This is a genomic window from Bradyrhizobium australiense (assembly GCF_013114825.1).
Classification (GTDB): domain Bacteria; phylum Pseudomonadota; class Alphaproteobacteria; order Rhizobiales; family Xanthobacteraceae; genus Bradyrhizobium; species Bradyrhizobium australiense.
Map to the genome: position 1 here is coordinate 229,689 of NZ_JAAVLX010000011.1, position 55,540 is coordinate 285,228.

The window sequence follows — 55,540 nt, forward strand, 5'->3', positions numbered from 1 at the left end:
TTCACGTACGCGCAGCTGAAAGCTGCTTGCCAGAAAGAACTTGTTCATCCCGGGAGCATACCGCCCGGATTGCCGCGGAGCTTTACCGCCGCTCCACTCCTGCGATTAAAGAGGATCTTCGATATCTGGATCGAGCGAACACCAGCTAGGCGCGGGCGCCGGATCGGGCGCGGTGGTACCGCCTTTCGGCATCCAACCACGCGCCGCCTAGCGGGATCGCCGCCTGGATAGCCTTGATCGCGGGGTCGATCCCGCGAACCCGACGCAACCGCAATGAAGCGCACTGGGACGTCGGGCGTCAATCCCTCGCCGCAAAGGCTGCTGCCGCCTTGGGTCTTCTTCGGGTCGCCCTAGACGTGATCGTTCTCGTAGCTCCTGTGCGACATTCTCACTACGGAGTGTGACCGCGGTTGGGGCGAGAGGGGAGTCCGGGACGATAACTCGGGTTCTGTAAACTTGTGCCGTCGTTTCTAACGAAGACGGCGTTTTGCTTCAAAGGAAGAATGCAGATGGCAGATGACGATCGCGACTTCATCGAACGGGCAAATTCTGTGGCTGAAAAGCTCCATGGTGAGCCGATGGCAAGTGAAGAGATCGCGAAGAACTTCGCGCTCTACGGAGTGCAGAAGCGCGCGGCCGCTCTCGAAAGATTTGACATCGAATTGCAGGGCGAGATCGACTCCAGCCAGCATAGCCTGCGCCGTCGCGTGCAGTTGATGGCGCTGCGCAAGAAAATGGGTGGCATTCACGAGGCGCTGCGCAAGGCCAGGCGCTAACGTCCGATGCGTCCCACTATCAACCCGGTGCTCGCCGCGCTGGTGCGAGCCCGGATGCAGGCCGCGCCGATGTTCGCGAAATGGTGCGAACTGAACGGCCTGTCGCCTTGTCCCGCAGCGCCGGCGCAGGTTGCGCGGTTCGTGGTGGATTGTGCTCCGCTCGGCATCGAGCGGCTTTGGCCTGCGGTCCAGGACATATCTCGGCTGCATGTCTCGGCCGGCTTAGCCGACCCGACCCTCGGGGGCGCGGCAGCGGCCGCTATCAGCGATCTCGCCGGAAACGATCCGCCGCGCTCATGGCCGAACGACCGCAAGCCGCGTTTCAAATCGCTGCCATATGACTTGCAGGTCTATGTGGCAGCCCACGAGGCGCAACGCGAAAAGGCGCTGCGGCGGGCGCAGAACGAGGCAGCCAGCGCCAGGCACAAGCTGGCGGCATACCAGAAGAGCGAGACTCGCACCAATGAGGAGAGCAAATCCGATGAAAACGACACGCACCCCAACGCTTGAAGAGCGCATCAAACAGGTCAGGGCCGACATCGAGGCCATCATTGATGCGCGAGTAGATGTCGTAGCGAAGGAGAGTCCTGGCGTCCCGCCTGGCGTGATCCGCAATCTTCTGACGGCCCGCGCGCCGGCATGCCCCTGTGCGCAGTTTCTCGAGCTGAACAACAAGGCTTAGATGGCCACTTGCTGGAAACGGAGAAATTCGAAAATGACTCTCTATAAGTGGTCGCAAACGGCGGCCAGCAACGCGACTGCCGATACTTCGATCAACTGGCAGGAAGGGCAGTCGCCCTCCAGCGTGAACGACTCGGCGCGGGCGATGATGGCGTCGGTCGCCAAACATCGCGACGATATTGCAGGCGCGATTGTCACGGGCGGGGCAGCGACGGCGTACACGGTTTCGAGCTATCAGGTTTTCGACACGCTGGCGCGACTCAACGGCCAGATGATCGCGTTCACGCCGCACACTACGAACAGCGACACGGTAACGCTGAACGTTGACGGGCTCGGAGCGAAGCCTCTGCGCAGTGCACCAAATGTCGAGCTGGTTGCCGGAACGCTGGTGCAGGGCACGCCTTACACAGCGCTCTATAGCAACGCGGATGGCGCGTTCTATCTGCGGGGTTACTTTACTAGCCCATTCAACGTCCCGTTCTTGGGGGGAATGGATTATTGGGACACAATAGCGCCCAACAGCGCGTTCATTTTCCCGGCAGGGCAGGCGATTTCGCGAACGGTGTACGCTCGTGCGTTTGCGAGGTGGGGGACTACTTACGGCGTCGGCGACGGCTCGACCACGTTCAATGTTCCGGACAAAACCGGCCGCTTCTCGGCGATGAAAGAGGCGGCGGCTTCGCGGCTGACGTCAATCTACTTCGGCGGCAATTCGGCGAATATGGGCGCGGTCGGGGGAAACGAAAAAAACGCTCTTTCCAGCCTGAACCAACTGCCTCAGTTCACGCCATCGCTGCAATCTGGCAGCATTTCGGGCAATGCAGTATTGCCGGTGCAGGGCGCCTGGAATGGCGCCGGTTCGGTCGTTAGCGACAAAGTTTCTCAGGGCGCAAATAACGGCGGTCAATTTACCCTGAACGTGCCGTTCACCACGAACAGTGTTAGCCTCACGCTTAACGCTATTGGTTCGGCGACACCAAATTCATTTGCAACGTGCCCGCCAACGATCGTCTGCAATTATATAATTCGGATCATCTAGCCGCGGGCGGGGTTAGGCTCGCGATTGAGAGGCCGCGGCCGGGACAAATCCGGTTGCCAAGCCGGATCATTGGCTTTTCGTAAAGCTTCCAGCTCAATAGCGAGACGGCACAAATGATCGCGAAGCACGCTAACCTGACGGGCTCTTGTGACCATATCGGCAGCGTCAACTTGCTTACGATCGCGGATGCGATCAAAAAAACCAGCGGGTGAATGAGGTAGATCGAATAGGAGGCGTCCCCGACGCTGCAGCCAGCGGCCATCAGCCGGGATTTGGTGTCTCTGATGTTCGCGAACCCGACAATCAGAAAGAACAGCGCAATCGGCGCGAAGGGACGTTCGCCCGGATCGGCCATCAAAAACCACGCGAGGCCGGCGCCGATCGCGAGCGGGACAGCGGCACCGATCCGCGCAAGATATGGGCGTGCGAGGAACGCCAGCGCGCCAGCCAGAAATTCCGGGTGATACCTTGCGAAATTCCCGAGATACCAAGGCAGATTGAACGCATGGCCTGCTAAGGCCGACGCGGCTAGAAACGCGACAAGCCCGGCCGCGCCGAGGCGTGGAACGATAACCGCGGCGATGACATAGAACGCAATTTCATGTTGTAGCGTCCAGCCTACGTCATAGAACGGGAATTCTTTCGTTGGCAGAAGCGCCGCGGACCAAAGAAAATATCCTAGGGTCTCGTGTTCTCGCACCAAGCCGCGCCATAGCATCGCCGAAAGCGCAAACGCTGTCAGGGTCGCCAGCCAGAGCGGATATAAGCGAAAAATCCGATTTGTTAGAAACCTAGTCACATTGAACGCAGGGCGCGTCACCACAAGGCATATGACAAAGCCGCTGATGGCAAAAAACAGGTCAACCCCCAGAAATCCATAATCGCGCAAAATGCTTATCGGGTACGCGGTATTCGGCGGAAACCGAACGATGCCCACCCATGAGTGATAGTATACGACAGAAAGCGCCGCGACCGCGCGCGCGATTTGAAGCCCCGGCAGTTTATCTTGTTCCATTGCGCCCCCAAGCCGGGCAAATTTACCATCGCAATCCATGATCGAACAGCCCCGCACGCGGGAAAATCACTAACCGCCGCCTCTCATTGTCGGGCGGCTTTTTCATGGGCGCGATCTATGCGGCTAATGATTGGCGGACGGAATTGCACCGGGAAGCCACGATCAAAGGGAAACAAACCCAAGCCCCGCCCGCCAAACAAATTCACAACCGGCGCATGGTCAACCTGAGCACATGACAAATCTGATCCTTCTTACCGAATCGAACGCCAAGCGCTGGGCCGCCGCTAGGCTGACCCGCAATTTCACGCCCACTGCCCGTCACCTGGTCGCGCCCGCTGCCAAGGCCAGATACCAGGCCGTTTCTGCCAGGACCGGCGTGCCTTGGGCGGCAATTGCCGTCATCCACGAGCGCGAGTGCTCGCAGGATTGGACCGGGTCGTTAGCGCAAGGCGACCCCTGGAACAGGGTTTCTGTCCATGTACCTGCGGGCCGAGGACCGTTCAGGTCCTGGGAAGAGGCAGCAATCGACGCGCTCGTCAACTGCGCCCCTTATGCCGCGCGCAACAAGGACTGGAGTATTGGCCGGACGCTAGCCAAGCTCGAGCAGTATAACGGGCTTGGTTACGCCGCGCGAGGGAGGCCGTCGCCCTACATCTGGGCCGGCACCGACCAGTATCGATCCGGCAAGTATGTCCGCGACGGCGTCTACGATCCGAACGTCGTGGATGGCCAGCCTGGTTGCGCCGGCCTGCTGAAGACGATGATGGCGCTTGATCCCACTATCACGTTCACGGGGGCGACGATCACGCCGGTGATTTCCGTCAAGCCGATCCCGGCTGAAAAGCCTGCCGCGCCCTCGATTATCAATCCGTCGAAAGGCTCGATCGGGGCGTTCATCGCCAACATTTTCAACGTTATTTTCAGGAGGAAAGCATGATCAGCACATGGAACGAGGTCAAGGCATGGTTCAAGGATTCCGTGACGATCCTCTGGGCGCGTATCCAGTACATCGCCGGCATCGTCGGCGCAGGCCTCATCGCGGCCTTCTCGGGATACGACTTCACGCAGCTATCGAGCCTGGACGCGAAGTCGGCGTTCAAGATGCTGGCCTTTGCCGCGCTGGCCGGCGTTATCACTGAAGCCTGCCGCCGCCGGACGCTCTGACATGAAAATCGTGCTCGCCCTGCTGGCTTGGACGGCCGTGCTGGCCGGCGGATGGGTGATCTGGATGGCGAGCCAGCTCTATCAGGTCCGCCCCGGCGTGTTCGGAGCTGAAGGATTGGCGGTCGTGTTCGCGGTATGGATGATGCTGGAGGCGCGCAAATGTGGATGACCATCATCAGTTTCATCGGCGGCCCGGTCATCAAGGGTCTGATCGAAGGCTACAAAGCGAAGCTTGCTGCCGGCAACACCTCTGAAAGAATCGCGAGTGAGACGGCATCTGCCGAGATTGCCGCGCAGGTCTCCGAAACCAACGCGATCATGCAATATCGCGCGGCCGAAATCGGGCACTGGTACGAGCCCGACAAGCTGATGGGATATTTCGTGGCGATCTATTTCGGAAAGCTGTTGATCTGGGACAAGGTTCTTGGCCTTGGCGCAACCGATCCGCTCGCGGGCTTCGCGGCGATCACCTCGAATCTCGTGGTTTCGTTCTATTTCGCCAAGCGAGGTTTCGAGAACGTTGCGCGGATTATCAAGCGATGACCGGGATGCAGGCTGCGGATGTCAGGGCCATCGTCATCGAGACGCTGGCCGAACAGCAGAGGATTCGTCACGACGATATCGACGCAGTGGTTCTCAAAACCGTCGCAACGACACTGACTTCGTTTGGGATAGACGAGGATGATCGTAGAGAGCTTCGCGCTGATTTTCAGCACCTGCGGCGCTGGCGCAGAAGTGTCGAACAGGCACAGAGCTATACCTTCAAGGCCGTTGTCACGATGATTGTAACGGGATTCGTCGGTGCCGTGTGGCTCGGCATCAAGGCGACGCTCGGCAAATGATCTGTTGACCTGCCGCGCACAGATGAACTCGAATTCAGGTGCGACATGTATCGGATTCGCGAGGTTGACGGGACCGAGGACGATATTGCGGACACGCTTGCAGAACTTCATCAGTTGACGTTCCTTGACACTGCACCCGTTCCGCAATTCGATCAGGGGCACTGGTGGCTTGCGTTTTACGGAACCAAGCCGGTTGCTTTCGCCGGGCTCATTCCGTCGACGCACGTATTCAAAGCGGGCTATTTCTGCCGCGTTGGAGTGCTGGGCAAGCATTGCGGACGTCGGCTTCAGTTGCGCCTGATGCGAGCCATGGAGGCGCGTGCACGTCTGAGTGGCTGGTGCTCGATCGTGTCTGACACCACTGATAATGTCCACTCGGCCAACAACTTCATTCGCGCGGGCTACTGCCTGTTCATGCCAACGCATCCCTGGGCCTGGCCGAACACGCTTTATTGGCGCAAGGACATGAAATAGCGGCTCGGCATCTCCAGCCTCAAATGCCTCTACTCGCCCGGTGGCCTGTCGGCCGCCGGGCTCTTTTGCGTTTTTGGGACAACCTCTTGCGGCGGAGTAGCCATGCCTTCCGTGCGCCTTGATCATTGGCGGTCAGCCGGTAGACTGGCAAAGCTTGAGCGGTGCAAAACGACGGAGCAGGCGAGGAAACATATGACGGGAGGCGGCGGCAAGCCGGATGCAGGTTCGCCCGCGGGACCGGGTACGGACAGCTATGCCGCCATGGTTGCGCGTGCCAAGGCCCTGATTCCGGACTTGCGCGGTCGCGCTTCAAAGACGGAGGAGCTCCGCCGCCTACCGCCAGAGACCGAACGCGACTTGCATGACGCCGGATTGTTCCGGATCGTGCAGCCCAAGCGCGTCGGAGGTGCCGAGCTTGACTACGTCGCTCTGGTCGATTGCGCCGACGCGCTGGCGCAGGCGGATGCTTCCGTCGCGTGGAACTTCGCCAATCTCGCCAGCCACCACTGGATGCTGGGCATGTTTGACAAGTACGCGCAGGATGCCGTCTGGGGCAGGAATGCCGATGCGTTGATCGCCTCGTCCTTCATCTTTCCGGCAGGGCGGGCGCGAAGAGCTGAGGGGGGATACGTCCTGCGCGGTCATTGGCCGTTCTCCTCGGGTGTCGAGTCCTGCGACTGGAACATGCTTGCAGGCGTGGTGTCCTCGGAAGATGAGGCCGAGGGTGTCGAATATCGGATATTCCTGCTCAACCGCAGCGAATACAGGATCAACGACACCTGGAATGCGACGGGCCTGTGCGGTACCGGGTCGAACGATGTATGGGTCGAGGATCGCTTCGTTGCGGAGAACATGACCGTAGCAGTCAGCGATCTGACCGGCGGACCGACGCCCGGAAGTGCCATCAATCCAAACGCACTCTATGCACTACCGGTATTCACGCTTTTTCCTTACGTATTGTCGGGCGTCGGTTTGGGCAATGCGCAAGCCTGTCTCAATGACTACGTTGAGTTCGCGCGGCATCGGGCCTCGACCTACAATCGCGCCAAGCTCAGCGATCTGCAGACGACTCAAATCAAGATCGCGGAGGCCTCCGCCAAGATCGACGCGGCCAGGCTCGTGATGCGTACCAACTGCATCGATGCGATGGACGACGCGAGGCGCGGCTATGTTCCCGACCTTGCGGACAAGACGAGGTTGCGGCGGGACGGTGCCTTCGCGGTGAACCTCTGCACCGAAGCGGTTTCGCTGTTGTTCGCGGCAAGTGGCGCACGCAGCCTGTTCACGTCAGGCGCGCTGCAGCGGCAATTCCGAGATGCTCACGCCGTGAATTCGCACCTCGCATTCAATTTTGATGCGGCAGGAACCAACTATGGACGCGTGGCGCTTGGTCTGCCGTCCGAAAATTTGACGCTCTGAGGCCCGGCGGATGTCTGATGCACCCAAACATCCGGCCGATCCGGCCAATGAACTTGCCAGCGACAACTCGGCGATTGACCCACGCGATTTTCGCAATGCCCTTGGCGCATTCGCCACCGGCGTCACCATCGTCACGGCAATGGCCGCGGATGGAAGGCCGTACGGCGTGACCTGCAACTCCTTTGCTTCAGTATCGCTCAATCCGCCGCTGGTGTTGTGGAGTCTCGGGATGTTTTCGCAGGGGCTTACAATCTTCCAGAACGCCAGCCATTTTACGGTCAACGTTCTCGGAGCCTCTCAGCAGGCGCTGGCGTCGCAGTTTGCAAAGTCATCGGACGACAAGTTCGCCGGCGTGTGCTGGACGCCGGGGCTCGGCAACGCGCCGGTGTTGACCGATTGCGTCGCCAATTTCCAATGCCGCGCGGCCAATCGGTATTACGGTGGCGACCACATTATCTTCCTGGGCGCCGTTGAGGCCTATGCCTATAATCGGCAGGAACCCCTGCTGTTTGCGCGCGGTAGTTTCGGCCGGTTTATTGCTGAAAATGGCAATAAATCATCGTGAGCAACTGCCGAATCTCGCTGGGCCTTCGACGAATCTGCGGCAGACCGCAAATCTAGATCTTTGCCATCTCCGCGCGATACCAGTGGCCAATCTCGCTGGCCGTCATCAGCGCCACGCCGTCGTGACCCAGGACATAGTCGAGCAACGCCTCCAGATATTTGATGCGATGCGGCACGCCCGTGATATACGGGTGAACTGAGATCGCCATGATCCGCGCGTTCGATGCGCCTTCGAGATATAGCCGGTCGAACTGATCGGTGCAGCGTTTCAGGAACTGCTCGGAAGACAGATGCTGCAGCGCGTGGATGACGATGTCATTGGTTTCGACTGAATAGGGAATCGTGGTGATGGTGCCGTGAGGCGTGGCGATGTCCTGCGGCAGATCATCGATCACCCAGTCCGCGACATACTCGATGCCGTTGAGGCGCAGCAGATCGAGGGTTTCCTCTGTCTCCGTGAGACCGGGGCTTTCCCATGACCGCGGCGGCTTGCTTGCAAATTTCGAAATTGTCTCGACCGATCGTTTGATGGCATCCGCCTGGTTCTCGATCTTATGCATCGGCCCCTGCACGAAACCGTGGCCCATGAATTCAAAGCCGGCGTCGAGCGCGGCGGAAGCGACACGCGGGTAGGCGTTGCAGACGTTGGCATTGAGCGCCAACGTTACGGGTATTCTGCGCTCGGTCAGTGCCTTGAACTGTCGCCAGAAGCCGGCGCGCATCCCGTATTCGTGCCAGGACCAGTTCGGCACGTCTGGCAACAGCGGCTGGCCCATCGGCGGGCTCAACACGGTGCGAGGCATCGCGTTCTCGATCCGCCACTCCTCGACATTGAGGATGACCCATACCGCGAGTTTCTTGCCGCCGGGAAGCGTCAGCTTCGGTCGGTCGACTTGCGCTTGATAGGGAATGCGATCGCTCAGTGCCACGGCAAGCTCCCCCGCGGATTATTCGGCGGCTTTGGAACCGCTGGATGCGCCGGCATTGATCCTCGGCACTACCTTTTCAGCCATCAGGATCATTGACCGACGTCCCAGTTCGCGGTCTTTCCAGTCCTTGCCGGCATAGAGCAGCGTGCCGAAGGGGCCGGTCTCTTCCTGAAAAGCCAGCAGTTGATCCGCCACGCTTTCCGGCGTGCCATGAATGATCAGCTTGTCGCAGATCGACTCCAGCGTCACCTCATCGTCGGGCTGATCGCGACGCGTCTTGAACAGTTCTATACGGCCACCGCGCTTCAGCTTGGTGAACAGCGAGCGATAATAATAAACATAAGGCCCATTCGGATCGGTGGCGTAGGCCTTCGCTGTTGCTGCGTCCTTGGCGACGAACACGCTCTTGGCAACGCGCCAATTTGCTGTATCCGCAGGCCGGCCGGCGCGTTCGCATCCCTCTACGTATTTCGGCCAATGGCTTTTTACCCAGGCCGGCATCAGGAAATTCGCCGAGATTGGTTCCCAACCGCGGGCGGCGGCTTCCGTCACACCCTTTGAAAACGGCGCCACCGCAGTGACCACGATCGGCGGGTGCGGCCGCTGCAATGGGCGCGGAATGAAGCCCTGGCCGATGTCTTCGATCAGAGTTTTCTGAACCGATATATTCCAGAATTGGCCTTGCAGATTATAGGGCGGCTCGCCCGCCCAGATCTGAAGCACCTGATTGATCGCCTCCAGGAACATGGCATTCCTATCCGCCTCGAGATTGCCGAACACTTCCGCGTCTGATAGCAGGCCGCCGGGGCTGATGCCGAAGATAAGGCGTCCGTCGAGCATATGATCAAGCATCGCGATCGAGGCTGCAATCGCGGCCGGGTGAGCGTTCGGCATGTTGACGGTGCCGGTGCCGAGCTTGATCTGCCTGGTCGCCGCGGCGAGCCAGGCGATGAAGGCCATGCAGGAAGTGATATTCTCGGCCTTGTCGGTGACGTGCTCGCCGACATAGGCTTCGGTGAAGCCGAGTTCATCGGCCAGCAGGAAAGCCTCGCGATCCTCCTTGAGCGAAAGCCGCCAATCCTTATCGACAGGATGGATCGGCATCGTGAAGAACCCAAGCTTCATGGTCTGCTCTTCCCCAAGGCAGGCTTTTGGTTTGGACAGAACGTGCGTCGTTCGTCGCTCGAAAACAAGCTCAAAGTCGCAATTATCATCCGATAACAACTTGACCTTTGGCGGGCTCAGCCGTCTAATCCCGCGAAAATGCCGACAGTTGGCCGAGGAGGTCACGCCCAGAATGAAAGCCTCGGCTTTCGCTTACGCTCGCGCAACCAGCGTCGAAAATGCGCTGGATTTGCTGAGCGTGCATGGCGAAGCGGCCAAGCTATTGTCGGGCGGTCAGAGCCTGTTGCCGGCGATGAATCTGCGCCTGATCGCACCCGAACTCCTAGTCGATGTCAGCCAGTTGGTCGAGTTGCGCGGGATTGTGGTGAAGGAGGGAGTCGTCACCATCGGTGCACTGACACGTCACGCCGATCTCTTGAAGTCCCCCGAAATAGCAGCCCATGCGCCGTTGCTGATGGATGCGGTCGCCCATGTCGCCCATCCCGCGATCCGCAACCGCGGCACCATCGGGGGAAGCCTCGCGCATGCAGACCCAGCCTCCGAACTCCCGGCCTGCATGCTCACACTTGGCGCCACCATCATTGCCCGCGGTCCGAGCGGCGAGCGGCGGATTGCGGCAAACGAGTTCTTCGTTGGGATCTACGAAACTGCGCTTACGCCGCAGGAACTGCTGGTTGCCGTCGAGTTGCCGGTGACGCCAATAAACTCGACGCATTTCTTTCATGAGTTCGCCCGTCGGCATGGCGATTACGCCATCGTCGGCTTAGCGGCGCAGGCCTCCGTCAAGGATGGGGGCTTCGCCGATCTTCGCCTTGGCTTCTTTGCCGTCGGCGATCGCCCGTTGCTGGCTAACTCTGCAAGCAAGCTGGTCGACGTCGTCATCACGTCTGCGGTGTTGACTGAGGCAGCTTCCGCATTGGATGACGAACTCGATCCGCTGGAGGATCAACAGGCGACACCCGCTATGCGGCGACTTCTGGCGAAGGTCCTGCTGACACGTTGTGTATTCGCGCTGCTCGCCCGCCCTGATCTGTGCGCGGGAGTGTCAGCGTGACGGCTGCGGTTGCGATTTCGCTAAGTGTCAATGGGGAGCGTGTAGAGGCGAATGTACTGCCGCGCCTGAATCTGGCAGATTTTCTTCGCGAGCATCTCAAGCTGACCGGCACGCATGTCGGTTGCGAACATGGCGTGTGCGGCGCATGCACGGTGCGGGTCAATGGCGATATCGTCCGTTCCTGCCTGCTGCTTGCAGTACAGACGCACAATGCGACGGTAGAGACGATCGAGGGGTTGTCCGACAGCGGTGAGATTGCTGATTTGCAGTCTGCATTTCGAGAACGTAACGCACTGCAATGCGGCTTCTGTACGCCGGGAATGCTGATGGCGGCGCAGGATCTGCTGAAACAATCGCCGTCTCCGGATCGGGGACAGATCCGCGAACATCTTGCCGGCAACTATTGTCGCTGTACCGGCTACCAGGCAATCGTCGACGCCATCGAGAGCGCCGCGTGGGCACGCGCAGGGCGCCTGCCATGACATCAGACAAGGCAAATCCGGAAGCGCTTTCTGCGTTGGATCGCCCGAACTCCTACATTGGCAGGACAGTGCCGCGGCCGAACCTCGATCGGCTGATGCAGGGGCGCGGGCTCTACGTCAGCGATGTCGAGCTCCCGCGTATGGCGCATGTCGTGTTCCTACGCTCGCCGCATGCGCATGCGAGGATCATCAGCATCGATGCTTCGGCGGCCAAGCAGATGCCGGGAGTGATCGCCGTTGTTTCAGGCAGGGAGCTGTCGACTGTCATCACGCCGTGGGTCGGCGTGCTCTCGCATTTGAAGGGCCTCAAATCCGCGCCGCAAAGTGCTATCGCGGTCGACCGAGTGTGCTGGCAGGGTGAAGCGGTCGCGGCCGTGGTGGCGGCCAGCCGCGCACAGGCCGAGGACGCGGCAGAGCATGTTTTGGTTAAATATGAAGGACTGCACGCCGTAACGGACATGCGCACCGCGCTCGATCCGGCAACACCCGTGATCCATGCCTCCCTCGGCGACAATCTGGCCTTCGAACGCATTCACGATGCGGGCGCCGTCGATCAGGCTTTTGCCGAATCCGACGAAGTGGTCGACGCAGAGTTCGTTTTCGGACGGCACACCGGCGTGACGCTGGAACCCCGTGCGGTGGTAGCAGACTGGAACGTCGCAGAAGCCAGACTGACCATCTATCAAGGCACGCAGGCGCCGCATATGGTGCAGAATATTGCAGCACTCCATCTTGGCTTGAAAGAATCGCAGGTCCGCGTCGTCTGCAAGGACGTCGGCGGCTCCTTCGGTATCAAAGTCCATATCTATGCCGACGAGATGGCGACTTACGCACTATCCAAACTCCTGCGGCGTCCGGTTAAATTCGTCGCAGACCGGGTCGAGAGCTTCAACACCGACATTCATGCCCGCGACCATCGCTGCAAGGGAAAAATCGGCGTCAAGCGCGATGGCACCATCACGGCATTCGAGATCGACGATCTTACGGGCATCGGGCCTTATTCGATGTATCCGCGCACCAGCGCGATCGAGGCCAATCAGGTCGTCAATCTCGTCGGCGGGCCCTATGTGACCGGAAATTACCGTGCTCGTGCCCGCGTCGTATTCCAGAACAAGAACGTGATGTGCCAGTATCGAGCCGTTGGCCATCCGATCGCCTGCTCGGTGACGGAAGGCCTGGTCGACCTGGCAGCCATGAAGATTGGCTTGGATCCACTTGAAATCCGTCGCCGCAATCTGATTGCCGACAACGCCTACCCATGCGCCTCGCCATCAGGTCTGCGCTTCGAGCAATTGTCGCACCATGCGGCGCTCGCCAAGCTCGTCCAGATGATGGATTATGATGCGTTACGCGCTGAGCAGGCCGCCCTGCGAGTGAAGAACGTCCATCGTGGCATCGGCATTGCCAGCTTTATCGAAGTTACCAATCCCAGCGCGGCGTTTTATGGCGTAGGCGGTGCGAAGATATCCTCGCAGGATGGTGTCGCGGTGCGGCTTGACGCGCAGGGGTCAGTGATCTGTCAAACAAGTATCACCGAGCAGGGACAGGGATCGGAATCGCTCACTGCACAGATCGTTGGAAGCGTGCTCGGCGTCTCCATGGATCGCGTCCGTGTGATTTTGGGCGACACGGACAATACGCCGTATGGCGGGGGCACCTGGGCCTCGCGTGGTGCCGGCATTGGCGGCGAGGCCGCACTGCAGGCCACCAAGGTACTGCGCAAGAACATACTCGACATCGCAGCCGCCATCCTCCAGTCCACGCCGGGCGAGCTCGACATCGTCAACAACGCGGTAGTAAAGGTCGCCGATGGCGCGCCGCGGATCGATTTGAGCGAACTCGCGCGCATTGTCTATTTCCGCCCTGACACGCTGCCGCCCGGCGTTCAGCCGGAACTGATGGCGACCAGGCACTTTGTCCCGCGCGAATACCCCTTCGCCTTCACCAATGGCGTTCAGGCATCGTGGCTGGAGCTCGATACCGATACCGGTTTTGTGAAGCTGCTGAAGCATTGGGTGGTCGAGGATTGCGGCACGATTATCAACCCTCAACTGGTCGATGAGCAGATCAGGGGCGGCGTGGTGCAGGGGCTTGGTGCCGCGCTGTTCGAGAAATGCGTGTACGACGAACGTGGCCAGCTCACCAACGCCAATATGGCCGACTATCTGGTTCCGATGTCCGGTGAAATGCCGGACATCGATGTCGGGCACGTGGTTTCACCGACATTGGAATCGGAGCTGGGTGCAAAGGGCGCCGGGGAGGCCGGTACCGCAGGTGCGGCGGCCGCCGTTACCAATGCGGTCAACGACGCACTCAAGCCGTTTGGAGCAATCGTTACCGAGATTCCCCTCACGCCTCAGGTTATCCTGACCGCCCTGGGACGAATCTGATCCGAGCGCGATAACATCGATCAGGAAGAGCAGGGCGTCCTATCGACCGAGCTCAGCGCACCATGCAAACCGAATCCAATGAAGTCCTTTACGATGTGACTGACCATATCGCCGTCATCACGCTCAATGCATCCGAGCACATGAATACGATTTCAGGTCCCATGCTGAATGTTCTGATGCGGCTGCTCGTCAGGTCAACGAGGATGGGGACCATCGTTGTGTAATCCTCACAGGCAATGGGCGCGCATTTTGTGCCGGTTTGGATTTGCAGAAAGAGCGCAGCGGCGATGGTCTCAGTGCGGCTTCGTCATCGACCTTGCTTGACCTGCGAAATACGCCGTCGACCGTCCGGCAAGCGATGGACAAGCCGAGGATTTGCGCTGTGAATGGCGGGGCCGTAGGGTACGGCATAGATGCGGCGCTCGGCTGCGACATTCGCATCATGTTTTCAAGGCGGGCATTTGGCACATGGACCGCCAGAATCTCCTCACGCAAGCGAACACGCGCCCATCGTGCGTCGTCATCCCCGCGTGCAATTGATCGCAACGGGGCATGTCCATCGCGCGGCACTGACCATGTTTGCCGGCGTGCCGACCACGATCTGTCCCGCCCCGAACCGTGCCGTCGATCTCGATCTGGCTGAAGTGCGTGAAGCGCTTCCTTCAAGGTGGAGCCGCTGGCCTTCCACCCCCACAGCTGGTTTCCGGGCGAGGGATTCAGCACTATCGTTACCCATCAAGTCCCGGTAGGCACCTTCGGCGGCCTACACCCGTTTTTTTGGGCCAGATGGGAAGCTGTTGTAGCCGTGCGGCATTCCTCGGCAGGACCGCCGATTGCATAAGCTGAAGATCGGGCGCAATCTTTCCCAAAAGGCGGCCGCAACTCTAAGATTTGTGCCGCTCATACAAATGGGGGAAATGATGCGGCCGCTTTATCTGGTGATTCCAATGCTTGCCTTGCTTTTGAGCCATTATGCGATGGCGCAGGGGAGCTATCCGGACCGCCCCATCAAGATGATTGTGCCGCTGGCCGCGGCAAGTGCGGTCGACGTCGCTGCGCGGATCGTCACCCAGAAGATGGCCGACAATATGGGCCAGCAAGTCGTAATCCTGAACCAGCCGGGCGCTTCAGGGCTGATCGGGGCGGAGGCCGTCGCCCGCGCCGAACCTGATGGCTATACGATTGGTGGGTTCAATGACAGCATCATGACAATGGTGCCGAACCTGCAGTCCAAGATGCGCTGGGACATCCTGAAGGACTTCGAGCCCGTGTCGCTGGTTGCGACGGTGGAGTGGGGACTGGTTGCCAACAATCAGGCGAGCTTCAAGAACGCAGCAGATCTGATCGCGGCCGCGAAGGCGACGCCCGGCAAGATCGATTATGGCTCGGGCGGGCCGGGAAGCCCACAGCATCTGGCGATGGCAATGTTTGCGTCGGCCGCCGGCATATCGTTGACGCATGTGCCTTATAAGGGGGCCACCCAGGCTGCAACCGACATCGCCGCCGGCCAGATTCCTGTAGGTTTCCAGGGCTTGGGCACGGTCGCAACGCTCGTGCGTGGCGGCCAACTCAAGCTGATCGGGGTAACCACCGAGAAGAGATTGTCGCAATTCCCTGACGTGCCGACCGTCTCGGAATCCGGTCTGCCCGGCTTCTTCTTCAATTCATGGTTCGCAATTCTTGCTCCCGCCCGTACCCCGAAGGATATTGTTGTCCGCCTGAACGCCGAGGTGCTGAAGGCGGTTGGCGATCCTGATGTGCGCCGCAAGCTTGAAGAGCTGGGTTTCGCCGTGCGCGGCAGTTCAGCGGAAGAGCTGCGCGCCATGACGCACGATCAGCTCGAGAAGTATGAGCGCGTGATCAGGGAAACGGGAATCGCCAAGGAATAGTTGCCGACCGATGCACCACAGCGCCAGGGTCGGCAGCCTATCTCGTAATCAGTAGCAGGCGTAACGGCGGCCGTTGCGGCCGACATGGGAACAAGAGGCGATTCACTCAATCAAGCCCATCCTTATTCCAACATCATATTCGGCGGTTCAATTAGTCTCTGGCTTCTCGGAGGCATCACTGCAATCGTGCGCGGCACCGGCGACATGAAGACGCCGGCACGAATTGCCATTTTTCGAGCCGGTGCCGCGCTGCCACTATTTGGAATACTGATTTTTGGATGGGGGCCGGTCCCTGGATTTGGGATAGCCGGCGCCGCAGCCGCAATGCTGATCTACTACACCCTTGGCGTCGTCGGGCTGTTCGTTCATTTGCAGTCCATCAAGAGTCCTATCCATCTCACCTGTTCCGCCTTCCGGTCACGGTAGCAGCTCTTCTCGGGTATTCTGAAAGTAGCGTTGCTCTCGTCGCTGCAGATACTGGTTTCCAATGTCGCGCCGATCGCAATAAAGGCCTATGTCGCCCACTTCGGTACTGAGGCGCTGGCTGGCTATGGCTTGGCTGCTGGCGTCGAGCTTCTTATTTCTTCCACGGCACTCGCCATCGGCGTAGGAACGACGACAATGATGGGGACCTGTGTTGGCGCTGGCCTCGAGGCGCGCGCACATCGTGTCACGCTTGTTTCTTGTTTGCTGGGAGCGGCTATCTTTGCTGCGATCGGACTCGGAGTTGCGCTTTCGGAAGATCGATCGCAGGTCTTTTTACACAAGTTGGACAAGTTGTCTTTGCGGAATCCAGCTATTTCTACGCGACGGGCCTGTTTTTCATGGCCGCGTTTGTGATTCTGTTTTCGGCCTATCACGGATGGGGATGGGCGATGCCTCCGCTGCTTGCCGTTGGGGTTGCGATCGTTTGGCCGGCGGACGGATGCTGCAGCAGCAAGCGGCTAGACTCGACTTTTTATACTATCTTGTTGCAGGTTCCACGGTTATTGGCCGCGTTGACGCTCGGCATCATCTTCGCCTTCCGGCCGCCAAATCGACGCGTTTTGATGCTTTCCGGTTGAAAAGCCGGCCCGCGTTGATTACGGAAGGGCTGCAATCCCGTGTTCCCTGGAGTTTGACTGTCGTGCCTCAACGAAGGACGGGTGAAGCTCACGAATTTTCGAACGGCAAACTGTCGGTGCTGCGCAAGCACCCGTTTTTTGCCGACCTCGAGCCCGCGGCGTTCGAGCAGCTCTGCCGCTATGCCAAACATTCCACGTTGAAGCGGGGCGCCACGCTGTTCTCCAAGGGGGACCCCGGCAACAGCCTTTACGCAGTGATTTCGGGTACGGTGAAGATGAGTATTTCCTCGCCCGATGGTCGCAGCGCGATCCTGAACATCATCGAGCCTGGAGAAATCTTCGGCGAAATCGCACTGCTCGACGGCGGGGCTCGCTCGGCCGACGCCATCGCAAACTCCAATTGCGAGCTATTCGTCATTGATAGGCGCGAATTCATCCCCTTCGTGAAGGAGCAGCCAGGGCTGGCTATGAAGTTCATCGAGTTGCTCTGCGGGCGGTTGCGGTGGACCAGCGATCAGGTCGAGCAGATCATCCTGCAGAATTTGCCCGGGCGGCTGGCCAGCGCGTTGCTTCGCTTGTCCGAAAAACACAAACCTGCACAGCAGGGTCGAACCATCGCGATCACCCAGCAGGAGATCAGCGAGATGGTTGGCATGACCCGGGAGAGTATTAACAAGCAGTTGCGCGCCTGGGCGACCCGCGATTGGGTACGCCTCGAGCACGGTGCCATCGTCGTGCTGAATGCAGAGGCGCTTCGTGATCTGGCCGAAGCGGGATCCGGAAGCGAAGGCGAATAGGCCGTTCATTTTCCTTCACAGGTCGAACACCGCAACGGCGCGGATCGGCGACGCCGTCCCGCCGCGCCACTTCATCGGCAGGCCGATGAAGGTGAACTGGCCGCGGCCAAGCAGCGCTTCGAGATTGCACAGGCTCTCGATATGGGTGATGTCGAGCTCGAGGCAGGCCTTGTGCACGAGGGCATTCACTTTGCCCTCCGGTCCCGGCCGCATCGAATCGATGCCGAAATGCACGACGCTCTGCTCAGCCAGCCATTCGGTAGCGGCGACGTTCACGCCGGAATTGTCGGTCGAATATTCCTTGCGGGGAAATGTCCGTTCGTGGTGACCGGTACAGAGCAGGACGGTGCCGCCCTTCGGCACCGGCACGCCGGCCTTCACCACCGCCGCCTCCAGGTCGGCGGGCGTAATCTCGGCGCGCGGTGCGATGTGGCGCAGGTCGATGCAGATGCCCGGTACGATGCATTTTTCCAGCGGATATTCATCGATTGATATACCGCTCTTGCCGAAATGTCGCGGCGCGTCGATGTGGGTGCCGGCGTGGTCCACCATGGAGATGAACATCGACGCCAGCCCGTGCACATTGCCCGACTCCGCAAAGGATTCTTCGTGGGTCTTCCAGACACCATGCATGACGGGAGGATGGCCCGGATAGCTCGGCGTGCGGTGATAGAGCTCTCGGCTAAGGTCGACGATCTTCACGCGGAATCTCCGTGACTCGAACTGCGTCTGTTAGAACCCGAACATCCTCGGCAGCGCCAGCGACAGCCAGGGCACATAGGTCACGATCATCAGCACCGTAAACATCACGTAGTAGAACGGCCAGATGCCGCGCATCACTTCATCGACCGAAACCTTGCCGATGGCGCAGCCGACGAACAGCGTCGTTCCTACCGGCGGCGTAAGCAGTCCGATGCCGAGGTTGAGCAGCATGACGATGCCGAAATGCACGGGATCGATGCCGAAGCTTTTCACCACCGGCAGCAGGATCGGGGTGCAGATCAGCAGCAGGGGCGCGAGATCGAGCGCCGTTCCCAGCACCAGCAGCATGATGTTCAACCACATCAGCAGCACGTATTTGTTGCTGGATATGGCGACGAAGAATTCGGTCATTTTCGCGGGCATCTGCATCAGGGCGGCGACGTAGCCGAAGCATGACGCTGTCGCCACCAGCGTCAGCACCATGGCGACGGTTTGCAGCGTCTTATAGACCAGCAACGGCAGCTCGGACCATTTGTAGTCGCGATAGATGAACATGGTGACGAAGAACGCCCAGACGCAAGCGACTGCGCCTGCCTCGATCGGCGTGAAGACGCCAGTCAGGATGCCGCCCAGCACGATGGCCAACGTTACGATCCCCCACGTCGCGTCGCCGAGCATCCTGACAGCCTGGCGGATCGGCACCGGCTCACCCTTCGGGTGTTTGTCGCGATAGGCGAAGAACAGGCAGAGCACCATCAGCGAGAAGCCGAGCAGTAGGCCAGGGAGCACGCCGGCCAGGAATAGGCTGGTGATCGACACCACGCCGCCGGTCGCCAGCGAATAAATCACGGAATTATGGCTCGGCGGGACGATAATGGCTTGCAGCGAGGCGCTGATGGTCACGTTGGTTGCGAAGACCCGCGGATAGCCTTTGTCGGCCATCTGCGGAATCATCACCGAGCCGATCGCGGACGTATCGGCGACCGACGATCCGGAGATGCCGCTCATGATCGTGGTCGCAAGGATATTTACCTGCGAGAGGCCGCCACGGATGCGCGTAAATCCAACGACCACGGCTGCAAAATCGACCAGCCGCTTGGCCATGCCGCCCTCGGCCATGATGGCGCCCGCCAGCACGAAGAAGGGGATGGTCAGCATCGAGACTTTTCCGACGCCGCTGGCAAATTGCTGCATGACCGCGCCGACCGGCAAATCGATCCAGAGCGCGCCGACGAGCGAAGACAGTGCCAGCGCGTAGGCGATCGGCATGCCGATCGCGAAGAACAAGCACATGCTGAGAAGCAGAACCGCGATATCCATGGCAATTACTCGACCGGTACGTGGGCGTCAGCGCCGTCGCGCGGCGGCGGGCCAATTGTCAGGCGTTCGATGACGAACAGGAGCATCATGGCGCCGCTGACCACGATCGGAAGATAGGTGATCCCGACCGAGAGCCATGGAAACTCATCCACCGAATTGTCCCAGGTGGTCTGAACGAGCCGGAGTCCCCAAACGACCATGAAAATTGCAATCACGCCCATCAATATTTCGCTGAGGAGCAGTGAGGCGCGGCGCAGCAGTGGCGGGAGCAAGTCGGTACCCACGGTCATATTCATGTGAATGCGCTGGCGATAGCAGTTGGCCGAACCGATGAAGGTGATGCCGACGGTGAGCAGCACAGCCATCGGCTCTGGCCATGACGAGGCGCTGTTGAGGATATACCGGGTATAGACAGCCCATGGGATAACCGCCGAGACCAGCACAAGCGCCACACACCCGATCACGGCGCCGGTCCAGTAAACCGTATCGTTCACACGCCGGAAAAGTCCGGCCGCAGAATTGGACATTTTGACCTCAGAGAATTACGGCGCTTCAAGTCGCAGTTCGGAAAAGTGGCCGGAACGGACGTCGCCCGGCCACCTCTGCTCGCGAGCCGTACCTATTGGACGGCTTCGATACGCTTGACCATCGCGGCGTACTTCGCGCCGTATTTGTCCCAGACCGGCTTGACCGCATCCTGGAACGGTTTCTTGTCGATATCGGTGATGATCTCGGTGCCGGCCGCTTTCATTTTTTCAATCGCGGCGTTCTCCGCTTCATACCAGAGCACGCGTTGCTCTTGCTGGGCTTCCTTCGCAAGTTTCTTGATCAGCGCCTGATCTTCCGGCGAAAGCTTCTGCCAGGAGATGCGCGAGAACACCAAAAGTTCTGGGATGATCAGGTGCTCGGTCATCGTGAAATACTTGGCCACCTGATAATGATTCTGCGCTATGAACGATGGCGGATTGTTCTCCGCGCCGTCTACCACGCCTGTCTGCATCGAGCTGAAAACCTGATCGAAGCCCAGCGCAACACCGTTGCCGCCCAGCGCATTCATGGTGTCGACGAAGAGCGGATTGCCCATCATGCGGACCTTGAGGCCCTTGAGATCGGCAATGGTCCGCACCGGCCGCTTGTTGTTGTAGACGTTGCGCGAGCCGGCGTTCATCCAGCACAGCGCGATCAGGCCGGTCTTTTCGTTCGTGGAAATCTTCGCCAGCAATTCGTCGCCGATCTCGCCATCGATGACTTTTTCCATATGTTTGGAGTTGCGGAAGACAAACGGCATGTTGAAGACGTTGACGTCGTCCACGACAGGGCCGACAGCGCCGACCGAAATACGGGCGATCTGCAGGGCGCCGAGCTGGGCCTGCTCGATCATTTCCTTTTCGCCGCCAAGCTGCATCGACGGGAACATCTGGATCGTCAGCCGGCCATTGGTCGCGGCCTCCAGCTTCTTGCCCATCCGGACCACGGCTTCGACCGTCGGATACCCCAGCGGATGAACGTCCGATGCTTTCAGCACCATTTTGGTTTGCGCAAATGCCGATGACAGCGGTGTCGCGGTTGCCATTGTGGCCCCGAGCCCTGCGCTAAACTTGATGAAGTCGCGGCGTTTCATGTTGTTCCTCCTGATGTTTGTTATCGTTTGTGGACTTTCCAGACTCTAGTCTCGTTCGTCGAAGTACTCCGGATTGATGTGTTGAGTAGCCGAGATGTTCTCGAGAAGGCTTTCGAGGTGAATTTCCATCGCCCGTCTTGCGCCCTCCGCATCATGCGCCTCGATGGCGGTCAGGACGGCCTCGTGTTCGACGATGACCTTTGCGATCCGACCGCGTTGGGGCAGGGTTAGCCGGCGATAGCGATCGACGTGAACCTTCACCTGCTGGATATATTTCCAGATACCAGGATAGCCGGCGACATCGGCGACTGCAGCATGAAACATTTCATCGGCCTGGTGGAACGTCTCGCTGTCTCCTGCGGCGCTCGCCTCGCGCTGTCGCTCCAGGATCGACCACAACGCCAGTATCTGACTCGATGTAGCACGTTCCGCCGCTAGCCGGGCGGTGGTTTCCTCCAGCGCCTTGCGGATGATGATGGCTTCTGGGAGTGCTGCGATCGGAATGCGCGAGACGAAGATGCCGGACTGGGGGTAGATCTCCAGCAGGCCTTCATCCGCTAGCCTGAGGATGGCCTCGCGAACGGGGGTTCGGCTGACGCCATAGGAGAGCGCGATTTGCGCTTCCGAGATGGCTTCGCCGGGGCGGCGCTGCAGCGAGACCAGTTCGGCCCGAAGATCGGAATAGATCCTGGACGCCGCCGTCGCCGCGCGCGGTCTGCCGCTGCGGCGCGTGCCGGCGGCAGTGCGGCGAACCGTTGGATCCGTCTTTTTCGATGCGCGAGTGGGCATGGCTGCTATCTCGATTGATATATTAGTATATGAATCGGTTTTGACAAATCAAAAATGGTGCCGCGCACAGATTTGATGCCGCGTACGGCTGCACAGGCTCATCTAAAGGTTGGATCAGTGAGTGGGCACCTATTTGGGGCCGCTGACGAAGCCGGCGCGTTTCCGCTGCTCGCGTTGTCCGGTGCCGATCACCAAATCGATCAAGTCCCGGGCTTGTTGCGGATGGGCGGCGGCAGTCGTGATGCCCGCGGTGTACATGGTTGCAAGCTTGCAGCCCGCTGGCAGCGAGCCGGACAACGTTACGCCTTTGGTGCTGATGATCTCGGTCGATTGCGTGCAGCCGATCGGGCGCCGCGCGTCAGATACGGCCAGTTCGCGCATCGCCGTCGCGCCATTCGGGAAAATCCTGAGTCGGGCAGCGACCTTATCGGCGATGCCGAGCTGCTGAAGGATATTTGCAACGTGAATTCCGGCCGTCGAGGCAGTGGTATCCGGCACGAATATCGCATCCGAGACGAGGAAAACGTCGCGCAAGCTGGCGGCATCCTTGGCTGCAGCCTGGGGATCGCCGGCGCGAACGGCGAGGGCGGTTTCGACCAGGCCGACATCGACTATCGAAGCGGCAATAACCAGCTTTTCCTGCGCCAGATTGGCGAGGAGTGCCGCGGTCAAGATGACGACGTCAGCCAGTGTGCCTTTGCGCAATTTGTCGGCCATGACGCCAACGGCGCCGAACTCAGCTGCGATATCGAATCCGGTACGGGTCTTGAAGGCCGGTGTCAGGCTTTCGACCAGACCCTGTGCCGCACCGCCGCTCAGGATATTCAGGCTGCTCATCAGCTCAATTCCATGGCGGTGATGATCCGGTCACGCGTGATCGGCAAATCGCGAACCCGCACGCCGAGCGCATCGAACACGGCATTGGCAATAGCCGCTGTAACCGGGCCGTGGGCAGCTTCGCCGGCGCCGACTGGATCCATGTCCGGCCGCTGGATGACTTCCACCTCGACGTCGGGCACTTCGCTGAAGCGCAGGATCGGATATTCCGTCCAGCTCGTGCTGGTGATGCGTTCTCGGTCAAAGCGCACGCGCTCCTTCAACACCCAGCTTGCAGCCTGAATGGCGCCGCCCTCGATCTGGTTGATGACGCCATCGGGATTGATCGCTTCACCGACATCGACCGCCAGCGTCAGCTTTCTGACGCTGATCTCCTCGGCGCTCTCGATCTCGGCGATCGCAGCGCAATAGGCGCCGGTGTTCTTGTAGCGGCCAAAGCCTATGCCGTGCCCAATGCCGGGCTGCTTCTCAGGTTTCCACCTCGCGCGCGTGGCCGCGGCACGGATGACGTCCTGGGCCCGCTGGTCCCGCAAGTGGCGCAGCCGGAACGCGACCGGATCCTCGCCGCGCTCAGCTGCGATTTCATCGAGCATGGATTCAATCGCAAACACATTGCCCTGTCCACCAAGCGTCCGCAGCGCGGAGGTGCGGATCGGCATGGTGGTCAGGCGGTGGCTTTCGATGCGCCACGATGGAAAATCATAGAGCGGGATCGAATTGCGATCGCCACCCCCGCCGTTGGCCTGCGGCGGATTGGTCGAGACCATGCGCGGAAACGGGTTCTCCAGTTCGAATGCTGCCAGCAAGGCGGGCTGAGCCGCGCGCCCCGGCCGCGCCGCATGCCCGTTGCTCCAGATCGAATGTCGCCAGCCGATGATTTCGCCCTGCGCATCAAGATCGGCCTCGATCCCGATCGCCATCGCTGCGCCAAACGGCGCATCCGACATTTCGCCCTGCCGTGACCATTGCACCCGCACCGGCCGGCCGCCGGCGTATTTGGCGAGCAGCACAGCATCGAGCGCAACGTCATCGGCGGCGTTATGGCCGTAGCAGCCGGCGCCTTCCAGATGCTCAACGGTGATGTTCTCGACCGGCAGCTTGAGAACCAGCGCCAGATCGGTGCGCAGGAGATAGACGCCTTGGCTGTGCGTCCAGACATGAACGCGCTCGCCGGCCCACTGCGCCATGGCACAGGATGGCGCGATCGATGCATGCGCAATATAGGGGCGGGTATATTGCCGCCGGATGGTCCGCGCCACCGCGGCGCCGGGTGCTGTGGCAGTTTTCCTACCGATAACGGTGGATTCGCACGGTTGCGCTTTGAGGAAGCTTGCCAGGTCGTCTTCGTCTGGCAGCGGCTCGCCATCGGACCAGGTCGCGCCCTTGCGCAATGCATTGAGGGCTGTCTCCGCACCATGCTCGGTTTCGGCGACGACGCCTGCAAAGCTGCCGTCGCGCACGATGGCAACGAGACCGGCCACCGCTTGGGCGCTATCCTCCTTCAACTCCCTGAGTTTCGCGCGCGCATGCTCCGGACGCAGCACGCGCCCGTGCAGCATTCCCGCCAGCGCGCGGTCATGGATGAATCGCGGCCGACCAAAAAGCTTATCCGGAATGTCGATCCGTTGGACCGAATGGCCAGCCAGCGTCCGGCTCGTTGCGATCTTGGGCTTAATGCCGGGCGTAGCGTCGCGATCGAGCGAGACCTCATCGGCAAGCTCCCAATAGCTGGTCCTAACATTGCCGGGGCCCGAAATCGTACCGTCCTCGATACCGAGAGCGTCGATACCGACGCCCAATCGTTCGGCTGCCTGCTGAAGGAATATCTGACGAACCTCGGCGCAGGCATGACGCAGGGCACGGCCCGATTGCTGGATCGAAAGGCTCCCCGATGTGACGCCCTCGTTGGGGCTGACGGCGGTCGACGCCCGGATCATCTGCACGCGAGAGAGATCGATATCGAGTTCGTCGGCGGCGATCTGCGCCAGCGCCGTCACGATGCCCTGTCCGATCTCCACCTTGCCCGGCGAGACCATCACCTGTCCGCTTCTCGAGAACTTCAGCCACGTCGACAGTTTCGGATTCGCGGCAAGGCTTACCGGCAATGCGGGCGGGGAAGGAGCGGGCGCCTGCTGGCTCATCCTGCCGCCATTTCTTCGGCCGCACGCAGCACCGCCCGCACCATGCGATTGTGCGAACCGCAACGGCAGAGATTGTGGTCGAGCGCTTGCTTCACCTCCCGGCTTGTCGGCGAGGGATTTCGCTTCAAGAGCGCCGCCGCGCTCATCAGGATGCCGGAAACGCAATAGCCGCATTGCAGAGCCTGCTCGGCGATAAAGGCGCGTTGCAGCGGATGCGGCCGCTCGCTCGTTCCCAGTCCCTCGATCGTGGTGACATCCTTGTCCGCCACCGACCACAGCGGCGTATCGCAGGCCGACACCGCGCGATCGCCGACGATGACGTTGCAGGCGCCGCATTCGCCGGCGCCGCAGCCGAAATGCGGTCCAGTCATGCCGAGCTGCCCGCGCAGGATATCCAGTAATGACCGGTCCGGATCGGCATCAACTTCCATTTCGGCGCCGTTGAGGCGAAATCGAACGCTAGGCATCAGGGCGAACCTTCTCTTGCGGCCTATTGCGGCGGCTTATCGAATTTCTTGACCACTTCCGCCCATTTCACAATATCGCCGCGCAGAAATTTGTCGAACTCGTCAGGCGTCATCGACATCGGAACCGCGCCCTGCTGGATCCAGAGCTTGACGATATTGGGCCGTTTCACCACCGCGTTCACCGCCGTATTAAGTTTGTCGATGATCGGCCTGGGCGTGCCCGCGGGCGCCATCAGGCCGAGCCAGATCGTCGCCTCATAACCTTGAATGCCGGCCTCGATCACCGTCGGCGCATTCGGCAGCACGGTCGATCGCGTTTTACCTGTCGTAGCCAGTGCGCGCACCTGATTTTCGGCGACGTTGGGGGCCATCGCCGGAACCGCGTCGATCATCATCTGGACCTGGCCGCCGATCACGCCGCTGCGCGCCTCGCCGCTGTTGCGGTAGGGCACATGGACGAGGTCAATGCCGGCCATGGCTTTGAACAGTTCGCCCGCCATGTGATACGGCGTGCCCTGGCCGGAGGAAGCGTAGTTCAACTTGCCGGGCTGCGACTTGGCGAGCGCGATGAATTCCTGCAACGTCTTCGCCTGCACGGAAGGGTGAACCACGATGACGAGGTCGGAATAATTCACCGGCGCGATCGGCGCGAGATCGCGCATCAGTTCGTATTTGCGCTGCGGCACCAGTGATTCATTCGCGGTCTGGGTGTTCGACATCATCAGCAGCGTATAGCCGTCCGGCGGCGACTTGACGGCTTCCTGCGTGCCGATCACGCCGCCGGCGCCGGTGCGGTTTTCGATCACGAAGGGCTGGCCGAGGGTCTCCTGCAGGATGCTGCCGATTTGCCGCGCGGTCACGTCGGCAGGCCCCCCGGCGCCGAAGGGAACAATCACTTTCACGGGACGCGAGGGATAGTCTTGCGATTGTGCTGGCGTATTTGGGAGCGATGTCGCGAGTAGAGCTGCAGCCAGCGCCAATGCGATCCTTGGGCTCGTCATCTCTCCATCCCTTGAATTGGTGTTTATTCTTGCCGCAAATCTATCTGCAACGCGAATGAGCTGTCGACGAAAGAGTCGCTGCGCGCCTTCGGAATAAAGGGTAATGTCCGGGGTACCGGACCCAGCAAGAACGAAGCCACCGGGAGAAAGCTCCGCAGAATGGGCCTGAAAGAAACGCAAACGGAAACGCCAATGAGGAATTCGATTTCGCGGCGCAAACTGCTCGCTGGCGCCGGCGCCGTTCTCGCAGGCGCAGCATTTTCCACGCGTGTGATGGCCGCTGCGCCGCCGCCGGAAGCGGTGACGCCGGCATTGATCGACGCGGCGAAGAAGGAAGGCAAGGTCATCTATTACACCTCGACCGATTTGCCGGTCGCGGAGAAGCTGGCGAAGGCGTTCGAGGCGAAATATCCGGGCATTGCGGTGCGGGTCGAGCGCACCGGCGCCGAGCGCGTGTTCCAGCGCATCGGCCAGGAATATTCCAGCAACATTCACGCTGTCGACGTGGTGAACTCATCCGATGCCGCGCATTTCATCGTCTGGAAGCGCGATGGCATTCTGGCGCCTTACGTGCCGGAAGACGTCGCCAAATTCTATCCGGTCGAGCACAAGGACCCCGACGGCCAGTTTGCGAGCTTCCGCGTCTGGCTCAGCATCATCGCCTACAACACCAATCTGGTGAAAGCGGAGGACGCGCCGAAGAGTTTTGCCGATCTGCTCGATCCCAAATGGAAGGGCAAGATCGTCAAGGCGCACCCGGGCTACAGCGGCACCATCATGACCGCAACCTATCAGATGCAGCGCGATCTCGGCTGGAGCTTCTTCGAAAAACTCGCCCGGCAGAACATCATGCAGGTGCAGTCGTCGGCCGATCCGCCGAAGAAGCTCGACCTTGGCGAGCGCGCGGTAATGGCCGATGGCAACGAATACAACATCTTCCAGATGAAGGAGGCAGGCCGTCCGGTCGAGCCGGTTTACGCCACGGAAGGATCGCCGTTGATTATCGGACCGAACGGCGTCTTCAAGGATGCACCCAATCCCAACGCAGCAAGGCTGTTCCAGTCGTTCAGCCTGAGCCGGGAGGCCCAGCAGCTCATCATCGATGTCGGCGGCCTCCGCTCGGTGCATTCTCAAACCGTCGAGAAGGCCGGTCGCAAGCCGCTCAAGGACATCAAGACCATGAAAGACGACGCGGCGGCAGTGGAGAAGGAAAGCGAGGCCATCAAGGCGCGCTACACAAAAATCTTCCGCGTTTGACCAGTATGGCCGCCTCCGGACTGCCCAGGATTTCGGTCGCCGAAACGCTTGCCGAAAAGATCGCTGCAGTCAGACCCGGCGCATTGCCGGTCGCAACCACGCGCAAATGCGAGGACCTGCTGATCGACGTGGTCGGCCTATGCGTCACCGCGCGCAACGAGGACTACGTCAGAAGCGCGCTGGCAGGCTGCGACGATGACGGTCTCTGCACGGCGATCGGGCATCAGCGCGCGCTGAACGCGGCCGGCGCTGCCTTTGTCAACGGTACTGCCGCGCATGGCGAGGATTTCGATGACACGTTCGAGGGCGGCCCGGTCCATGCCGGCGCGGTGATCGTGCCGGCGGTGCTTGCCACCTGCGAGCGGCATAATCCTGATGGTCCGATGGCGCTGATTGGGATCGCGGTGGGCACAGAAGTGCTCTGCCGGTTGAGTCTGGTGGTGCCGAAGGCGGTCCACAAGGCGGGCTTTCATCCGACGGCGATCTTCGGCGCCATGGGCGCGGCCGCAGGTGTCGGTGCAGCGCTTGGCCTCAATGCCAAGCAGATCGTCGATGCGCTCGGCATTGCCGGCAGCATGGCCGGAGGCATCATCGAATACCTCGCGGAAGGCGCCTGGACCAAACGGCTGCACGCCGGATGGGCGGCGCAATCAGGTATCCGTGCCGCATTGTTGGCGCGGGGAGGCTTCGTCGGTCCGCGCACGGTGTTCGAGGGTGTGCACGGCTTGTTTCATGGCTTCGCACACACCACGGAAGGTGACTACGCCGCGCTGACCGCCGATTTCGGAACGCGATGGGTCACGGATACACTGGCGTTCAAGCCCTATCCATGCGGGACGATGGCGCAGCCCTATATCGATTGCGCGCGCCGGTTGGCCGTACGTGGCGTAAGGCCGGAGGATGTCGCCGAGATCGTCTGCGAGGTCGCGGAGGGAACGGTGCACCGGCTGTGGGAGCCGCTGGCCGACAAGCGACGTCCGCGCAACGGCTATGCCGCAAAATTCGCCGTGCCTTATCTGCTGGCCACCGGCTTCGTCCATGACAGCGTTGGACTCGGCGCATTCACCGAAAACGCGATCAGTGATCAACGCGTGCTGGCGCTCGCCGCCAAGGTGAAATTTGTGATCGACCCGGACAATCCCTATCCGAACAATTACATCGGCCACATCCGCGCTACGCTCCGGGATGGCAGCGTGGTTGAAGAGCGGCAGCCGTACTTGCGCGGCGGTGCGCAGGAGCCGCTGATGCGGCAGGACGTGACCGACAAGTTTCTGCTCAACGCTAAGCATGGCGGCTGGAGCACTGCACAAAGCGAAGCGGCGTTGAAACTGATGGCGGGGCTGTATAATGGCCGCATCGATCTCTCCTCATTGCGCGGGTAGCGGCTCATGACCAAGGAACTCGCCGGCAAAGTCGCGGTCGTTACCGGCGCCGGCCGCAATATCGGCCGTGCGATCGCGCTGACGCTGGCGGAGGGCGGTGCGTCTATCGTCGTGAACGCGCGCAGCAACCGCGCCGAGGCCGACGCGGTCCTGCGCGAGATCGAGGCTGCCGGCGGCAAGGCGCTGGTCCATATCGGCGACGTCGCCGATGCTAACGCGGTGCAGGTGATGGCGGATGCCGCCGTCAAGCAATTCGGCCGTATCGATATTCTCGTCAACAACGCCGCGCTGCGGCGCGAAAAGCCATTCGCCGAGATGGACTATGCGGCATGGCGCGAAATCCTCGACGTGACCCTCGATGGCGCCTTCCACTGTGTGAAAGCCTGCCTGCCGGCGCTGCGGAAGTCCGGCGCGGGAACCATTGTCAACATTGGCGGCCTCAGCGCGCACACGGGGGCAAAAAATCGCGCGCATGTGGTGACGGCGAAGGCTGGCATCGTCGGCTTCACCCGCGCGCTGGCGCACGACCTCGCTGACGACGGCATCACCGTGAACTGTGTGGTTCCCGGCCTGATCGGCACGCCGCGGCCGAAGGATAAGCCGGAGCCGGCGCATCATTTGACGCATCAGACGATCGCCGGCAATCGGGGACTGCCGGAAGACGTCGCCGCAACCGTGCGTTTCCTATGTGGGGCAGGCGCGCGCTACATCAACGGCCAGGCGATCCACGCCAATGGCGGCGCCCATCTGGGCGCCTGACGCATGGCCAGCGGCCGTTTTTGCAGGCGTACTGCCGGACAAAGCCTCTCGGCGGCCGCGGCGTTTGATGTTACGTAGAAGCTCATGAACCAGCATGCCAAGGTCGATATCCGCCATTCCACCTGTCCGCACGATTGCCCGTCGGCCTGTGCGCTCGACATCGAAGTGATCGACGGTCGCTCGATCGGGCGGGTCAGAGGCTCCAAGCTGCAGACCTATACGGCGGGCGTGGTCTGCGCCAAGGTCGCGCGCTACGCCGAGCGCATTCATCACCCCGATCGACTGCTGTACCCGATGCGCCGCACCGGACCGAAAGGCTCCGGCCAGTTTGCGCGAATTTCCTGGGATAAGGCGCTGGACGAAATCGCTGCGCGCTTCGATCAGGCCGAGCGTGAATTCGGCGCTGAATCGGTTTGGCCCTACTACTATGCCGGCACCATGGGGCTCGTCATGCGCGACGGCATCAACCGCCTGGCGCATGTAAAAAAATATTCGCGCTTCTACTCGACGATCTGCGCCAACATCGCGCGCGTCGGCTTCGCGATCGGCACCGGCAAGATCGCCGGCGTTGATCCGCGCGAGATGGGCGTCTCCGATCTCGTCGTGATCTGGGGCACCAATCCGGTGAATACCCAGGTCAACGTGATGACGCATGCCTCGCGCGCCCGCAAGGAGCGCGGCGCCAAAATTGCGGCGATCGACGTCTACAACAACGACACCATGAAGCAGGCGGATATCAAGGTACTGCTCCGCCCCGGCACCGACGGCGCCTTCGCCTGCGGTGTTATGCATGTGCTGTTCCGCGAAGGTTACGCGGATCGCGCCTACATGGATCGTTATACCGACTGCCCCGACGAACTCGAGGCGCACCTGGCAACGCGCACGCCGGAATGGGCCTCGAAGATCTCGGGCGTCCCGGTCGAGGAGATCGAGGCGTTCGCGCGGCTGGTCGGCCAGACCAAGCGTACCTTCTTCCGCCTCGGCTATGGCTTTACCCGCAGCCGCAACGGCGCGGCTCAGATGCATGCCGCGCTTTGCATCCCCGCAGTGACGGGCGCCTGGCAGTACGAGGGCGGTGGCGCATTCTTCAACAATGCCGGGATCTGGAATTTCAACGAATCCATCATCGAGGGCCACGACGCGATCGATCCCACGACCCGTTGGCTCGATCAGTCCCAGATAGGGCGCATCCTGACCGGCGACGCCGGTGCCTTGAAAGGCGGCGGTCCGGTCAAGGCAATGCTGATTCAGAACACCAATCCGGTGACGGTCGCCCCCGAACAGGGGCTGGTGCGTCGGGGCTTTGCGCGCGAAGACCTGTTCGTCGCGGTGCACGAGCAGTTCATGACCGAGACGGCAGCCATGGCCGACATCGTGCTTCCGGCGACGATGTTCATGGAACATGACGATCTCTATTACGGCGGCGGCCACCAGCATATTTCGGTGGGCGCGAAGCTGATCGATCCGCCCGGCGAGTGCCGTTCTAACCATGAAGTGCTGCAAGGCCTCGGCCGTCGCCTCAAGGCCGTGCATCCCGGATTTGAGATGACGCCGCGCGAGCTGATCGACGCGACGCTGAAGAAGAGCGGCCACGGCGACATCGAGACGCTGGAAGCCGATCTGTGGCGCGATATCCAGCCGGATTTTCGTACTTCCCATTACCTTGACGGTTTTGCGCACCCGGACAAGAAGTTCCACTTCAAGGCCGATTGGGCGAATCCTCCGTCCGGGAAGCCCGGCCTGGGTCCGTGGGAGCAGATGCCGTCGCTGCCGGACCACTGGACGGTCATCGAGGAGGCGGATGAGGCGCATCCGTTCCGGCTCGCCACCAGTCCGTCGCGCAGCTTCCTCAATACCAGCTTCAACGAAACGCCGTCGTCGATCGCGCGCGAGGGCAGTCCGACCGTTATGATCCATCCCGAGGATGCCGCTTCACTCGGGATTGCCGACGGCGATGCTGTCACGCTTGGCAACACGCGCGGCGAAACGACGTTGACCGCGCGGCTATTCGACGGCGTGCGCCATGGCGTGCTGGTCGCGGAATCCATTCATCCCAACAAGGCCCATATCGGTGGCCGCGGCATCAACATGCTGACCGGAGCCGAAACGGTCGCGCCCGTCGGCGGCGCCGCGTTTCACGACAACAAGGTCTGGGTAAAAAGGGCGATGTCAGCCAGTGGGCGCAAGAGTTAGATCGCTCTTGCAGTCCATCGTCATCCTGCCGCAAATGCTTGCAAGCATTTGACGAAAAGGCGAGCGGGACAATGACCGACCACAACAGCATAATCTGCGAAAAGCGCGGGCAGGCGTTCTGGATCACCATCAACCGGCCGGACAAGCGCAATGCCATCAATGCCGACGTCGTCGCCGGCATCGCCCGCGGTTATCGCGACGCACATGACGACAAGGACGTGCGCGTCATCGTGCTGACCGGGGCGGGCGACAAGGCGTTTTGCGCCGGCGCCGATCTGCAGAACAGCGGTGCTGCTTTCGCGATGGATTATTCCCGGCCGAACGTCGACTACGCCGATCTGCTGCGGCTGTCGCAAAACGCCACCAAGCCCGCGATTGCGCGGGTGGGGGGCGTCTGCATGGCAGGCGGTATGGGGCTGTTGTGCATGACCGATATGGCGGTCGCCGCCGATCACGTGATTTTCGGTTTGCCCGAGGTGAAGGTCGGCGTGTTCCCGATGCAGGTGCTGAGCCTGCTGCAGTCGATCGCCCCGAAGCGGCTGGTCAGCGAGTGGTCGCTGACCGGTGAGCCGTTCGATGCCCGCGCGGCACAGGCCGCGGGGCTCCTGAACTACGTGGTGCCGGCGGCTGAGCTCGACGCCAAGGTCGATTGGCTGGTCAGCCGCATCGTCGACAAGTCGCCGACCGCGATCCGGCGCGGCAAATATGCGATGCGCGCCATCGCCTCGATGTCGTTCGACGAGAGCATCGCCTATACCGAAAGCCAGATTGCGCTATTGGCGATGACGGAAGACGCCAAGGAAGGCCTCAAGGCGTTCGGCGAGAAACGCAAACCATCCTGGCCGGGGCGCTGATTACCCCGCGTTCGCCTTCAGTCCGGCAGCTTCGATGCCCGCGATGGCGCAGATCTCGTCATTGTCGGAGGTGTCGCCGCTGACGCCGACGGCGCCGAGCAGACCGCTATCTCCATGGACCAGCACGCCGCCTGGCACCGGCACGAGGCGGCCTTGTGCCAGCGCATTCACGGCCCCGACGAAATAGGCCTGCTCCTGCGCGCGCTGAAACAAAGCCCGCGATCCCATGCCCATCGCGAGTGCGCCATAGGCCTTGCCGTGCGCGATCTCGGCCCGCATCAGGCTGGTGCCGTCCTGCGCCGCCGTGACCTTGACGCAGCCGCGGGCATCCAGAATGGTAATGACCAGGGGCTTCAGCTTCTTTTCGACGCCTTTGGCAAGCGCGGCATCGAGAATCCTGCGGGCTACGTCGAGGGTGAGTTCAGCCATAAGTGAATTCCTTTGCGATTGGCGGGATTAACGGTTGGATTGCGCGCTATCGAGGCTCATCGCGAGCACCCGGGCGACGTGCAGGGCTGCACGGTTCGTGCCATCCTTGATCTGATGGCGGCAGGAGGTGCCGTCGGCAACAATCAGCGTGGCGGTATCGGCTCGGCGTACAACCGGCAGCAGCGACAGCTCAGCCATCTCCATCGAGGCTTGATAGGTATCGGCACCGTAGCCGAATGCGCCGGCCATGCCACAGCAACTGGATTCGACGGTTTCGACGCCAAGATCGGGAATGAGGCGAAGCACCTTTTCGACCGGCTTGAACGCGCCGAATGATTTCTGATGGCAGTGGCCGTGAACCAGCGCTTTCGTCGGGATGGCGCCGAGCGGCAATTTCAGGCGGCCCGCTTCTGCCTCGCGCACCAGAAATTCCTCGAACAACAATGCGTGCGCGCTGACGCTTTTGGCGTCATTATCGGACCGCAGCGAAAGCAGTTCATCGCGCAGGGTCAGGAGACAGCTCGGCTCCAGCCCGATGATTGGCACACCGCGTGCGGCGAATGGCGCATAGGTGGCGACCAGCCGGTTCAATTCGCTGCGCGCCTGTTCGACCAGGCCCGCCGAAAGGAAGGTTCGCCCGCAGCACAGCGGCGGGGCACGATCCGTCGGACTCGGCAAGTGGACGCGGTATCCGGCTTCGACCAGAACGCGTAGCGCGGCGTCGAGATTCTCCCGCTCATAAGCGCGATTAAACGTGTCGGCGAACAGCACGACCTCGCAGCCATCTGCTGGACCGAGGGCCTCGGCACCGGGGCGGAACACATCGCGGCGGAATGCAGGCAGGGCGCGGTTCGCGCTGATGCCGGCAAACTTCTCGAACAGCTTGCGCAACAGCGGACTGTTGTTGCGCCAGTTGGCCAGCGGGGCAAAGCGGGCGGCCAAGCCGGCATAACGCGGCAGATAGCCGACCAGCCGGTCGCGTAGCGATAGCCCGTGGCTCGCCGCGCGTGCGGCCAGCACCTCGATCTTCATCTTGGCCATGTCGACGCCGGTCGGGCATTCATGACGGCAGGCCTTGCAGGAGACGCACAGCTTGAGCGTCTCCATCATTTCGTCGGAAGCCAGCGCGCCCGGACCCAACTGACCGGAAATTGCCAGCCGCAGCGTGTTGGCGCGGCCGCGCGTGACGTCCTTCTCGTTGCGGGTCGCGCGATAGGACGGGCACATCACGCCGCCCTCGAGCTTTCGGCAGGCGCCGTTGTTGTTGCACATCTCGACGGCACCCTGAAAGCCGCCGCCGGCGCCGGGATAAGCTGACCAGTCGAGCGCGGTCTTCACTTCGGTGACGCGATAATCCGGCCGATAACGGAACAGCGAACGGTCGTCCATTTTTGGCGCATCGATGATCTTGCCGGGATTGAGCAGATTGTCCGGATCGAAGCGCTGCTTGACCTCCCTGAAATCGGCAACGATCCGCGAGCCGAACATCGCCTCATGGAATTCGGAACGAACCAGTCCGTCGCCGTGTTCGCCGGAGTGCGAACCCTTGTACTCGCGCACGATCTCGAATGTCTCTTCGGCGATGGCGCGCATCGCCTCGACGTCCTTCTCAAGCTTCAAATTGAGGACGGGCCGCACATGCAGACAGCCTTCGGAGGCATGCGCATACATGGTGCCCCGCGTGCCGTGCTTGGCGAAGATGGCGTTGAGCCGCTCGGTATAGTCTGCAAGATGCGGCAGCGGCACCGCACAGTCCTCGACGAAGGAGACCGGCTTGCCTTCCTGCTTCATCGACATCATCACGTTGAGGCCGGAGGTGCGGAAATCCGCGATTGCCGTCTGCATCGCGGGTTCGATGACGTCGATCACACCGCCCCATTTGCGTTGCGGATGGTTCCAACCGAAGCCGAGGTCTGACATCAATTCGGAAAGCTGCTTCAGCTTTTGCAGATTGTCGGGCTGATCCTCTTCCGCAAATTCGACGATCAGCAGCGCGTCCGGATCGCCGCGCACGGTCGCCTCGATCACGGGCCTGAACATCGAAATATCGCGCCCGAGCGCGATCATCGTGCGATCAACCAGCTCCACGGCGATCGGCCGCAGCTTCACCAGATGCTGGGCTGCGTCCATCGCCTCATAGAAGCTGCCGAAATGGCACACGCCGAGCACCTTGTTGCGGATCACCGGCCACAGCTTGAGTTCGACCTGGGTGGTAAAGGCCAGCGTGCCTTCGGACCCGACCAGGAGATGCGCCATGTTGTTGGGCGCATTGCGCGGCACCAGCGCATCGAGATTGTAGCCGCCGACGCGGCGCTGCACCTTTGGAAACCGCTCCGATATTTCGTTTGCCTCGCGCTCGCCGAGATCAAGCATGTCCCGGAACAGGGCAAGCCCGCTCTGGGGCGAATTCACGCGCGCCAGATCCCGCGGCACCTCTCCGAAATGCAATAGCGTGCCGTTGGCCAGCGCCGCATCCATCGATCGCGTGTTGTCACGCATGGTGCCGTAACGCAGCGAGCGGCCGCCGCAGGAATTGTTGCCGGCCATGCCGCCGATGGTGGCGCGCGAGGCGGTCGAGACGTCGACCGGAAACCAGAGCCCGTGTTGTTTGAGCTGGCGGTTGAGATCGTCCAGCACGATGCCGGGCTCGACCACACAAATGCGGTCCTCGATATCGAGCGAGAGCAGGCGATTCAGGTGCTTTGAAAAATCGACGACGATTCCCTCGTTAACCGTCTGGCCGCATTGCGAGGTGCCGCCGCCCCGGGGCGTGACGATTCGGCCCGCGTCTCTCGCAATGGCGAGCGCCCGCAGCGCCTCGTCCATGGTCCGGGGAACCACCACGCCGAGCGGCAGGATCTGGTAGAACGAGGCATCGGTCGCATAGCGGCCGCGGTTAAAGGCGTCGAAGAAAACGTCGCCCGTGATCTCGCGGGCAAGGCGCGCGGCAAGCCTGCTGTTTTCCGCCGAATTTTTTGGTTTTTCGGCCCCTGTTGCCGCCATTACCTTGCTCTCTAGGATATCCGGCAGTGTCTTGCCTGCCGGGGTCCGGCTTGGCAAGGCAAAGCCCTGCTTCTTATGCATTGACGGCCCCCGCCCGTTGGGGGACAAGCCCGCCAAATAGTGATATTCGACCCTCGCGAAACCAAGGCAATACCGGGAAGGACACCCATGACCGTGCACACTGGAAGGCATTTTCTGCAGATTCCGGGACCGACCAACGTGCCGGACCGGGTGCTGCGCGCCATGGACATGCCGACCTTGGACCACCGGGGTCCCGAATTCGCGGAGGTCGGCCACGCCGTGCTGGCCGCCATGCAGCGGGTGTTTCGCACCAAGCAGCCGGTAATCATCTATCCATCGTCCGGCACGGGCGCCTGGGAGGCGGCCCTCGTCAATACGCTGCAGCCCGGCGACAAGGTTTTGATGGCGGAGACTGGGCAGTTTGCCGTGCTGTGGCGTGGTATCGCCGAGAAGTTCAAGCTCGAAGTGGACTTCATTCCCGGTGACTGGCGCCACGGCGCCGACCTCGAGCAGATCGAGGCGCGGCTGTCGGCCGACAAGGCGCACAAGATCAAGGCCGTGTGCGTGGTTCACAACGAGACCTCGACCGGCTGCGTCACCCATCCGCAGGACGTCCGCAAGATTCTCGACCGCGTCAACCATCCCGCGCTGCTGATGGTCGACACCATCTCGGGTCTCGGCTCGCTGGAATATGAGCACGACGCCTGGGGCATTGACGTGTCGGTCGCCGGGTCGCAGAAGGGCCTGATGTTGCCGCCGGGCCTCGGCTTCAATGCCGTGTCGGAAAAGGCGCTTGCGGTCGCGAAGGCCAATCCGGCGATGCGTTCCTATTGGGACTGGCAGGAAGTCATCGCCATCAACAAAGCAGGCACCTGGCCCTACACGCCGGCAACGAACCTGCTGTTTGGCTTGCGCGAAGCGGTCAAGATGCTCGAGGAGGAAGGGTTGGAGAACGTCTTCGCCCGCCATAAGCGCCACAGCGCCGCCACCCGCGCGGCGATCAAGGTGTGGGGGCTGGAAACGCAATGCCAGGAGCAGGGCGCGCATTCGCCCGCGCTGACCGGCGTCGTCATGCCGGAAGGCCATGACGCCGACAACTTCCGCAAGGTCGTGCTGGAAAATTTCGACATGTCGCTCGGCACTGGCCTCAACAAAATCAAGGGCAAGGTGTTCCGGATCGGCCATATCGGACACTTCAACGATCTCATGCTGATGGGCACGCTGTCGGGCGTCGAGATGGGTCTCGATCTCGCCAAGGTGCCGCACCGTGGCGGTGGCGTGCTGGCGGCGATGGAAGTGTTGAAGGGACGCGATGTCGTGGCGATGCCGAAGGCCGCCGTTGCCTGAAACGGTTCGACCGAAACAACAATAGAGAGAGCTGCGATGACCGCTCCGGTAGCTTCGACCGAAGACCTGATTTATTCCGTCGAGGACGGCATCGCCCGGCTGACGTTCAACCGTCCGCAGGCGCGCAATGCGTTGACCTTTGCCATGTACGAGCAGATGGCGGCGATCTGCGAGACAATCAACAACGACCGCTCGATCAAGGCGATGATTTTGACGGGCGCCGGCGATAAGGCCTTCGCGTCGGGCACCGACATCTCGCAGTTCCGCGCCTTCAAGACCGCGCAGGATGCGCTCGACTATGAGGCGCGGATCGACCGCGTGCTCGGCGCGCTGGAGGCATGCCGGGTGCCGACGATTGCGGCCATTGCCGGCGCCTGTACCGGCGGCGGCGCGGGCATCGCCGCATGCTGCGATATCCGCATTGGCACCGAGACGACGCGAATGGGATTTCCGATCGCGCGCACGCTCGGAAATTGCCTGTCGATGTCCAACATTTCCAGGCTGGTTGCGCTGGTCGGTCCGGCGCGGACCAAGGACCTGATCTTCAAGGCGCGGCTGGTCGAGGCACCGGAAGCGCTGGCGCTCGGGTTGCTCAATGAAGTGGTGCCGGATGTTGCGACATTGCAGCGCCGCGCAGACGAAACCGCAAAACTCGTCGCCAGCCATGCGCCGATCACGCTCGAAGTCACCAAGGAAGCGGTGCGCCGCATCCGGCGGACATTGACCCGTGATGAGGGCGAAGAGCTGATCCTGCGCGCCTATATGAGCGAAGATTTTCGCGAGGGCATGGACGCGTTCCTCAACAAGCGCTCGCCGAACTGGAAGGGCAAATAACCTTCGCTGTCGTGTGCGTGGTCTATCAAAGCGCGGGCTATCGACGAGCCCGCGCTTCTTTGCGCACGTCGCATACTCATGCGAAAGTCATACGCAGCGAGGTTGCGGTTCGGCTTGAACTCGCCCGCATTACCCCGCACAATGACGTGGCGGGAAGTGTAATTTGTCTAAATACAACAATTAGATAGGGATGAAACTCGTGGGACAGATCCTGAAAGCCGCGGCCGCCTTGACGGCCGTTCTCGCCAGCGCGCCTGCGTTTGCCGCCTGGGAGCCGACGAAGCCGGTGGAAATCGTGGTCGCAGCCGGCGCCGGCGGTGCCTCCGACCAGATGGCGCGGATGATGCAGGCGGCGATCCAGAAGAACAACCTGATGAAGCAGCCGATGGTGGTGTCGCTCAAGGGCGGGGCGTCCGGCGCCGAGGCGCTGATGTACATGAAGTCCAGCGAGGGCGATCCCAACAAGGTGCTGATCGCCTATTCCCTTATCTACATGCTGCCGCTCTCGGCGAAGATTCCGTTCAACTGGCGCGACCTAACGCCGGTGTCGGTGGTCGCCCTCGATCAGTTCGTGCTGTGGGACAATGCCGAGGGTCCGAAGACGGTGAAGGACTTTATCGCGGCCGCCAAGACGGCGAGCTCTCCGTTCAAGATGGGCGGCACCGGCTCCAAACGCGAGGACCATGTGCTCACCGTGTTCATGGAGCAGAAGACCGGCGCAAAATTCTCCTATCTGCCGTACAAGTCCGGCGGCGAGGCGGCGACACAGCTCGTCGGTAAGCACACCGAAGCCAACGTCAACAACCCTTCCGAGAATCTGGAAGTCTGGCGCGCCGGTCAGGTCCGCGCGCTCTGCGTGTTCGATAAGGAGCGCATCTCGTACAAGTCCAAGGTGACGGAGACGCAGTCCTGGAACGACGTTCCGACCTGCAAGGAAGAGGGCCTCGACGTGCAGTATCTGATGCTGCGCGCGATGTTCCTGCCCGGCAAGGTGACGCCAGAACAGCAGGCGTTCTATGTCGATTTGTTCCAGAGGGTGACGCAGACGGCGGAGTACAAGGACTACATGGAAAAGCAGGCGCTCAAGCCGATCTTCCTCACCGGCAAGGACATGCTGAAGTTCCTCGAGGAAGACGACAAGCTCAACTCGCAGCTCATGCAGGAAGCCGGCTTCGTCGCCAAATAGCGCTTCTGTCACTCCTCCGCGTGGCCGTATCCGGCCATGCGGAGGCGGACCTTCTCGATCTCCTCACTTGACAGAAGTGACGGCGTGCCGATCTGCAGGCAGCCGTGATATTGCCGCGCCAGCGTCTCGACTTCGACTGCGAGCCACATCGCCTTTGCCAGCGAAGGCCCGGTCGCGATCATGCCGTGATGTTCGAGCAGGCAGGCCATCCGTCCCTCCAGCGCGCGCAAAGCGTGTTCGGACAACTCCTGGGTGCCGAAGGTCGCATACGCCGCGCAGCGGATGCTGTCGCCGCCGGCGACCGCGACCATGTAGTGCACCGGGGGAATCTCCATGCCCATGATCGCCAGCATGGTCGAGTAGGGCGGATGGGCGTGTACGATCGCCTGCACCTCCGGCCGGGCCTTGAGGATGTCGCGGTGAAAGCGCCATTCGCTCGAAGGGCGCTGGGAGGGATCGTGGTTGCCGTCGAGGTGCATATAGACGATCTGCTCGGGCTTCATCGCCTCGTAGGGCGTGCTGGTTGGGGTGATCAGCATGCCATCGCGATGGCGCAGGCTAATATTGCCAGACGTTCCCTGGTTGATGCCGAGCGCGTTCATGCGCAGGCAGGCATCGATGATCGACTGGCGTCTCTCGCGGTCCTTCGTGGTCGGCATTTCGAACCCTCTGCAGCCCCGCGGACAATGCTTGATTATTGCGCCGCAGTATAGTCGAACATGTCTTTGAAACAGGTGACTGGGAGAAGTCATGACGCGCGCCGTGCTTGGCATCATCGGCGGATCCGGCATCTACGACCTGCCGGGGCTGGAGGATGTCCGCGAGGAGATCATCGAGAGCCCCTGGGGCGTGCCTTCCGCGCCACTGACGCGCGGCGTCATCGCCGGGCTGCCGGTCGCGTTCCTGCCACGGCATGGCAAAGGGCATGTGCTGTCGCCATCCGACATCAACTACCGCGCCAATATCGACGTGCTGAAGCGGGCAGGGGTCACCGACCTGGTTTCGCTGTCGGCCTGCGGCTCGTTCAAGGAGGAACTGCCGCCCGGCACGTTTGTGCTGGTCGATCAGTTCGTCGACCGCACCTACCGGCGCGAGAGTTCGTTCTTTGGCAAGGGTTGCGTCGCCCATGTCTCGATGGCCCATCCGGTCTCCCCGCGGCTGCACGAGCATCTGGCGGCAGCTGCCGAGGCCGAGGGGATCGCGGCGGTGCGGGGCGGCACCTATGTCTGCATGGAAGGTCCGCAGTTCTCCAGCCTCGCCGAGAGTATGATGTATAAGGCGCAGGGTCATTCGGTGATCGGCATGACCAACATGCCCGAGGCAAAACTCGCCCGCGAGGCCGAGATCTGCTACGCCAGCGTGGCGATGGTCACCGATTACGATTGCTGGCATCCTCATCATGAGGCGGTCACCGTGCAGGATATCATTCGCGTGTTGAACTCGAATGCCGGCAAGGCCAAGGCACTCGTTGCGCGTCTCGCCCGGGATTTCCCGCGCGAGCATGAGCCGTGCCCGATCGGCTCGGACAAGGCGCTCGATACCGCCTTGATCACGGCGCCGGAAGCGCGCGATGCAAAATTGCTCGCCAAGCTCGAAGCCGTGGCCGGAAGGGTGCTACGGTCGTGAGGATGTCTTCCAGCGGGCGCACGACGCGAAGGGTGTAGGACATGAAGGTCGACGGCCGGCATTTTCGCAGCATCTGGCTCGACGACGATGGCTGGACGGTCGGCGCGATCGATCAGCGCCGCCTGCCGCATGAATTCGTGGTGGCGCGCATAACAAGCGCCGCAGATGCAACCGAGGCTATCCGCTCCATGCTCGTGCGCGGCGCGCCGCTGATCGGCGCCACTGCGGCTTACGGCATGGCGCTTGCTATGCGGTCGGATGCTTCCGATACGTCGCTCGACCGCGCTTACGCCATGCTGCTCGCAGCACGGCCGACGGCAATCAACCTGAAATGGGCGCTCGATGAGATGGCGCGTTCGCTTCGACCGCTGCCGGCATCGGAACGCGTCGCGGCAGCCTACAGGCACGCCGGCGAGATCGCTGAGGAGGATGTCGCGATCAACCAGGGGATCGGCCGGCACGGTCTGGCATTGATCGAACAGATCGCGGCAACAAAGCAGCCGGGCGAGCCGATCAATATCCTGACCCATTGCAATGCCGGCTGGCTCGCGACGGTGGACTGGGGCACGGCCACGGCGCCGATCTACCTCGCCCATGATGGCGGCCTGAAGGTCCATGTCTGGGTCGACGAGACCCGGCCGCGCAACCAGGGCGCCTCGCTGACAGCTTGGGAACTCGGGCACCACGGCGTGCCGCACACGGTGATCCCCGACAACACCGGCGGCCATCTGATGCAGCACCACATGGTCGACCTCGCGATCGTCGGCACCGACCGGGTGACCGCCAATGGCGACGTCTGCAACAAGATCGGCACCTATCTGAAGGCGCTTGCCGCCCACGACAACGGCGTGCCGTTCTATGTTGCACTGCCGTCGCCCACCATCGATTTCAGCATCGACGACGGCATCCGGCAGATTCCGATCGAGCAGCGCGGTGCTGACGAAGTGGCTAGCATGACCGGCCGTACCGCCGACGGGCGCGTCGAAACCGTGCGCGTGGTTCCCGACGGCTCGCCGGTGGCCAACTACGCCTTCGACGTCACGCCGGCGCGGCTGGTGACGGGCTTGATCACCGAACGCGGCCTGCTGCGGCCCGAGCGTGCTGCACTTGCGAGCGCATTCCCGGAGCGCAGCGCTGGACATTGACGCCGGCGATGTCGGCACGTATCCCCGTTTAGGACTGTCGTACCGGGGGGCACCGTCTCCATGTCCAATACCGACATCGAAATCGTCGTCGAGGATCCGACCGCGCCGGAGGCGGACTCGCCTGAGATGGCGAGCGTTCGGGTGGTCGACGTGGTCGTCTCGCTCCTGCTGCTTGCGCTGGCGCTGACGCTCGGTTTTGACAACTGGCGGACGGGTGCCGGCTGGGAATCCACCGGTCCGCAGCCCGGCTATTTTCCGTTCTATCTGTCGATTATCCTCGGTGGCGCCAGCCTCTACGGCCTGGTTGCGGCGTTCCTGTCGCGCCGCGAAGCCTCCGAATCCTTCGTGACGCAAGCACAGCTTCGCCGCGTGCTGGCGGTCTTCGTGCCGACGGTTCTGTTCTGCCTCGCCACGCAATTCCTCGGGCTCTATGTCGCCAGCTTCCTTTTGATCTCCTGCTTCATGTGTCTGGTCGGCAAGATCGCATGGTGGAAGTCGCTGCTCACCGCCTTCGTGTTTACCGCTGCGATGTTCGTGACCTTCGACATCGCCTTCGACGTCATCATGCCAAAGGGCCCGCTCGAAGCGGCGCTCGGCCGCTAACCGGTCGGTGGGACACACGCCATGGAAGCCCTCGGCCTCTTGATGCACGGCTTCGCCGTGCTGTTGACCTGGAAGACGCTGCTGTTGATGATGACCGGGCTGGTGCTCGGCATTTTCGTCGGCGTGCTGCCCGGCCTCGGCGGCCCCAACGGCGTGGCGATCCTGTTGCCGCTGACGTTCACGATGGACCCGACTTCGGCGATCGTGATGCTGTCCTGCATCTACTGGGGTGCGCTGTTCGGCGGCGCCATCACCTCGATCCTGTTCAACATCCCCGGCGAAGCCTGGTCGGTCGCGACCACCTTCGACGGTTACCCGATGGCGCAGCAGGGCAGGGCGGCGGAAGCGCTGACGGCGGCCTTCACTTCGTCCTTCATCGGCTCGCTGGTCGCGGTGATGCTGATCACCTTCCTGGCGCCGATGATCTCGTCGTTCGCACTGAGATTCGGCCCGCCCGAATTCTTCGCGGTGTATCTGCTCACTTTCTGCTCTTTTGTCGGGCTCGGCCGTGAGGCCAAGCACAAGACTGTCATTTCGATGTCGCTCGGTCTCTTGCTCGCGGGCATCGGCATGGACACTGTGTCCGGCCAGTTGCGCATGACCTTCGGCTCGGCGGAGCTGCTGCGAGGCGTCAACTTCCTGGTTGCGGTGATCGGCCTGTTCGGTATCAGCGAGATCCTGCTGACGATGGAGGAGCGCCTGGCGCTGCGCGGCCACGCCGCCGCCATCTCCTTGCGCGTCGTGCTCTCGGTCTGGAAGGACCTGCCGAAATATTGGGTGACGCTGTTCCGCTCCTCCTTTATCGGTTGCTGGCTCGGCATCACGCCGGGCGGCGCGATTGCCGCGTCCTTCATGGGCTACAACCTCGCCAAGCGCTTCTCCAAGGACCAGGACAGCTTTGGCAAGGGACGCATCGAGGGCGTGTTCGCGCCGGAAACCGCGGCGCATGCGTCGGGCACCGCGGCGCTGCTGCCGATGCTCGCGCTCGGCATTCCGGGCTCGGGCACCGCGGCGATCCTGCTCGGCGGCTTGATGGTGTGGGGGCTCAATCCCGGGCCGCTGCTGTTCGTCGAGCACAAGGATTTCGTCTGGGGCCTGATTGCGTCGATGTATCTCGGCAACGTCGTCGGCCTCGTGCTGGTGCTGACGACGGTGCCGATCTTTGCTTCCGTCCTGCGGGTGCCGTTTGCGGCCGTGGCGCCGATGATCGTGGTGTCCTGCGCGATCGGCGCCTATGCGATCCAGAACGCGATGTTCGACATCTGGTTGATGCTGGGTTTCGGCGTCGTCGGCTACGTTTTCAAGAAGATCGGCATTCCGCTCGCGCCGTTCACGCTGGCGCTGGTGCTCGGCAACCGCGCCGAGGATGCGTTCCGCCTGTCGATGATCGGCGCCGGCGGCGACTTGAAGGTGTTCTGGTCGAACGGCCTGGTCGGCTCGATCACGACATTGGCGATCGTGTTGCTGTTCTGGCCCGTCATCGACAAGGCGTTCGGCAGCGTCACGCGCATGGTGCGGCCGGCGAAGGCGTAGCAAAACGGATCGGCCTTCCATCGTCATTGCGAGCCAACGAGTCGCGCGAATGCGCAAGGGCGCAGGAAGACCGGGTGCTTGTTGCACCCGCGGTCTCACCAGAGAGGCGCATGGAGAGCCTAAGATATTGATTAGGCGACAGTTCTCCTCATACCAGCGTCGGTCTGTCGGCATCCCCGCACATCATCGGGACAGCAACGGGCGGCCGCCACGCTTTCGGTACTTCGGAAAATCAGAAATATCAGTTGACCCGTCGGGCAAATCAGTGGTCTATAGGGCACCTTGGTTGCTTCCCAAGGAGATCCGCTTGATGTCCGATCAATCTTCGGAACTCGTCGAGATATCGAAGCTCAATGGCGAGTTCAGAAAAAACTACGGCAAGATATTGGGCGCTATCCTCTATCTGCGCTCCGTCAGCGCCGCGCGCGGCCGGTCGATCTTTTGGGGTGGTCTGTTTTTCGCGGTGTTTTCGGCGGCCTTAGCTTGGTTGGCGCGGCAGTGTTCAAGCTGGCTAGGCGTCGGTTAAGGGACCGAACAAGTGCCCCGGGTGTCTTGAAACTAACTATTCTGAAACGGGTGCGCAGCTTTTCGGAGAACCTAATCGTATTCCTGTCGGTGCGGATTGTTGGTACTAACAGATAATCGAGCAGGGTCGTGCTGCGGTCCGCTAGTCGCATCGCAACTATCCACCCATCGGGCAAGTTGCGGCGTTGGATAAACCAACGCGGTGCATAGTGATCTCGGGCCGGGTGCTCTATCTGCGCTATGCGAAAATAGATGTTGATCATCCCGTTTACTCGCAAGCCGTCGGCTAATCCATTGAGGACAACTTGTCCTCCCGCTTTCTCGATTTGTGTGGCAACCTGCGATTGGAGCTCAGACAACCGATGAAGCCACATGTGTCGGCTGTCCATATACTCGAAGTTCCGTTCGGGCAGATAACCAACCAATCTGTACGCATTACGCATGGTGCCAAAATGCGCCCTGTAGACATGGTGGCTCGGAAGATCAACCGTCTTGCTTATGATCCTCGGGGTAAGACGCCCCTCTTTCTTCAGTGTTCGGCGCAAGCGCGCCAACATCTCCCCTTCGGTTAAGCCATCGACGCGGCGCTCTGCTATGATCTTTCTTGCGGCAAGGAAATCATCCACCGAAACGATCGGCTCAATGCAGCCTTCGCTTCTGACCCACTTGTCGGAAGAATTTCTAACGCGTTTTGTTCCGAGCTTCGATGATAAGCGGTTGTAGATGATGTTTCCGATGTAGTTTTCGTTCCTGAGAATTCGCGTTATCTTGGGACCCGTCCAGCGTTCGCCAGAGCACGGAGGAATACTGTGTCGATTTAGCTCGCGGGCGAGAGCCTGCTCAGATTTCACGTCAAGGAACCGACGGAAGATCCACTTCACGACCGTGACTTCCTTCAACTCGCCCGGTTGTAACTTGACGTGATCCGTTTGGATGTACTTGCGATCTCCCTTTCTCAAAATTCCCTTCGGCTGGTGCTCTTCATCCACTAACACTCGCTGCAGAGCATACGGAGTGAGGCCACCTGACTTAAAGCCCATGCTTGCAAAGCGACAAGCTCCGGCGTGAACTTTCACCGAGAGCTCACGACTGTATTCGGCCGCCATCACTCTCTTGATGTTCTTGACGATGCTCGACACCATACAGCCGTCGTTCTCGAATTGCTCTGCGCAATACGACACTTTGATCCCAGCCTGTTTGCAGATGAACTCGTAGTAGGCGCTTTCGTCGGTGTCCTGAAATCGGCCCCATCGGCTAATGTCGTAGATTAGGATATGATCAAAGTCGGCGCGCTCGGACTGGACATCGTCAAGCAGTTGGATCAGGCCGAGTCGATTTTTCAGTTTAAGTCCGCTTTCACCTTCGTCGCGGTATGTTCGGACAATTGTGAGATTGTGCGTCTGGGCGTACGCCGCGATCACGACAGCCTGATTCTCGATTGAGTATCGCTGACGGTCGGTAGACATGCGGACATACTGCGCAGCGTGAAGCGCCCTTTGAGCTTTTGCCAGTTGCGTGTTGCGGCGGATGACGAGTGCGTTGCCCACGAGGCTTGCTCCCGGTCAATCTGTTGGAAAACATCCAATCCCTGAACCAGCTCCGGTGCAAGCAACTATCTCACTGGTTTTGCTTGATCTCGCCCTTTGGTTACGAGACAAGAGGCAAGAGGGGCGGACGTGCGGTACCTGTGGCTTGTTATTGTGGCGGTTGGTCTGTCGGGATGCATGGAAACAACCAATACTTCCTTCATCGGACCATCGGGGCGTCCGCCGCCGCAACGCGGCCGCCGCCGCGCGCGAAATTGCCGAGCCGCGGCATGATGCGCTGCGACCACGGCGTCGGCGCGTTCAACCGCGCCGGACAAGTCGTCGATTCGCTCCTCGCATCCGGCGAGGCTGTGGAACCCTTCCCGATTATCCCGTCATGATCGCTGGCATGCACGCCACAGATGAGATATCAGCGGGCGCGGGACGCCCCGCGAATCCCAATCGTATCCGCAGCCGGCCATTGGAATGACGCCTCTTTCGCAACTCACCCGTCGCAATTACCTGATCGCCGCGCATGATGGGTTGGCGACTGCGCTTGCGCTGCTCGCAAGCTTCTACCTGCGCTTCGACGGTGGCGAGGCTTTCTATGCCCGCCTACCGCTGCTGCTGAAGATCTTGCCGCTCTTCGTCGCCTTCAGCATCGTTATCTGCTACGTCTTCAATCTGACGACGACGAAATGGCGTTTCATTTCGCTTCCCGATGCACTGAACATCCTGCGCGTGGCGACCGTTCTGGCGGTAGCGCTCGTCGTGCTGGACTATGCCCTCATTTTCGACGAACCGACTGGCAAGGCGCCGGTGCTGTTCGGCCGTATCACCATCGTTCTCTACTGGTTTCTGCAGGTGTTCGCGCTGAGCGCGCTCCGCTTCGGCTATCGCTATTTCCGTTACACGCGGGTTCGCCGCCATGCCCAGACCGAAGGCGCGTCGGTGACCCTGGTGATCGGCCGCGCCGCCGACGCCGAGGTGCTGTTGCGCGCGATCGAGAGCGGCGCAGTCAAGCAGCTTTGGCCGGTTGGCGTACTGTCGCCGTCGGCCGCGGACCGCGGGCAGTCGATCCGCAACGTGCCGGTGCTGGGCGGGATCGACGACGTCGAGGACGTGGTCCGCGATTATGCCGGACGGGGAAAGCCGATTTCGCGGGTCGTCATGACGCCGTCGGCGTTCGAACCCGAGGCGCACCCCGAGGCGGTTCTGATGCGGGCCAAGCGGCTCGGCCTGTTCGTCAGCCGCCTGCCGTCGCTCGAAAGCGGCGACGTGCCGAGGCTGACCAATGTCGCCGTCGAAGACCTTTTGCTGCGGCCAAGCGAGAAGATCGACTACGTGCGGCTTGAAACGCTGGTGAAGGGCAAATCGGTGATCGTCACCGGCGGCGGCGGCTCGATCGGTTCGGAGATATGCGACCGCGTCGCGACCTTTGGTGCTGCGCGGCTATTGGTGATCGAGCACTCGGAACCGGCGCTTTACGCGGTTACGGAAGCGCTGACGGCACGCGCGGCCAATGCCGCCATCGAAGGCCGGATCGCCGACATCCGCGATCGCGACCGGATCATGGGCCTGATGCGGGAGTTCAAGCCTGATATCGTGTTCCATGCCGCAGCGCTGAAGCACGTGCCGATCCTCGAGCGCGATTGGAGCGAGGGCGTCAAGACCAACATCTTCGGTTCGGTCAACGTCGCCGACGCCGCGCAGGCGGCGGGCGCCGAAGCCATGGTGATGATCTCGACCGACAAGGCGATCGAGCCGGTCTCGATGCTGGGACTGACCAAGCGCTTCGCCGAAATGTATTGCCAGGCGTTCGACCACGACCTGATGATCCAGTCGGAGGGCAAGCCGCACATGAGGCTGATCTCGGTGCGGTTCGGCAACGTGCTGGCCTCGAACGGATCGGTGGTGCCGAAATTCAAGGCGCAGATCGAGGCCGGCGGTCCTGTCACGGTGACGCATCCGGACATGGTCCGCTACTTCATGACGATCCGCGAAGCCTGCGACCTCGTGCTGACCGCAGCCACGCACGCGCTGACGCCGGCGCGGCCCGACGTCTCCGTCTATGTTCTCAACATGGGACAGCCGGTCAAGATCGTGGAGCTTGCAGAGCGGATGATCCGCCTGTCCGGCCTCGAACCGGGCGTCGACATCGAGGTAGTATTCACCGGCATGCGGCCGGGCGAGCGGCTGAATGAGATCCTGTTCGCGAGCGAAGAGCCGCCGGTGGAAATTGGGGTTGCCGGCATCATGGCGGCCAAGCCGAACGAGCCGCCGATGCAGACCTTGCGCAAATGGCTCGCGGCGCTGGAGGAAGCGATTGCGCGAGATGACCGTTTCACCATCCGTGCGGTGCTCAAGGATGCCGTGCCCGAGTTCGGATCGCACGCCGCCTGATTTTTTTCCTGTGCCCGCCGGCCGTGCAGACCGCTTCGAAAGCTATCATGCAGAACTCCGGCAAAGTCGTCGTCGTCAGCCAGCACTATCCGCCGGATCCGAGCACGACGGCCGCGATCGTAGCGGCCATTTCGGAGCGCGTGGCGCAGGAAGCCGAGGTGCTGGTGCTGTCGGGCACCGCGGGCTCCGCTACCGCGGCATCCGCCGGCAGGGTGCATGTCATCGAGATCAAGAACCGGATGCCCGGCAAGGCGGCGCTGCTCAAGCGCGCGCTGGCCGAGCTCTTGTTCACGGCGCGGACGTTCGTGGCGATGCTGGCGAGGCTGCGGCGCGGCGATGTCACGCTCACCGTTCCGGCGCCCTTCATGCTACCTTACGCCTTCGCCGTCGCCGCAAAGCTGAAGGGCGCAAGATCGGTGCTGATCATGCACGATCTCTATCCCGACGTCCTCGTCATGGCAGGGCTGCTGAAGCCCAAATCGTTGCTGGCCAAGGCGATGCATGCCATGAACGCACCGATGTTTCGCGCGCTTGACGCCGTCGTCATCATCGGCCGCGATACCGAAAAGCTGTTGCTACGCTATGGCGGAATGACCCGGGACAAGATCCACTTCATTCCGAACTGGGCGACGCTTGCGCCCGGCGTTCGCCCAATCACGCCTGATAATCCTTTTCGCCGCGCGCTTTCCGCCCGTTACGTCGTCGGCCTGTCGGGCAATCTCGGCTTCACCCACGATTCCGTCGTCGTGTTCGAGGCCGCGCGCCTGTTGCGCGACAATAGCGATATCCACTTCCTGCTGTCGGGCTGGGGCGTGGGGTTCGACCAGTTGAAGTCCATGCAGGACGAAGTACGGCTTCCCAACGTCACATTGGTCGACCGCGTCGAGGACGAGCAGCTCGAGACGTTTTTGTCGGCTGCCAACGCCTGGATCATTCCGTATCGCAAGAACGTCGCCGGCGTATCGGTGCCGAGCCGGTTCTATAATCTCCTGGCGATCGGCCGCCCGGTGATCCTGGTTTCCGAAGCGGATGCCGAGGCGGCGTTGACGGTGACCGAGCACGATATCGGCTGGGTCGTGACGCCGGGCAGGGCAGATGAATTGGCCGACGTGATACGTCGCGCGGCAGGTTCGGACAACGCGCAGCGGGCCGAACGCGCGACCCAGATATCCAGGCGTTTCGATTTCAACGCGGCCATGGCCAGTTATTGCGAGCTAATCCGCGAGCTTGTTCAGAAAAGGCCCAATTAAGGCGCGGAAAACCCATGAGTAAATCCGTGTTTTCGCGAGGCGGATGAAGGAGACAGTTATCCGCAGCACGTCCGAACACGAAGTAAATTTAGAAATTTACAATAGCAATGAGAATCAGCATGCGGAGTATGTGACGAAAATAGATTCCCGGTTCGCGAGGTGGTCGCGCCCCAGAATGTAGGCCAATAGCACGCGTCGATGTACAGCAGTTGCCTCAAGCCGGCAGCAGCCTTTTCGGCAACCTGAACGCGAGACGGTACAGGGGCAGGCTGTCGATGATGCCGTGATCTTCGGTGGGAAGCGTTTTGCGCAGATGATGAAGGGCATCGCGGACGGCGGCTTCATCCAGTCCCTCGATCAGCAGCAGGGCAGCGAAGGAGTCATCCTTGCTTCGCATGCCTTTCTCGCTCGTCATGATCGAGGTGTGCGCGATGTCGGTGAGCAGAAGCCGCGCGGCAATGATCCGGTCGAGGCGAGTAAGACTAGCGACGAGTTCGGCAGCGTCCCAGGAGGGGACTGTGTCCAGACGCAACGGCGCGACGATGCCGCCTTGGCCGGTGCCCGCCGAGGCTGCGACACGGCCGCCGCCGCGCGCGAAGTTGCGGAGCCGGGGCATGATGCGTTGCGACCATGGCGTCGGCGCGTTCAGCCGCGCCAGATAGTCCGGCCCGCCGACGACGCGCTCGTCTTCAAGTTCGTAGAGGATGAAGTAACGGTTCACCGACGCGCACAGTGCGCGGAAGATGCGGCAGGCCAGGAAGCCGTTGATGCCGACGCGCTCGGCGGCGTGTTCGCGGGTGATCCAGTGCGCCCAGTCGGTTTCGTCCTGCGGCGTCAGATCGCTCCAGATCGCGAGATAACCGGATCCCTGCATGTCGGGCTTCCCTACTTTGGTCCGATGCGCATGGCGGCCGGAATGGCCGCGGGCAGTTGGCCGGCCCCCTGCAGTGCGGCCTGCATCGCTACGATGTAACCATAGGGGCCGAGGCCCGCGATCACGCCTTTCACGGCTGCCGAAAGCTTGGAATGCCGATGCAGCTCGTCGCGGGCATGAATGTTGGAGATGTGCACCTCGTAGATCGGCCCCTCGAAGATCTTCATGGCGTCGAACATCGCAATCGAGGTGAAGGAGTAGGCGGCGGGATTGATGATGAGGGCGTCGGCCGAAGTCCGCGCGGACTGGATCAGGTCGACCAGCTCGCCCTCGTGGTTGGATTGGTGAAACGCCAATTGCGTGCCGGTGAAGGCGGCGAACTCCTCGCACGAGGCCTTGATGGCATCGAGCGTGGTCGAGCCGTAGATGTGCGGCTCGCGGATGCCGAGCATGTTCAAATTTGGGCCATTGAGGATCATGATGCGCATGGAATGCCTTTCATGGGATTGGCGACAAGACAGTGTAGCGAATCGCGACGGCATGTCAGTCGGTGAACCATTTCGCCGGCACGGCGGTGGAGGCAGGGCGGATCTCTGAAGCGAGGCAGGAGCCTCACCGCGTCATTGCTAGCGCAAGCGAAGCAATCCATCGTGCCCGCAAGCCGAAAGATGGATTGCTTCGCGGAGCCTGTCATCCGGCGGCGCTTCGCGCCGACCGGGTGGCCCGCAACGACGGCGGAGGCCTACACCACCTTGCGCTGCCTGAGGTCCGCGATCTCGTCCTTGCCGAAGCCGAACTCCGTGAGCACCTCTTCCGTCTGCTCGCCGAATTCCGGCGGGCGCGCGGCCATCTTGCTTGGCGTGCGCGACAGCGTCACCGGCTGGCCGACGAGCTGGATGTGGCGGTTCTCATCGTTCGGCACATGTTGCGCGATGCCGAGGTGCTTGACCTGGGCATCCTCGAACATCTGGTCGATCGAGTAGATCGGGCCGCAGGGCACGCCGGCTTCGTTCAATTCCTTGACCCAGGTTTCCGTCGACTTTTTTTCGGTAAGTTTGCCGATCGCTTCGTTCAGCGCATCGCGGTTCTTGGAGCGCGCGGGCGCGGTGGCGTAATCGGGGTTGGTGATCAGCTCGGGGGCACCGATCGCTTGCGCGCAGCGTTCCCAGATCCGCCCGCCCGTGGTCGCGATGTTGATATAGCCGTCGGAGGTCTTGAAGACGCCGGTCGGGATCGAGGTCGGATGGTTGTTGCCGGCTTGCTTGGCGACTTCCTTCTCCATCAGCCAGCGCGAGGCCTGGAAATCCAGCATAAAGATCTGCGCCTGCAACAGCGAGGTTTGCACCCACTGACCCTCGCCGGAAACGTCGCGCTCCAGCAGCGCCGTGAGGATACCGAGGGCGCAGAACAGCCCGGCGGTGAGGTCGGCGACGGGAATGCCGACCCGCATCGGGCCCTGGCCCGGCGCGCCGGTGACCGACATCAGCCCGCCCATGCCTTGCGCGATCTGATCGAAGCCCGGCCGCTTGTGGTAGGGGCCATCCTGGCCGAAGCCGGAGATGCTGCCATAGACGAGGCGCGGGTTGACCTGGCGCAGGCTCTCATAATCGATGCCGAGCTTTGCCTTCACGTCGGGGCGGAAATTTTCGACCACCACGTCGGCCTTGGCGGCGAGGCGCTTGAACACTTCGAGGCCCTTCGGGTCCTTCAGGTTCAGCGTCATGGCCCGCTTGTTCCGGTGCAGATTCTGAAAATCCGAGCCATGGCGCGGGCCGCCCGGCTGCTCGCCGCCGCCATCCTCCAAGAGCGCGTCGATCTTGATGACGTTGGCGCCCCAGTCCGCCAACTGCCGAACGCAAGTCGGCCCGGACCGGACGCGGGTCAGATCGAGCACGGTGAAGCGGGAAAGGGCCTGCGAAGCGCGTGGGAAAGGCATTGAGAAACCTTGTTTTTTGGATTTCGCGTTGGGAGGGAGCAGCCCGATCCGACTTAAACAAATCTGGTGCCGATTTCCAACTGCTTGTTCCGGCGCCCGGCGAGGCCAATCGTTGGGAGCAGCAAGGTTCCTTTATTGGATCGGCGGGACGGCTAGCGCGAACAGCCGGAATCCGACCCCGCAAGACTACGGATGGGTGCCTGAGATTCTGCTTTTCGCCGTAATGCACCGTAAAGCAGACGCACGACAACGCCCGCCAGTAAACAAGCCTTAATGAAGGCGATTCTAGCCTTCCGTGTGCTTTTGCGATTCTCGCGCAACCGAACGACCTGCTGACAGGCCTGATCGATGAAGAAGAATGATCTGTTTTCCGATGAGATCTGGGCCTTCCAGCGGTTTGCGTCCGGGGCGGGCGTGGGCGCGCTTCATCATGACGGGGCGCACGACGAAGAGTTTGGCGACGACGGCGAGCCTTACCCGCTGGCCCTAGACGCCGCAGCCGTGTCCAGCGGCGAGGTATATGCCGCGAAGCCGGTCGCGTCGATCGCGACGCTCGCCAACTACCTCGTCAACGGTTTTTGGCAAGACAACAACAACATTGCCCATCACTGGGCTTCCAGCACCATCACCTTCAATATTAACGGCCTGAATTCGGCGGAGCAGTTCCTCGCGCTATCGGCGCTGCAGGCATGGTCTGACGTTGCCAATATCAGCTTCGTCCAAACTTCCGGCGCCGCGAACATCACGTTCACCCACAACGGCACGATGCAGGCCTACTCCAGTGGCCAGTGGTCCGGGAGCGGCGCGATCTCTTACCAGATCATCAACATCAGTACCGACTGGGTCACCACCGACGGCGGCGCCAACGACGGCAAGACTGGCATCGATAGCTACGCCTACCAGACCTACATCCACGAAATCGGCCATGCGCTCGGCCTCGGCCACCAGGGACCGTACAACGGCAGCGCGTCGTATTCGACCAATGCGATCTACGCCAACGACACCTGGCAATATTCGATCATGTCGTATTTCGGCGAACACAATTATTCCGGAAGTTCGTACCGCTACGTGGTCACGCCGCAGATGGCGGACATCTACGCCATGGCTTCGATCTACGGGGCGGCGACCTCGACCAGGATCGGCGATACTGTCTATGGCTTCAGCAGCAATGCGGGCGTGGTCTTCAATTTCGGCAACTACAGTTCGGCGCCGGCGCTGACGATCTATGACAGCGGCGGCAACGACACGCTCGATTGCTCCGGCTATTCGTCGGCCCAGACCATCGACCTGCACTCCGGCGCCTTCTCCTCGGTCGGCGGCCTCGTCAACAACATCGGGATCGCGCTCAACGCAATCATCGAGAAGGCGATCGGCGGCAGCGGCAATGACAAGCTGACAGCAAGCGACACGGGCTGTACGCTGACGGGCGGCGGCGGCAGCGATACGCTGATCGGTGGTGCCGGAAACGACAAGCTGATCGGCGGCTCCGGCATCGACACTCTGACCGGCGGCAGTAGCGGCGACACGTTCGTATTTCTGCTGGGTGAAAGCTCGGTCGCGAGCGGCCAGCATGACCGCATCACCGATTTTGTTTCAGGAGCGGACCGCATCGACCTCAGCGGTTTCGATGCGATCAGCAGCACCGGCAGCTACGATCAGTTCAAGTTCATCGCCACCACCGCCTTCCACGGTGTGGCCGGCGAACTCAACTATTTCTATAACAGCTCCGCCGGCATCACGACCCTGCAGGGCGATACCAACGGCGACGGGGTCGCCGATTTTGCGATCGACATTTCGGGCAACGTCATAATAAGCCTATCGGATTTGATCGGTGCCTACGCCATGCCCGTTGTCGTCGAATCCCTCGGTGCAACCACGCTGACCCAGTTGGGGAGCAGCTATTATCTCTATGTGAACGGCACAAGTACCGGCCCGTCGCTCAAATATCTCGGTACGAACATCTTGGCTGGCCAATTCGGAAACTGGATCCCGATCGGTGCGGAGGCGACGGCGAGCGGGTATCAGGTCGCCTGGAAGCTTGCGGGAGCTGATCAATACACGGTCTGGAGCACCGACACCAACGGCAATGACACGGTGAAATTGCTCGATTCCGTTTCGGGCGGCAGTGCCGCCCTGCAATCGATCGAGACGAGCTTTGCTCAAGACCTCAATGGTGACGGGGTGATCGGCGTTCCTAACGTCGTGATTGAGACATCGGGATCCACAAGTCTCGTCCAGACCGGCAATGTGTATCAGCTCAATCCGGTTGGCG

Annotated in this window: 54 protein-coding genes and 3 pseudogenes (1 of these 57 running past the window's edge); 37 read left to right on the plus strand and 20 right to left on the minus strand. The window is 61.4% G+C overall.

All coding sequences use genetic code 11. The annotated features are described in order from the left end of the window. A protein-coding gene (locus HCN58_RS29990) for a hypothetical protein (protein ID WP_171582953.1) crosses the window boundary here: on the minus strand, nt 1–48 show its beginning. Its footprint begins 234 nt before the window's first position; the window shows 48 of its 282 coding nt (coding positions 1–48); its start codon is at nt 46–48; the stop codon falls past the left edge of the window. Nucleotides 49–458: 410 nt separating this feature from the next. Between HCN58_RS29990 and HCN58_RS29995 the strand changes: the two genes are divergently transcribed. The 4 genes from HCN58_RS29995 to HCN58_RS30010 are packed head-to-tail and all read left to right on the plus strand — an operon-like array spanning nt 459 to nt 2,496. After that, entirely contained in the window at nt 459–776 is a 318-nt protein-coding gene (locus HCN58_RS29995) for a hypothetical protein (protein WP_311966899.1), read from the plus strand. Nucleotides 777–782: 6 nt separating this feature from the next. Continuing rightward, the gene (locus HCN58_RS30000; RefSeq protein ID WP_210266212.1) at nt 783–1,286 is read left to right on the plus strand and encodes a hypothetical protein; all 504 of its coding nucleotides are present in this window, start codon (nt 783–785) and stop codon (nt 1,284–1,286) included. Further along, complete coding sequence (locus HCN58_RS30005; protein ID WP_171582954.1) at nt 1,258–1,458, plus strand: hypothetical protein; 201 nt, start codon at nt 1,258–1,260, stop codon at nt 1,456–1,458. Before HCN58_RS30000 ends, HCN58_RS30005 begins: the two co-directional genes overlap by 29 nt. A 33-nt stretch (nt 1,459–1,491) precedes the next feature. Beyond that, nucleotides 1,492–2,496 (plus strand): tail fiber protein, encoded by a 1,005-nt coding sequence (locus HCN58_RS30010; protein ID WP_171582955.1) that lies wholly within the window; start codon nt 1,492–1,494, stop codon nt 2,494–2,496. Here the strand turns inward: HCN58_RS30010 and HCN58_RS30015 are convergent. Continuing rightward, nucleotides 2,489–3,511: an acyltransferase family protein gene (locus tag HCN58_RS30015; protein ID WP_171582956.1), complete on the minus strand. Its 1,023-nt coding sequence runs from the start codon at nt 3,509–3,511 to the stop codon at nt 2,489–2,491. The two genes, HCN58_RS30010 and HCN58_RS30015, sit on opposite strands and share 8 nt — an antisense overlap. A 104-nt stretch (nt 3,512–3,615) precedes the next feature. Between HCN58_RS30015 and HCN58_RS36850 the strand changes: the two genes are divergently transcribed. The 9 genes from HCN58_RS36850 (at nt 3,616) to HCN58_RS30055 (ending at nt 7,975) form a co-directional block, all read left to right on the plus strand. Further along, nucleotides 3,616–3,747 carry a hypothetical protein gene (locus HCN58_RS36850; RefSeq protein ID WP_283814645.1) on the plus strand — a complete coding sequence of 44 codons (132 nt, stop codon included), beginning with the start codon at nt 3,616–3,618 and terminating at the stop codon, nt 3,745–3,747. Continuing rightward, complete coding sequence (locus tag HCN58_RS30020) at nt 3,744–4,448, plus strand: hypothetical protein (protein WP_171582957.1); 705 nt, start codon at nt 3,744–3,746, stop codon at nt 4,446–4,448. Before HCN58_RS36850 ends, HCN58_RS30020 begins: the two co-directional genes overlap by 4 nt. Continuing rightward, nucleotides 4,445–4,675, plus strand: a complete 231-nt coding sequence (locus HCN58_RS30025; RefSeq protein WP_171582958.1) for a hypothetical protein — start codon at nt 4,445–4,447, stop codon at nt 4,673–4,675. Before HCN58_RS30020 ends, HCN58_RS30025 begins: the two co-directional genes overlap by 4 nt. A 1-nt stretch (nt 4,676) precedes the next feature. Beyond that, nucleotides 4,677–4,844, plus strand: coding sequence for a hypothetical protein (locus HCN58_RS30030; protein WP_171582959.1), 168 nt, complete (start codon nt 4,677–4,679; stop codon nt 4,842–4,844). Beyond that, entirely contained in the window at nt 4,835–5,218 is a 384-nt protein-coding gene (locus HCN58_RS30035) for a hypothetical protein (RefSeq protein WP_171582960.1), read from the plus strand. The genes HCN58_RS30030 and HCN58_RS30035 overlap by 10 nt, the downstream gene beginning before the upstream one ends. Then, on the plus strand, nt 5,215–5,517 hold the full coding sequence (locus tag HCN58_RS30040) for a hypothetical protein (RefSeq protein ID WP_376701233.1): 303 nt from the start codon (nt 5,215–5,217) through the stop codon (nt 5,515–5,517). The genes HCN58_RS30035 and HCN58_RS30040 overlap by 4 nt, the downstream gene beginning before the upstream one ends. Nucleotides 5,518–5,562: 45 nt before the next feature. After that, nucleotides 5,563–5,991 carry a GNAT family N-acetyltransferase gene (locus HCN58_RS30045; RefSeq protein WP_171582961.1) on the plus strand — a complete coding sequence of 143 codons (429 nt, stop codon included), beginning with the start codon at nt 5,563–5,565 and terminating at the stop codon, nt 5,989–5,991. Nucleotides 5,992–6,183: 192 nt separating this feature from the next. Next, nucleotides 6,184–7,410, plus strand: a complete 1,227-nt coding sequence (locus HCN58_RS30050; RefSeq protein WP_235984006.1) for an acyl-CoA dehydrogenase family protein — start codon at nt 6,184–6,186, stop codon at nt 7,408–7,410. A gap of 10 nt (nt 7,411–7,420) precedes the next feature. Next, nucleotides 7,421–7,975: a flavin reductase family protein gene (locus tag HCN58_RS30055; RefSeq protein WP_171582962.1), complete on the plus strand. Its 555-nt coding sequence runs from the start codon at nt 7,421–7,423 to the stop codon at nt 7,973–7,975. Nucleotides 7,976–8,027: 52 nt separating this feature from the next. On the opposite strand, the gene HCN58_RS30060 is transcribed toward HCN58_RS30055, so the two are convergent. Further along, nucleotides 8,028–8,903, minus strand: coding sequence for a polysaccharide deacetylase family protein (locus HCN58_RS30060; RefSeq protein WP_171582963.1), 876 nt, complete (start codon nt 8,901–8,903; stop codon nt 8,028–8,030). Between the two features lie 18 nt (nt 8,904–8,921). After that, nucleotides 8,922–10,028 (minus strand): LLM class flavin-dependent oxidoreductase, encoded by a 1,107-nt coding sequence (locus HCN58_RS30065; RefSeq protein ID WP_171582964.1) that lies wholly within the window; start codon nt 10,026–10,028, stop codon nt 8,922–8,924. A gap of 172 nt (nt 10,029–10,200) precedes the next feature. Here HCN58_RS30065 and HCN58_RS30070 point away from each other — a divergent pair, with 172 nt between their 5' ends. The 9 genes and pseudogenes from HCN58_RS30070 (at nt 10,201) to HCN58_RS30105 (ending at nt 17,704) form a co-directional block, all read left to right on the plus strand. Beyond that, nucleotides 10,201–11,082: an FAD binding domain-containing protein gene (locus tag HCN58_RS30070; protein WP_171582965.1), complete on the plus strand. Its 882-nt coding sequence runs from the start codon at nt 10,201–10,203 to the stop codon at nt 11,080–11,082. Further along, on the plus strand, nt 11,079–11,564 hold the full coding sequence (locus HCN58_RS30075) for a (2Fe-2S)-binding protein (RefSeq protein ID WP_171582966.1): 486 nt from the start codon (nt 11,079–11,081) through the stop codon (nt 11,562–11,564). The genes HCN58_RS30070 and HCN58_RS30075 overlap by 4 nt, the downstream gene beginning before the upstream one ends. Then, nucleotides 11,561–13,954 carry a xanthine dehydrogenase family protein molybdopterin-binding subunit gene (locus HCN58_RS30080; protein ID WP_171582967.1) on the plus strand — a complete coding sequence of 798 codons (2,394 nt, stop codon included), beginning with the start codon at nt 11,561–11,563 and terminating at the stop codon, nt 13,952–13,954. Before HCN58_RS30075 ends, HCN58_RS30080 begins: the two co-directional genes overlap by 4 nt. Nucleotides 13,955–14,016: 62 nt before the next feature. Next, nucleotides 14,017–14,399, plus strand: a pseudogene (locus HCN58_RS37235) (enoyl-CoA hydratase/isomerase family protein); the annotation flags it as partial. Further along, nucleotides 14,393–14,757, plus strand: a pseudogene (locus HCN58_RS36255) (metallophosphoesterase family protein); the annotation flags it as partial. The pseudogenes HCN58_RS37235 and HCN58_RS36255, both read left to right, overlap by 7 nt. A gap of 144 nt (nt 14,758–14,901) precedes the next feature. Further along, the gene (locus HCN58_RS30090) at nt 14,902–15,843 is read left to right on the plus strand and encodes a Bug family tripartite tricarboxylate transporter substrate binding protein (RefSeq protein ID WP_210266213.1); all 942 of its coding nucleotides are present in this window, start codon (nt 14,902–14,904) and stop codon (nt 15,841–15,843) included. An 84-nt stretch (nt 15,844–15,927) separates the two neighbouring features. Beyond that, nucleotides 15,928–16,269, plus strand: a complete 342-nt coding sequence (locus HCN58_RS30095; protein WP_171582968.1) for an MATE family efflux transporter — start codon at nt 15,928–15,930, stop codon at nt 16,267–16,269. A gap of 30 nt (nt 16,270–16,299) precedes the next feature. Further along, a complete protein-coding gene (locus tag HCN58_RS30100; RefSeq protein ID WP_171582969.1) occupies nt 16,300–16,683 on the plus strand; it encodes an MATE family efflux transporter in 384 nt (127 codons plus the stop codon). Nucleotides 16,684–16,969: 286 nt separating this feature from the next. Next, nucleotides 16,970–17,704, plus strand: coding sequence for a Crp/Fnr family transcriptional regulator (locus HCN58_RS30105; protein WP_171583021.1), 735 nt, complete (start codon nt 16,970–16,972; stop codon nt 17,702–17,704). Nucleotides 17,705–17,719: 15 nt separating this feature from the next. Here the strand turns inward: HCN58_RS30105 and HCN58_RS30110 are convergent, their stop codons facing one another. The 9 genes from HCN58_RS30110 to HCN58_RS30150 all read right to left on the minus strand — a co-directional run bounded on the left by HCN58_RS30110 (nt 17,720) and on the right by HCN58_RS30150 (nt 26,582). Continuing rightward, complete coding sequence (locus HCN58_RS30110) at nt 17,720–18,406, minus strand: cyclase family protein (RefSeq protein WP_171582970.1); 687 nt, start codon at nt 18,404–18,406, stop codon at nt 17,720–17,722. A 30-nt stretch (nt 18,407–18,436) separates the two neighbouring features. Then, nucleotides 18,437–19,726 (minus strand): TRAP transporter large permease, encoded by a 1,290-nt coding sequence (locus HCN58_RS30115; RefSeq protein WP_171582971.1) that lies wholly within the window; start codon nt 19,724–19,726, stop codon nt 18,437–18,439. Between the two features lie 5 nt (nt 19,727–19,731). Continuing rightward, on the minus strand, nt 19,732–20,253 hold the full coding sequence (locus tag HCN58_RS30120) for a TRAP transporter small permease (RefSeq protein ID WP_171582972.1): 522 nt from the start codon (nt 20,251–20,253) through the stop codon (nt 19,732–19,734). A 92-nt stretch (nt 20,254–20,345) separates the two neighbouring features. Further along, a complete protein-coding gene (gene dctP / locus HCN58_RS30125; RefSeq protein ID WP_171582973.1) occupies nt 20,346–21,347 on the minus strand; it encodes a TRAP transporter substrate-binding protein DctP in 1,002 nt (333 codons plus the stop codon). A 45-nt stretch (nt 21,348–21,392) separates the two neighbouring features. Then, the gene (locus tag HCN58_RS30130; protein WP_171582974.1) at nt 21,393–22,136 is read right to left on the minus strand and encodes a GntR family transcriptional regulator; all 744 of its coding nucleotides are present in this window, start codon (nt 22,134–22,136) and stop codon (nt 21,393–21,395) included. A 129-nt stretch (nt 22,137–22,265) separates the two neighbouring features. Next, nucleotides 22,266–22,973, minus strand: coding sequence for a molybdate ABC transporter substrate-binding protein (locus tag HCN58_RS30135; RefSeq protein ID WP_171582975.1), 708 nt, complete (start codon nt 22,971–22,973; stop codon nt 22,266–22,268). Further along, the gene (locus tag HCN58_RS30140; protein ID WP_171582976.1) at nt 22,973–25,114 is read right to left on the minus strand and encodes a xanthine dehydrogenase family protein molybdopterin-binding subunit; all 2,142 of its coding nucleotides are present in this window, start codon (nt 25,112–25,114) and stop codon (nt 22,973–22,975) included. Before HCN58_RS30140 ends, HCN58_RS30135 begins: the two co-directional genes overlap by 1 nt. Further along, complete coding sequence (locus HCN58_RS30145) at nt 25,111–25,581, minus strand: (2Fe-2S)-binding protein (RefSeq protein WP_171582977.1); 471 nt, start codon at nt 25,579–25,581, stop codon at nt 25,111–25,113. Before HCN58_RS30145 ends, HCN58_RS30140 begins: the two co-directional genes overlap by 4 nt. Nucleotides 25,582–25,604: 23 nt before the next feature. Further along, nucleotides 25,605–26,582: a Bug family tripartite tricarboxylate transporter substrate binding protein gene (locus tag HCN58_RS30150; RefSeq protein ID WP_171582978.1), complete on the minus strand. Its 978-nt coding sequence runs from the start codon at nt 26,580–26,582 to the stop codon at nt 25,605–25,607. 192 nt (nt 26,583–26,774) lie between these two features. On the opposite strand from HCN58_RS30150, the gene HCN58_RS30155 reads away from it, so the two are divergent. The 5 genes from HCN58_RS30155 to HCN58_RS30175 all read left to right on the plus strand — a co-directional run bounded on the left by HCN58_RS30155 (nt 26,775) and on the right by HCN58_RS30175 (nt 33,027). Next, the gene (locus HCN58_RS30155; RefSeq protein WP_171582979.1) at nt 26,775–27,839 is read left to right on the plus strand and encodes an ABC transporter substrate-binding protein; all 1,065 of its coding nucleotides are present in this window, start codon (nt 26,775–26,777) and stop codon (nt 27,837–27,839) included. Nucleotides 27,840–27,844: 5 nt separating this feature from the next. Continuing rightward, a complete protein-coding gene (locus tag HCN58_RS30160) occupies nt 27,845–29,221 on the plus strand; it encodes an MmgE/PrpD family protein (protein ID WP_171582980.1) in 1,377 nt (458 codons plus the stop codon). Nucleotides 29,222–29,227: 6 nt separating this feature from the next. After that, the gene (locus HCN58_RS30165; protein WP_171582981.1) at nt 29,228–29,980 is read left to right on the plus strand and encodes a 3-oxoacyl-ACP reductase family protein; all 753 of its coding nucleotides are present in this window, start codon (nt 29,228–29,230) and stop codon (nt 29,978–29,980) included. Between the two features lie 84 nt (nt 29,981–30,064). Next, nucleotides 30,065–32,173 carry a molybdopterin oxidoreductase family protein gene (locus HCN58_RS30170; protein WP_171582982.1) on the plus strand — a complete coding sequence of 703 codons (2,109 nt, stop codon included), beginning with the start codon at nt 30,065–30,067 and terminating at the stop codon, nt 32,171–32,173. 71 nt (nt 32,174–32,244) lie between these two features. Then, on the plus strand, nt 32,245–33,027 hold the full coding sequence (locus tag HCN58_RS30175; RefSeq protein WP_171582983.1) for an enoyl-CoA hydratase/isomerase family protein: 783 nt from the start codon (nt 32,245–32,247) through the stop codon (nt 33,025–33,027). Here the strand turns inward: HCN58_RS30175 and HCN58_RS30180 are convergent, their stop codons facing one another. Both HCN58_RS30180 and HCN58_RS30185 read right to left on the minus strand, forming a co-directional pair. Next, complete coding sequence (locus tag HCN58_RS30180; RefSeq protein WP_171582984.1) at nt 33,028–33,456, minus strand: GlcG/HbpS family heme-binding protein; 429 nt, start codon at nt 33,454–33,456, stop codon at nt 33,028–33,030. Continuing rightward, nucleotides 33,449–36,459: pseudogene (locus HCN58_RS30185) on the minus strand (FAD-binding and (Fe-S)-binding domain-containing protein). Before HCN58_RS30185 ends, HCN58_RS30180 begins: the two are co-directional and overlap by 8 nt. A gap of 168 nt (nt 36,460–36,627) precedes the next feature. Between HCN58_RS30185 and HCN58_RS30190 the strand changes: the two are divergent. From HCN58_RS30190 to HCN58_RS30200, 3 genes are all read left to right on the plus strand, one after another. Beyond that, nucleotides 36,628–37,827 carry a pyridoxal-phosphate-dependent aminotransferase family protein gene (locus tag HCN58_RS30190; protein ID WP_171582985.1) on the plus strand — a complete coding sequence of 400 codons (1,200 nt, stop codon included), beginning with the start codon at nt 36,628–36,630 and terminating at the stop codon, nt 37,825–37,827. Nucleotides 37,828–37,863: 36 nt separating this feature from the next. Beyond that, entirely contained in the window at nt 37,864–38,661 is a 798-nt protein-coding gene (locus tag HCN58_RS30195; protein ID WP_171582986.1) for an enoyl-CoA hydratase/isomerase family protein, read from the plus strand. A gap of 211 nt (nt 38,662–38,872) precedes the next feature. After that, entirely contained in the window at nt 38,873–39,847 is a 975-nt protein-coding gene (locus tag HCN58_RS30200) for a Bug family tripartite tricarboxylate transporter substrate binding protein (protein WP_376701234.1), read from the plus strand. A gap of 8 nt (nt 39,848–39,855) precedes the next feature. Here HCN58_RS30200 and HCN58_RS30205 read toward each other — a convergent pair whose 3' ends face one another. Then, complete coding sequence (locus HCN58_RS30205; RefSeq protein WP_171582988.1) at nt 39,856–40,506, minus strand: class II aldolase/adducin family protein; 651 nt, start codon at nt 40,504–40,506, stop codon at nt 39,856–39,858. Between the two features lie 91 nt (nt 40,507–40,597). Here HCN58_RS30205 and HCN58_RS30210 point away from each other — a divergent pair, with 91 nt between their 5' ends. The 4 genes from HCN58_RS30210 to HCN58_RS30225 are packed head-to-tail and all read left to right on the plus strand — an operon-like array spanning nt 40,598 to nt 44,754. Then, the gene (locus HCN58_RS30210) at nt 40,598–41,473 is read left to right on the plus strand and encodes an S-methyl-5'-thioadenosine phosphorylase (RefSeq protein ID WP_171582989.1); all 876 of its coding nucleotides are present in this window, start codon (nt 40,598–40,600) and stop codon (nt 41,471–41,473) included. Between the two features lie 41 nt (nt 41,474–41,514). Then, nucleotides 41,515–42,618 (plus strand): S-methyl-5-thioribose-1-phosphate isomerase, encoded by a 1,104-nt coding sequence (gene mtnA / locus HCN58_RS30215; protein ID WP_171582990.1) that lies wholly within the window; start codon nt 41,515–41,517, stop codon nt 42,616–42,618. A 60-nt stretch (nt 42,619–42,678) separates the two neighbouring features. Further along, complete coding sequence (locus HCN58_RS30220) at nt 42,679–43,221, plus strand: tripartite tricarboxylate transporter TctB family protein (protein WP_171582991.1); 543 nt, start codon at nt 42,679–42,681, stop codon at nt 43,219–43,221. Nucleotides 43,222–43,242: 21 nt separating this feature from the next. After that, on the plus strand, nt 43,243–44,754 hold the full coding sequence (locus HCN58_RS30225; protein WP_171582992.1) for a tripartite tricarboxylate transporter permease: 1,512 nt from the start codon (nt 43,243–43,245) through the stop codon (nt 44,752–44,754). A 413-nt stretch (nt 44,755–45,167) separates the two neighbouring features. On the opposite strand, the gene HCN58_RS30230 is transcribed toward HCN58_RS30225, so the two are convergent. Continuing rightward, a complete protein-coding gene (locus tag HCN58_RS30230) occupies nt 45,168–46,826 on the minus strand; it encodes a recombinase family protein (protein WP_171582993.1) in 1,659 nt (552 codons plus the stop codon). A 465-nt stretch (nt 46,827–47,291) separates the two neighbouring features. On the opposite strand from HCN58_RS30230, the gene HCN58_RS30235 reads away from it, so the two are divergent. Then, the gene (locus HCN58_RS30235; protein WP_171582994.1) at nt 47,292–49,208 is read left to right on the plus strand and encodes an SDR family NAD(P)-dependent oxidoreductase; all 1,917 of its coding nucleotides are present in this window, start codon (nt 47,292–47,294) and stop codon (nt 49,206–49,208) included. Nucleotides 49,209–49,255: 47 nt separating this feature from the next. Further along, the gene (locus HCN58_RS30240) at nt 49,256–50,458 is read left to right on the plus strand and encodes a glycosyltransferase family 4 protein (protein ID WP_171582995.1); all 1,203 of its coding nucleotides are present in this window, start codon (nt 49,256–49,258) and stop codon (nt 50,456–50,458) included. A gap of 214 nt (nt 50,459–50,672) precedes the next feature. Here the strand turns inward: HCN58_RS30240 and HCN58_RS30245 are convergent, their stop codons facing one another. From HCN58_RS30245 to HCN58_RS30255, 3 genes are all read right to left on the minus strand, one after another. Further along, nucleotides 50,673–51,332, minus strand: a complete 660-nt coding sequence (locus HCN58_RS30245) for a hypothetical protein (protein ID WP_171582996.1) — start codon at nt 51,330–51,332, stop codon at nt 50,673–50,675. An 11-nt stretch (nt 51,333–51,343) separates the two neighbouring features. Then, entirely contained in the window at nt 51,344–51,820 is a 477-nt protein-coding gene (locus tag HCN58_RS30250) for a type II 3-dehydroquinate dehydratase (protein ID WP_235984007.1), read from the minus strand. A gap of 254 nt (nt 51,821–52,074) precedes the next feature. Continuing rightward, nucleotides 52,075–53,268 (minus strand): CaiB/BaiF CoA transferase family protein, encoded by a 1,194-nt coding sequence (locus tag HCN58_RS30255; protein ID WP_171582997.1) that lies wholly within the window; start codon nt 53,266–53,268, stop codon nt 52,075–52,077. A 348-nt stretch (nt 53,269–53,616) separates the two neighbouring features. Between HCN58_RS30255 and HCN58_RS36855 the strand changes: the two genes are divergently transcribed. Next, the coding region (locus HCN58_RS36855) for a M10 family metallopeptidase C-terminal domain-containing protein (RefSeq protein ID WP_171582998.1) at nt 53,617–55,540 on the plus strand (1,924 nt) is incomplete at its 3' end.

What these genes read in the sequence shown, in the direction of transcription:
- HCN58_RS30250 (WP_235984007.1), bottom strand. Translation starts at nt 51,820, where the DNA reads ATGCGCATCATGATCCTCAATGGCCCAAATTTGAACATGCTCGGCATC.
- HCN58_RS30255 (WP_171582997.1), bottom strand. Translation starts at nt 53,268, where the DNA reads ATGCCTTTCCCACGCGCTTCGCAGGCCCTTTCCCGCTTCACCGTGCTC.
- HCN58_RS30130 (WP_171582974.1), bottom strand. Translation starts at nt 22,136, where the DNA reads ATGCCCACTCGCGCATCGAAAAAGACGGATCCAACGGTTCGCCGCACT.
- HCN58_RS30150 (WP_171582978.1), bottom strand. Translation starts at nt 26,582, where the DNA reads ATGACGAGCCCAAGGATCGCATTGGCGCTGGCTGCAGCTCTACTCGCG.
- HCN58_RS30035 (WP_171582960.1), top strand. Translation starts at nt 4,835, where the DNA reads ATGTGGATGACCATCATCAGTTTCATCGGCGGCCCGGTCATCAAGGGT.
- HCN58_RS30205 (WP_171582988.1), bottom strand. Translation starts at nt 40,506, where the DNA reads ATGCCGACCACGAAGGACCGCGAGAGACGCCAGTCGATCATCGATGCC.
- HCN58_RS30065 (WP_171582964.1), bottom strand. Translation starts at nt 10,028, where the DNA reads ATGAAGCTTGGGTTCTTCACGATGCCGATCCATCCTGTCGATAAGGAT.
- HCN58_RS30235 (WP_171582994.1), top strand. Translation starts at nt 47,292, where the DNA reads ATGACGCCTCTTTCGCAACTCACCCGTCGCAATTACCTGATCGCCGCG.
- HCN58_RS30155 (WP_171582979.1), top strand. Translation starts at nt 26,775, where the DNA reads ATGAGGAATTCGATTTCGCGGCGCAAACTGCTCGCTGGCGCCGGCGCC.
- HCN58_RS30225 (WP_171582992.1), top strand. Translation starts at nt 43,243, where the DNA reads ATGGAAGCCCTCGGCCTCTTGATGCACGGCTTCGCCGTGCTGTTGACC.
- HCN58_RS30180 (WP_171582984.1), bottom strand. Translation starts at nt 33,456, where the DNA reads ATGGCTGAACTCACCCTCGACGTAGCCCGCAGGATTCTCGATGCCGCG.
- HCN58_RS30115 (WP_171582971.1), bottom strand. Translation starts at nt 19,726, where the DNA reads ATGGATATCGCGGTTCTGCTTCTCAGCATGTGCTTGTTCTTCGCGATC.
- HCN58_RS30030 (WP_171582959.1), top strand. Translation starts at nt 4,677, where the DNA reads ATGAAAATCGTGCTCGCCCTGCTGGCTTGGACGGCCGTGCTGGCCGGC.
- HCN58_RS30040 (WP_376701233.1), top strand. Translation starts at nt 5,215, where the DNA reads ATGACCGGGATGCAGGCTGCGGATGTCAGGGCCATCGTCATCGAGACG.
- HCN58_RS30015 (WP_171582956.1), bottom strand. Translation starts at nt 3,511, where the DNA reads ATGGAACAAGATAAACTGCCGGGGCTTCAAATCGCGCGCGCGGTCGCG.
- HCN58_RS30240 (WP_171582995.1), top strand. Translation starts at nt 49,256, where the DNA reads ATGCAGAACTCCGGCAAAGTCGTCGTCGTCAGCCAGCACTATCCGCCG.
- HCN58_RS30050 (WP_235984006.1), top strand. Translation starts at nt 6,184, where the DNA reads ATGACGGGAGGCGGCGGCAAGCCGGATGCAGGTTCGCCCGCGGGACCG.
- HCN58_RS30045 (WP_171582961.1), top strand. Translation starts at nt 5,563, where the DNA reads ATGTATCGGATTCGCGAGGTTGACGGGACCGAGGACGATATTGCGGAC.
- HCN58_RS30220 (WP_171582991.1), top strand. Translation starts at nt 42,679, where the DNA reads ATGTCCAATACCGACATCGAAATCGTCGTCGAGGATCCGACCGCGCCG.
- HCN58_RS30175 (WP_171582983.1), top strand. Translation starts at nt 32,245, where the DNA reads ATGACCGACCACAACAGCATAATCTGCGAAAAGCGCGGGCAGGCGTTC.
- HCN58_RS30210 (WP_171582989.1), top strand. Translation starts at nt 40,598, where the DNA reads ATGACGCGCGCCGTGCTTGGCATCATCGGCGGATCCGGCATCTACGAC.
- HCN58_RS30025 (WP_171582958.1), top strand. Translation starts at nt 4,445, where the DNA reads ATGATCAGCACATGGAACGAGGTCAAGGCATGGTTCAAGGATTCCGTG.
- HCN58_RS30010 (WP_171582955.1), top strand. Translation starts at nt 1,492, where the DNA reads ATGACTCTCTATAAGTGGTCGCAAACGGCGGCCAGCAACGCGACTGCC.
- HCN58_RS30160 (WP_171582980.1), top strand. Translation starts at nt 27,845, where the DNA reads ATGGCCGCCTCCGGACTGCCCAGGATTTCGGTCGCCGAAACGCTTGCC.
- HCN58_RS30080 (WP_171582967.1), top strand. Translation starts at nt 11,561, where the DNA reads ATGACATCAGACAAGGCAAATCCGGAAGCGCTTTCTGCGTTGGATCGC.
- HCN58_RS30120 (WP_171582972.1), bottom strand. Translation starts at nt 20,253, where the DNA reads ATGTCCAATTCTGCGGCCGGACTTTTCCGGCGTGTGAACGATACGGTT.
- HCN58_RS30190 (WP_171582985.1), top strand. Translation starts at nt 36,628, where the DNA reads ATGACCGTGCACACTGGAAGGCATTTTCTGCAGATTCCGGGACCGACC.
- HCN58_RS30095 (WP_171582968.1), top strand. Translation starts at nt 15,928, where the DNA reads ATGGGAACAAGAGGCGATTCACTCAATCAAGCCCATCCTTATTCCAAC.
- HCN58_RS36850 (WP_283814645.1), top strand. Translation starts at nt 3,616, where the DNA reads ATGGGCGCGATCTATGCGGCTAATGATTGGCGGACGGAATTGCACCGG.
- HCN58_RS30000 (WP_210266212.1), top strand. Translation starts at nt 783, where the DNA reads ATGCGTCCCACTATCAACCCGGTGCTCGCCGCGCTGGTGCGAGCCCGG.
- HCN58_RS30005 (WP_171582954.1), top strand. Translation starts at nt 1,258, where the DNA reads ATGAAAACGACACGCACCCCAACGCTTGAAGAGCGCATCAAACAGGTC.
- HCN58_RS30055 (WP_171582962.1), top strand. Translation starts at nt 7,421, where the DNA reads ATGTCTGATGCACCCAAACATCCGGCCGATCCGGCCAATGAACTTGCC.
- HCN58_RS30165 (WP_171582981.1), top strand. Translation starts at nt 29,228, where the DNA reads ATGACCAAGGAACTCGCCGGCAAAGTCGCGGTCGTTACCGGCGCCGGC.
- HCN58_RS30090 (WP_210266213.1), top strand. Translation starts at nt 14,902, where the DNA reads ATGCTTGCCTTGCTTTTGAGCCATTATGCGATGGCGCAGGGGAGCTAT.
- HCN58_RS30245 (WP_171582996.1), bottom strand. Translation starts at nt 51,332, where the DNA reads ATGCAGGGATCCGGTTATCTCGCGATCTGGAGCGATCTGACGCCGCAG.
- HCN58_RS30135 (WP_171582975.1), bottom strand. Translation starts at nt 22,973, where the DNA reads ATGAGCAGCCTGAATATCCTGAGCGGCGGTGCGGCACAGGGTCTGGTC.
- HCN58_RS30140 (WP_171582976.1), bottom strand. Translation starts at nt 25,114, where the DNA reads ATGAGCCAGCAGGCGCCCGCTCCTTCCCCGCCCGCATTGCCGGTAAGC.
- HCN58_RS30195 (WP_171582986.1), top strand. Translation starts at nt 37,864, where the DNA reads ATGACCGCTCCGGTAGCTTCGACCGAAGACCTGATTTATTCCGTCGAG.
- HCN58_RS30070 (WP_171582965.1), top strand. Translation starts at nt 10,201, where the DNA reads ATGAAAGCCTCGGCTTTCGCTTACGCTCGCGCAACCAGCGTCGAAAAT.
- mtnA (WP_171582990.1), top strand. Translation starts at nt 41,515, where the DNA reads ATGAAGGTCGACGGCCGGCATTTTCGCAGCATCTGGCTCGACGACGAT.
- HCN58_RS30020 (WP_171582957.1), top strand. Translation starts at nt 3,744, where the DNA reads ATGACAAATCTGATCCTTCTTACCGAATCGAACGCCAAGCGCTGGGCC.
- dctP (WP_171582973.1), bottom strand. Translation starts at nt 21,347, where the DNA reads ATGAAACGCCGCGACTTCATCAAGTTTAGCGCAGGGCTCGGGGCCACA.
- HCN58_RS30170 (WP_171582982.1), top strand. Translation starts at nt 30,065, where the DNA reads ATGAACCAGCATGCCAAGGTCGATATCCGCCATTCCACCTGTCCGCAC.
- HCN58_RS30145 (WP_171582977.1), bottom strand. Translation starts at nt 25,581, where the DNA reads ATGCCTAGCGTTCGATTTCGCCTCAACGGCGCCGAAATGGAAGTTGAT.